Genomic DNA, 56,405 nt, shown 5'->3' with positions numbered 1-56,405 from the left:
GTGGCCCGTGAGGCCTCGCTGAAGCTCAAGGAGGTCTCCTACATCCACGCGGAGGCCTACCCGGCCTCCGAGCTCAAGCACGGTCCGCTGGCGCTGATCGAGCCCGCTCTGCCGACGGTCGCGATCGTCCCGGACGACGACCTGCTGGAGAAGAACCGCGCGGCCCTGGAGGAGATCAAGGCCCGCAGCGGCCGGATCCTCGCGGTCGCGCACCGGGAGCAGGAGAAGGCCGACCAGACGATCGTCGTGCCGAAGAACGAGGACGAGCTGGACCCGATCCTGATGGGCATCCCGCTCCAGCTGCTGGCGTACCACACGGCCAAGGCCCTGGGCCGGGACATCGACAAGCCGCGCAACCTCGCCAAGTCGGTGACGGTGGAGTAGGACTCCGCTCGCGCAGTGACGTGAACGACCCCCTGTGAGCCACCGGCACAGGGGGTCGTTCCTTCAGGGGCCGGGGCCGCCCGGTACCCCGGCCCGCGCCAATCTCAGCCGGTGGCCGTCACCCCCCGGCCGGCGGCGCGTCCGGGAAGTGCCGTGGGCCAGTGGGCCAGGGCCGCGGTCGCCGAGTACCAGGCCACCGCTCCGGCGGCCACGGCGAACCAGCCGCCGGCCTTGGTCAGGCTGCCGCTGTCCGAGAAGGCGGCGATGGCCAGCAGCAGGAGCGAGACGAAGAACAGCCCGTAGGTGCCCTGGCCGAGCTGGTCGCCGCCCGCCAGGGTGAGGCTGAGCGCCACCGAGGCGAACAGCAGCAGGAAGAGTCCCGCGGCGTTGGCGGAGGCCTGGGTGCCCGCCGAGACGGCCCAGGTGAACCACAGTGCGCCGAGGACGGTGTAGGCGGTGCCGTTCGCGGTGTCGCGGTCGCGCAGGGCGAGCAGCCCGGCGAGGAACAGGGCGACACCGCCGACGTAGTGGGCAAGGGTCACGGCGTCCGCCGCCGTCACGCCGTCGATCAGGTCCGTGTATCCGAGCCCGAACGCCAACAGGGTGATTCCCAGGGCGAGTCGGCCGAAGGTCGTGGTGGTGGTTCTTCCCGCAGAGACGTCGTTGTCCACGGCGGGCTCCCTTCATGCATGTGCGTTGCGCGGTGAGCGATATATGCCCTTCACAAGGGCACAAACACTTGCTACGCACGAGTAGATTCGCGCCGCGCATCAAGTGAGTTGAGCCGGCCCGCCGGGCATCTCGCCCGCGGACGCGGGGAGTTACGGAATGACGATGACGGGCCGCTTGGCCCGCTTGGCGAGCCGCCCGGCGACCGAGCCGAAGATCCGGCCCACGATGCCGTGCGTGGAGCCGACGACGATCGCGTCGGCCTCGTACTCCCGCCCCACCTCTTCGAGTTCGTGGCAGATGTCGCCGCCGCGCTCGACCAGGATCCAGGGCACCTCCGCGAGGTACTCCGCGCAGGCGAGTTCAAGACCGAGCACCTCGGTGCGGTGGTCCGGCACGTCCACGAAGACCGGCGGTTCGCAGCCGGCCCACACCGTGGTGGGCAGCCGGTTGGCGACATGGACGATGATCAGGCCCGACCGGGAGCGGTGGGCCATGCCGATGGCGTACGCGAGGGCCCGCTCGCTGGACGTGGAGCCGTCGAAGCCGACGACCACACCGTGCTTGAAAGCGGGGTCGCACGCGTGGCGTTGCTCTTCCGCCGCGAGGGGCTCGGCCGCCGTGGGGTCGGCGACGGGCCGCTTGCGGTCCGCGGGTTCGAAGAATTCGTGACCGGCCATGACTGTCTCGGCGTTCAGATCCTCGTGGGTGGGGACGACGGTGTGGGACAAGAGGTGTGTCCGGGAATCATCTTCCCAACCCCATACCCCAAGGGTACGGCGGCACTCCTCCTTCGCCCAGATCCCGTGCACGCTCCGTGCAGGTTCCCCGGAGCATGCACGAGGGGACGCCCGGGACGCAACGGTTGCTGCCCCGTACAGGCGGTTCGCACAGGATTCAACAGGATTCCCCTGACCGGCGCTGGTGACCGAGCGAGCGGGCGGGCGTTGAACCCGCGTGACCGACCGCCACAGGGAGCACGCCATGCCCTCACCCCGCACCGGCCCCGATGCGGGGCGCGCCGCCCCGCCGGCCCCGGACACGGCGACCGACGTGGTCCGCTGGGCCGCCTTCAGCTGTGTGCTGGTCCCGGTGGTGCTGCTCTGGTACGGCTCCTCGCTCGCCGGTGCCGCCGGCACGGCGTTCGGTCTCGCGGCCGTCACGGCCGCCTGCCGGGTCCTGCTGCGCAGGTCCGAACGGGGCGCGGCCCTGCTGCGGGCCGAGGCGGGCGCCCCGTCCGGCTCGGCCCGCGGACGGCGTCACGGGGTCGGAACGGGGGCGCACGGAGGCGGACGCCGTCCGGGCGGAAGTACACCGGTCGGCTGACCGGTTTTTATGCACGCGAGCGTTTGTTTTCAGCCAACTTCTCGCCCCCGTGCATTCCTTGCCCCGAGTACCCCCCACCCCCCGTTCGACCTGCACCGATAGGGCCTCGGGGACCCCGCGCACCCTACGGGGATTGGCCACTGCCACGAGGCGCACTTCCCTGCACGCCCCACGAGTGCAACGCTTCGTGATCGAATGCTTCACGCCAAGTTGCCATGTCGACAATGTGCCCAGTGGTGAACTGGTCACGACGGCAGCACGCGACACAGTAGATTCGATCTTGACTGTTACGGCGGGGGACTCGTGCAGGACCGAGGGGAAACGTGCAGGAGCGACACAACCGAGGAGCCGCGACCACCGAGGGGGGCTTAGCAGTATGAGCCACGACTCCGCTGCCGCGCCGGAAGCCGCGGCCCGGAAGCTTTCCGGGCGACGCCGCAAGGAGATCGTTGCGGTGCTGCTGTTCAGCGGCGGCCCCATCTTCGAGAGTTCCATACCGTTGTCGGTGTTCGGGATCGACCGCCAGGACGCCGGCGTGCCACGCTACCGATTGTTGGTGTGCGGAGGCGAGGACGGCCCACTGCGGACCACAGGGGGCCTGGAACTCACCGCACCACACGGCCTGGAGGCGATCTCCCGGGCGGGCACGGTCGTCGTGCCGGCCTGGCGTTCGATCACCTCGCCGCCGCCGGAGGAGGCGCTCGACGCACTGCGCCGGGCGCACGAGGAGGGCGCCCGCATCGTCGGGCTGTGCACCGGCGCCTTCGTCCTGGCGGCCGCGGGCCTGCTGGACGGACGACCGGCCACCACGCACTGGATGTACGCGCCGACGCTGGCCAAGCGCTATCCGTCGGTACACGTGGATCCGCGTGAACTCTTCGTCGACGACGGCGACGTGCTGACGTCGGCGGGCACCGCGGCCGGGATCGATCTCTGTCTGCACATCGTGCGGACGGACCACGGCAACGAGGCGGCCGGTGCGCTGGCCCGCCGGCTGGTGGTCCCGCCGCGCCGCAGTGGCGGTCAGGAGCGCTATCTCGATCGGTCTTTACCGGAGGAGATCGGCGCCGACCCGCTGGCCGAGGTCGTCGCCTGGGCGCTGGAGCACCTCCACGAGCAGTTCGACGTGGAGACCCTCGCGGCGCGCGCGTACATGAGCCGGCGCACCTTCGACCGCCGGTTCCGTTCACTCACCGGAAGCGCTCCGCTTCAGTGGCTGATCACCCAGCGCGTGCTCCAGGCACAGCGCCTGCTGGAGACGTCGGACTACTCGGTGGACGAGGTCGCGGGCCGCTGCGGCTTCCGCTCGCCGGTGGCGCTGCGCGGGCACTTCCGGCGTCAGCTGGGCTCGTCGCCTGCCGCCTACCGGGCCGCCTACCGGGCCCGGCGTCCGCAGGGCGAACGGCAGCTGGAGAGCGAGGGCCCGTCGGCCCCGGTCCCGGCGGGGCCGTCGCTCGCGCTGCACCCGGAGGGCGGGCCGGTCCCGCCGCAGACCCGCCGTACACCGGCGGCGGCGCTGGCCGCCTCGGCGTCCGGCGCCGGGGACGGTGGCCGGGAGGCGTACCTGTCCGGCCGGGCGAGCCTGCCCGGCCAGCGCAGCGCGACGTGACGGCGTACGGAAGCGACGTACGTGACGGCGCAGGGGACGACGTCCTTGCGGCGTACGTGACGATGTGACGTACGGCATGAAAGGGGCGGTCGGGGCCGGATCTTCCGGGCCCGGCCGCCCCTTCGCCGTCCCTGCGCCGCCCCTTCGGCGTCCCCGCCCACGCGGCCGCCGCCCGCGCCGCCCCTGCCACCGCGGGGTCCGTGCCACAAGCTCGCCGCACGACCGGTTCGGCCCACGGCGGCGCGCCGTAAGGTTAGACACATGAACGATCGCATGGTGTGGATCGACTGCGAGATGACCGGCCTCTCGCTGTCCGACGACGCTCTCATCGAGGTGGCCGCCCTCGTCACCGACTCCGAGCTCAACGTGCTCGGCGACGGTGTGGACATCGTCATCCGTCCGCCGGACTCCGCCCTGGAGACGATGCCGGAGGTGGTGCGCCAGATGCACACCGCGTCGGGTCTGCTCGACGAGCTGGCCGGCGGCACGACGCTGGCGGACGCCGAGGCACAGGTCCTGGCGTACGTACGCGAGCACGTCAAGGAACCCGGCAAGGCCCCGCTGTGCGGCAACTCGGTCGGCACCGACCGCGGCTTCCTGCTCCGCGACATGCCCGCCCTGGAGAGCCACCTCCACTACCGGATCGTCGACGTCAGCTCGGTGAAGGAGCTGGCCCGGCGCTGGTTCCCGCGGGCCTACTTCAACAGCCCCGAGAAGAACGGCAACCACCGCGCCCTCGCCGACATCCGCGAGTCCATCGCGGAACTCCGGTACTACCGCGAGGCCGTCTTCGTCCCCCAGCCCGGCCCCGACTCGGACACCGCGAAGGCCATCGCGGCCAAGCACGTCCTGCCAGCTCAGCAGGCGTAGAAGAGGCTCCGGAAGGGCCGCCGCAAAAGGTGTGCGCGAGCACCCCTCCAGACCCTGTACACTTTTTCTCGGCCGGTAGGGGAAACCGAAAAGTCAACCACCGGCCCATGGTGGGTGTAGCTCAGTTGGTAGAGCACCTGGTTGTGGTCCAGGTGGCCGCGGGTTCGAGTCCCGTCACTCACCCTGATGGTTCAGCGGGTGACCTCCTCAGGGAGGTCACCCGCTGACGCGTTTCCGGAAGGCTCACCTCACCGTGCACACCGACCCCCTGGGCGCCGGTCCCCTGCGCGCCGAACTCCTGCGCACACAAGCCCTGCGCAGCGTCCGGCTCGACCTCGTCCCGCTGCGCGTCGAACACGCCGAGGACATGGCCGGCGTGCTGTCCGATCCGGCCCTGCACACCTTCATCGGCGGCTCGCCCGCCACCGCCCAGGCCCTGCGCTCCCGCTACGCACGCCTGGTCGCCGGTTCCCCCGACCCGTCCGTCACCTGGTGCAACTGGGTGCTGCTGCGGCGCCGGGACCCGTGCCTGGTCGGCACCGTCCAGGCCACCGTGACCGGCGCGAGCCTCGCCGAGATCGCCTGGGTCGTCGGCACACCCTGGCAGGGGCGCGGCTACGCCTCCGAGGCCGCGCAGACCCTCGTGGCCGCCCTGCGCGCACGGTCCGTCCGTACGGTCGTCGCCCACATCCACCCGGACCACCTGGCCTCCGCCGCCGTCGCCGCGGCGGCCGGGCTCTCCCCCACCGACGAGGAGCAGGACGGCGAGATCCGCTGGCGGCTGTCCCTGACGCCGGACCCCGGCGCCGTCGGCCCGCCGCGCGGCTGACCGTGCGGGCGGGGCCCGCCCGTGTCACGAGGACGCCCGGGCCACCAGCTCCGTCGCCAGCACCACCTGACGTCGCTCCAGGCCCCGGGAGGCCGAGGGGCGGCGGTCGGCGATCTCGTTGAGCAGCAGGTCGATCATGGTGCGGCCCATCTCCTGGATGGGCTGGCGGACACTGGTCAGCGGCGGTTCCATGTGGCGGGCGATGGCCGAGTCGTCGTAGCCGACGAGGGCCACGTCCTCCGGGATGCGGCGGCCCGCCTCACGCAGCGCCTGGCGGGCACCGGCCGCCGTCACGTCGGAGGCGGCGAAGACCGCGTCCACGTCCGGGCGGCGGGCGAGGAGCTTCGCCATCGCCCTGCTGCCGCCCTCCTCGGTGAAGTCGCCCGCTTCGATCAGGCCCTCGTCCGGCGCGTGGCCCGCGTCGCGCAGGGCGTCGCGGTAGCCGTCGACACGCCGCTGGGCGCCGTACACGTCGAGCCGGCCGGTGATGTGCGCGACGCGGCCGCGCCCCCGGGACAGCAGATGCTCCACGGCCGAGCGGGCGCCGCCGTAGTTGTCGGAGTCGACCGAGGTGAGCGTCTCCGCCGCCGAGCGCGGGCCGCTGATCACCGCCGGGATCTCCAGCTGGGCGAGCAGGTCGGGCAGTGGGTCGTCGGCGTGCACGGACACCAGCAGGACACCGTCCACCCGGTGCGCCGCCAGGTACTCGGCGAGCCGGCGCCGCTCCCGGTCGCTGCCCGCGAAGATCAGCAGCAGCTGCATCTCGGTGTCCGCCAGCTCGGCCCCGACACCGCGCAGCATGTCCGAGAAGTACGGCTCGGCGAAGAACCGAGTCTCCGGCTCGGGAACGACCAGCGCGATGGCGTCCGTACGGTTGGCGGCGAGGGCGCGGGCCGCGGTGTTCGGGACGTATCCGAGCTCCGCGACGGCCGCCTCCACGGCGGCACGGGTCGCGTCACTGACCCGGGGCGAGCCGTTGATCACCCGGGAGACCGTGCCGCGGCCGACACCGGCGCGCGCGGCGACCTCTTCGAGGGTCGGCCGCCCGCCGCTCCGGCTCCGAGCTCCGTGGCCTGCCATGCGCTCCGCCCTCCCGTAGTACCCCGTACCCCACGTTGGCCTGGAATCTAACAGTCCCGCCCGGGACGACGGCCGTGCCCTGCGGGCGCGGGGCCTCGCACGGCACGGCCGCCGACCGGACGGGAACCCCGGACCGGCCCTCCACTTGGACCGGCCCACCACCGCACCGGACCGGACCCGACCGGCCTTCCGCCCGGACCCCGGCGGGTCCGAAGCGGCACCGGCCCGCTCCGGACCCGGCACCGCCCCGGCTCCGCTTCCGATTCCGGTCCGGTTCCGGTTTCTAACGGAACCTCTTACTCCAGTTAACAGCCCGATAACTGAACGCATCTCTGCGCGCCGACTCCCTTGACACCCCCGCGCGGACCGGCGACTCTTCAACTCATCACCTGTGGGAGCGCTCCCACAGTACCTGACACATACACATCCCGCACGTTCCCCGCCCGAGCCGCAGCGAGAACAACGGGCGCCACCAATGCAGTTGGCCGGGGGGTCGGCACGTCAGGCAACAGGAGGACGCTATGCGCACGAGTACCCGCCGGTCCCGCCGGATGATGGCCTTCACGGTCGTCGCCGCGCTGGCTACGGGGCTGCTGGCCGGTTGTTCCAGCGACTCGGACGACAGCTCGTCGAACTCGAACGGTGGCGGAGACGCCAAGGGCAAGACCACTCTGACGATAGGCACCTTCGGCGTCTTCGGCTACAAGCAGGCCGGCCTCTACGACGAGTACATGAAGCTCCACCCGAACATCTCCATCAAGGAGAACGTCACCACCCGTACCGACGTGTACTGGCCCAAGACCCTCACCCGGCTCCAGGCCGGCTCCGGCACCGACGACATCCAGGCCATCGAGGTCGGCAACGTCACCGAGGCCGTCCAGACCCAGGCCGACAAGTTCGTCGACCTCGGCAAGGAGGTCGACAAGTCGCAGTGGCTGGACTGGAAGCTCTCCCAGGCCACCACCAAGGACGGCAAGACCATCGCGCTCGGCACCGACATCGGCCCGATGGCTATCTGCTACCGCAAGGACCTCTTCGAGAAGGCCGGTCTGGAGACCGACCGCACCAAGCTCGCCGCGTCCTGGAAGGGCGACTGGGCCAAGTACGTCGACCTCGGCAAGCAGTACATGAAGAAGGCGCCGAGCGGCACCAAGTTCGTGGACTCCGCCTCCTCGGTCTACAACGCGGCCCTCGGCGGCGAGAGCCAGCGGTACTACGACAAGGACGGCAACGTCATCTGGGACAAGTCCACGGGCGTCAAGAAGTCCTGGAACGCCGCCATGACCGTGGCGACCAGCAACATGTCGGCGAAGCTGAAGCAGTTCGACCCGACGTGGGACCAGGGCTTCGCCAAGGGCTCGTTCGCGACCGTGGCCTGCCCCGCCTGGATGATGGGCTACATCCAGGAGAAGTCCGGTGACTCGGGCAAGGGCAAGTGGGACGTGGCGGCCGCGCCGACCGCGGCCAACTGGGGCGGTTCGTTCATCGGTGTCCCGACGGCCGGCAAGCACCAGAAGGAGGCCATCGAGCTGGCCAAGTGGCTGACCGCGCCCGAGCAGCAGGCGAAGGTCTTCGCCAAGCAGGCCAGCTTCCCGTCGACCCCGTCGGCGTACGGCAGCCTGACGCCGGCCGCCGCCACCACGGAGTACTTCTCCAACGCGCCGATCACGCAGATCTTCGGCGACTCGGCCAAGACCATCCCGGTCCAGTACTTCGGCACCAAGGACCAGCCGATCGGCACCGCGATCACCGACGTCGGCATCCTCCAGGTCGAGCAGAAGGGCAAGTCCCCGGCCCAGGGCTGGGACGCGGCAAAGGCTGAGATCAAGGACGTGCTCGGCCAGTGACCAGCTCCAAGCAGGCTCTCGCGCAGACCGCGACGAGCGCCGACGCCGCGCCCGGCTCACAGCCGGGCGCGGCCCGGGGCGCTCAGGGTCGGGGTACGCCGCCGCCGGGCCCGGATTCCTGGCGCAGCCGGCTGTACCGCTGGGACATGAAGGCGGCGCCGTACGCATTCATCTCCCCCTTCTTCATCATCTTCGGGGCCTTCGGCCTCTTCCCGCTGCTCTACACGGCCTGGTACTCGCTGCACAATGTGCAGCTTTCCGGTCTGGACCACCAGACCTGGGCGGGCCTGGACAACTACAAGAACCTGCTGTCCTCGGAGTTCTTCTGGAACGCCCTGGAGAACACCTTCACCATCGGTGTGATCTCCACGGTGCCGCAGCTGCTCATGGCGCTCGGCCTCGCCCATCTGCTCAACTACCGGCTGCGCGGCTCGACCGTGTGGCGGGTCGTGATGCTCACCCCGTACGCCACCTCGGTGGCGGCGGCGACGCTGGTCTTCACGCTGCTGTACTCGTGGGACGGCGGCATGATCAACTGGCTGCTGCACTTCGTCGGGGTCCACCCGATCAACTGGCGCGAGTCGGACTGGGGTTCGCAGTTCGCCGTCTCCTCGATCGTGATCTGGCGGTGGACCGGCTACAACGCGCTGATCTACCTCGCGGCGATGCAGGCGATCCCCACGGACCTGTACGAGTCGGCCGCGCTCGACGGCGCCGGCCGCTGGCAGCAGTTCCGCCATGTGACGATCCCCATGCTGCGGCCGACGATCCTGTTCACGGTGGTCGTGTCCACGATCGGCGCGACGCAGCTGTTCGGCGAACCGCTCCTGTTCGGCGGGGTCAGCGGCTCGAAGGGCGGCTCCGCGCACCAGTACCAGACGCTCGGCCTGTACATGTACGACCAGGGCTGGGGCATCGGCAACCTCGGCAAGGCGTCAGCGATCGCGTGGACGATGTTCCTGATCCTGCTGATCGTCGCCGCGATCAACATGCTGGTCACCCGACGGCTGAGGAAATCCCAATGACCACGACTGAACTGACTGTCTCCCAGGCGGAGCCGAAGGGAACCGCGGGCGTCCGGGAGCCCGGACGCCGCCGGGTGCTCGGCGCGGGCAAGCAGTTGCACGCGGGTCCGGTCACCTACATCGTCCTGACCGTCTTCGCGCTGGTCTCGCTCGCTCCGCTGGTGTGGACGGCCATCGCGGCCTCGCGCAACAACACGCGGCTGGCGCAGACCCCGCCGCCGCTGTGGTTCGGCTCGAACCTGTTCAAGAACCTCGAGGCCGCATGGGACCAGGCCGGGCTCGGCACCGCGATGATCAACTCCACGATCGTGGCCGGGACCATCACCGTCGGCACGGTCGTGTTCTCCACGCTCGCCGGATTCGCCTTCGCCAAGCTGCGCTTCAAGTTCTCCGGTCTTCTGCTGCTGCTGACCGTCGGCACGATGATGATCCCGCCGCAGCTGGCGGTCGTACCGCTGTATCTGTGGATGAGCGACCTGGGCTGGTCCAACCAGCTCCAGACGGTCATCCTGCCCACCCTGGTGAGCGCCTTCGGTACGTTCTTCATGCGGCAGTACCTGGTGCAGGCGCTGCCCTCCGAGCTGATCGAGGCGGCGCGGGTCGACGGCGCGAACAGTCTGCGCGTGGTGTGGCACGTCGTCTTCCCGGCGGCACGCCCGGCGATGGCCGTGCTCGGCCTGCTGACCTTCGTGATGGCCTGGAACGACTTCCTGTGGCCGATCATCGCCCTGAACCAGCAGGAGCCGACGGTCCAGGTCGCCCTCAACTCTCTGGGCACCGGTTACATCCCCGACCAGGCCGTCATCATGGCGGGCGCGCTGCTCGGCACGCTGCCGCTGCTGATCGCCTTCCTGCTGTTCGGCAAGCAGATCGTGGGCGGAATCATGCAGGGCGCGATCAAGGGCTGACGTCCCTGCCGTCCAGGGGGCCGGGCCACCGCCGCCCCGGCCCCTTCGGCCCGCCCCCTCCCCTTTTTCCTTCCGTCGGTCACCCCGACTTCCCTTGGGAGCGCTTCCATGCCTGAACCCATTACGCCCGTGGCCTTTCCCCCCACCTTCCTGTGGGGCGCCGCGACCTCCGCCTACCAGATCGAGGGGGCGGTGCGCGAGGGCGGCCGCACTCCCTCGATCTGGGACACCTTCAGTCATACGCCGGGCAGGACGGCCGGTGGCGACCACGGTGACATCGCTGTCGACCACTACCACCGCTTCCACGAGGACGTGGAGCTCATGGCCGGTCTGGGGCTGGGCGCGTACCGGTTCTCGATCTCCTGGTCACGGGTGCAGCCCACCGGCCGGGGTCCGGCGGTCCAGGTCGGCCTGGACTTCTACCGCCGCCTGGTCGACGACCTGCTCGCCCATGACATCAAGCCGGCCGTCACCCTCTACCACTGGGATCTCCCGCAGGAGCTGGAGGACGCCGGCGGCTGGCCGGAGCGCGACACGGCGCTGCGTTTCGCCGAGTACGCGCAGATCGTCGGCGAGGCGCTCGGCGACCGCGTGGAGCAGTGGATCACCCTCAACGAGCCCTGGTGCAGCGCCTTCCTGGGCTACGGCTCCGGTGTGCACGCCCCCGGCCGTACGGACCCGGAGGCGTCGCTGCGCGCCGCCCACCACCTGAACCTCGCGCACGGCCTCGGCTCGACGGCGCTGCGCTCGGTGATGCCCGCCCGCAACACGGTCGGGATCAGCCTCAACTCCTCGGTGGTCAGGCCCCTCACCCAGGACCCGGCGGACCTGGCCGCGGCCCGCAAGATCGACGACCTCGCCAACGGTGTCTTCCACGGCCCGATCCTGCACGGCGCGTACCCGCAGAGCCTGCTGGCGGCGACCTCTTCGGTCACGGACTGGTCGTACGTCCTCGACGGCGACCTGCGGAAGATCAACCAGCCGCTGGACACGCTGGGCCTGAACTACTACACGCCCACCCTGGTGTCGGCCGCCCGGCCGGACCGGCAGGGCGCGCGGGCGGACGGTCACGGGGCCAGCGAGCACTCGCCCTGGCCGGCCGCCGAGGACGTCGACTTCCACCAGACCCCGGGCGAGCGCACGGAGATGGGCTGGACGATCGACCCGACCGGCCTGCACGAGCTGATCATGCGGTACAACCGGGAGGCCCCGGGGCTGCCCCTGTACATCACGGAGAACGGCGCGGCCTACGACGACAAGCCGGACCCGGACGGCCGGGTCCACGACCCCGAGCGCGTCGCCTACCTGCACGGCCACCTCTCGGCGGTCCGCCGGGCCATCTCCGACGGCGCCGACGTGCGCGGCTACTACCTGTGGTCCCTGATGGACAACTTCGAGTGGGCGTACGGCTACGAGAAGCGCTTCGGCGCGGTGTACGTGGACTACGCGACGCTGGAGCGTACGCCGAAGTCGAGCGCGCTCTGGTACGGGCAGGCGGCCCGTACAGGCTCGCTGCCGGAGGTCGAGAGCGCCTGACCCCGGGCCCGCGGAGGCCCCCCGTCCCGGGGGAGGGGGCGTCCGCCGGTCCGGAACACAAGCGCGCCCCGGCCGGATGGGGGTGGGAACCGGCCGGGGCGCGCGACCCCGTTTCCTGGATGTGGCTCGGATCGGATGCGGCTCGGGTCAGATGCGACTCGGGTCAGTTGAAGGCGGCGAACGCCTTCGAGAACGCGGAGTCGCCCTGGGCGATCGAGCTGCACGTGGCGTCCGCGACGTTCTTCGCGCCGCCCGCGCACTGCTTGTCACGGGTGGCGGACCACATGGACAGCCCGCCCAGACCCTTGGACTTGGCGAAGGCGACCAGCTGGGCGGCGTCGTCGACCTTGAAGATCTCGCTGGCGACGTCGTTGACGCCGATCATCGGGGTGACGGCGACCGCCTTCCAGGCCGCGCTGTCGGAGAGGCTCAGCACGCTCTTGATCTGGGCCTGGGTGGCGGTGGCGGCCTGCTCGGCGTACGTGCCCATGTCGCCGCTGTACGCCGGTCCGTAGTCCATCGCCATGATGTTGACGGTGGAGATGGCCACGCCGTTCTGCTTGGCGTCGGCGAGCAGGTTCACGCCGTCCTGGGTGAGGCCCTCCGGCATGACGGGGAGCGTGAAGGAGACGTCCAGGCCCGGGTGCTGCTTCTGGAGCTTGGCTATCGCCTGCGCCCGGCGCGTGTTCGCCGTGGTGTTGGGCAGCGCACCGCCCTCGACGTCGAAGTCGACCTTGGTGAGCTTGAAGGTGTCCACGGCCTTGCCGTACGCCGCCGCCAGCGCGTCCGCCGAGGAGCAGGTGGTGGCCAGTTCGGAGCCGGACGCGCCGCCGAAGGAGACCCGGACGTCACCGCCCTTGGCGCGCAGCGCGCCGATCTGCGACGCGACGCCGTCGTTCGCCAGGTCCGACACACCGCCGAACTTCGGGTTGCAGCCGCCGCCGTCGGTGACGAAGGCGAGGTTGTAGTTCTTCACGCCGGTCGCCGTGACGTTCGCCAGCAGGTCGTAGGCCGGGTAGAGGGAGGTGTCGACGTACGGGGCGAAGCCGGCCGTCGTGCCGGTGCCCGTGCCGGTGCTCTGCGAGGGGGACGCCGTGGGGGTCTGGGTGGCGGTCTGCGTGGGCGTCCTGGTGGGGGCGGCGGTCGCGGTCGGGGTCGCGGTGGGGGTCGCCGTCTCGGTCGGGCGGCCGCTCGGCTGCGGCGTCGCGCCGGTGTCGACGGAGCAGCTCGCGCCGTCGATCAGACAGCCGGTCGGGTCGCCGCTTCCGCTGACCACGAAGCCGACGGTGGCCGACTCGCCGGCGGCCAGTCCGTCCGTGTCCCACTTCGGCGGCTTGACGGTGACGTGCTGGCCGCTGACGGTCGACTCCCCGTCCCACAGGGAGCTGAGCTTGGTGCCCGCGGGCAGGTCGAACTCCAGGGTCCAGGTCTTCTCCTGCTGCCCGCTGTTGTTCGTGACGACATACTGCGCGGTGTAACCCGTCGACCAGGTGCTGGTCTTGGTGTAGGCGGCGCCGATGCCGGCCGCGCTCGCGACGCCGCTGAGGACGATGGCGCCGCCACCGATCACGGCCGCGGCGACCGCTCCGCCGATCGCCTTGTTCCTGCCACTGATTCTGCGCCGGTGCGTGCTCATCGCGTGCCTGCCTTCACTCACTGCTCACGGGGGGGCGTCCCAGACCTGGGCCGTGGCAGCACGCTAGCGATCCGGAATCGGGCAAACCGCTTTATCCGGAGGGCTGTTGGAGATCTTAGGGTGCGCTTAAGGAAGGCATCGGAGACGGTTAAAGGAAGGGGCGGACGAGCCGGATTCAGCGGACCTTCAGGCCTCGTCTGCGCCGCCGGACCCTCCCGCGGTGCCCGCCGCGCTCGGGCACGCGCCCGTCCAGCTGGATCCAGATCCGCACCTCCGTGCCGCCGAGCACCGAGGAGCCGATCCGTACGTCGCCGCCCGTCGACTCCGCGAGCCGCCGCACGATGTCCAGGCCGAGCCCGGTCGAGCCGTCGTTGCCCGATCCCCGCCCGCGGGCCATAGCCGCCTCTGGGTCCGGGATGCCGGGCCCCGCGTCCGAGACCAGCACGATCACCGCGTCCTCGCCGTTGTGCACGTCGACCGCGAAGGCCGTGCCCTCGGGGGTGTGGCGGAAGATGTTGCCGAGCAGCGCGTCCAACGACGCCGCCAGGTCCGCGCGGGCCACGGGTATGCGCACCGGGTGGTCGGCCACGGCCACCCGCACCTTGCGGCCCTCGTCCTCCGCCAGCGCCGACCAGAACTTCATCCGCTCACGCACCACCTCGCCCGCGTCGCACCCCGCGCCGAGGCCCGCCGCCACGGTCTGCGGCTTGGCCTCGCGGGCCGTGCGGATGATGGTGTCGACCTCGCGCTCCAGCTGCGCGACGGCCGCCCGGGTCTGCTCGGCGGCCGGTCCCTCGCCGAGCGAGGCCGCGTTGAGCCGCAGCACGGTCAGCGGGGTGCGCAGCCGGTGGGACAGGTCGGCGGCCAGCTCCCGCTCGTTGGCGAGCAGTTGGACGACCTGGTCGGCCATGGAGTTGAACGCGACCGCCGCCAGCCGCAGTTCGGTCGGCCCCTCCTCCGGCACCCGGGCGCCGAGCCGCCCCTCGCCGAGTTCGTGCGCGCCGTCGGCGAGCCGCTCGGCGGGCTGCACCATCCGGACGCCCAGCCGGTCGGCGACCGCGACCGAGCCGACGACCAGGGCGGCGCCGACCCCGGCGAGCACCGCCCAGGCCGTGCCGACGCCGTTGCTGACCTCGGACTCGGGGACGTACACCTCGACCACGGCCATCGCGCCGGAGCTCAGCGCGACCGGCTGGAGCAGGATGGAGCCGCCGCGCACCTCGGTGGTGGAGACCCGGCCCAGCCTGCGCACCATCGCGATGTCCCCGTCGGCGGCGCGCTGCCGGCCGAGTTCGACGGCCGCCTGGCCGTCGACCGCGGGTATGTGCACGGCCATCCCGGCGTCGGAGCCCGCGGAGGCGATGACGCGCTCCAGCTCGTCGCGGTCGGTGGTGATGGACAGCGCCGGGACGATCGCCGCGGCCTCCCGCTCCGCGTTGGAGAACGCGCGGTCGCGGGCCATCTCCTTGATGACCAGCCCCAGCGGCACGGCGAAGGCGATCACGACCATCGTGGTGACCGCCAGGCACACCCTGACCAGCGCCCACCTCATCGGACCGGCTCCACGGGCGGCTCCAGCTTGACGCCGACGCCCCGCAGCGTGTGCAGATAGCGGGGCCGCGCCGCCGTCTCGCCCAGCTTCCGCCGCAGCCAGGAGAGATGGACGTCTATGGTCTGGTCGTCGCCGTACGACTGCTGCCAGACCTCGGCGAGCAGTTCCCTGCGGGGTACGACGACTCCTGGCCGGCCGGCCAGGAAGGCGAGCAGGTCGAACTCACGACGGGTCAGGTCGAGCCGGGCGCCGTCCAGTTCGGCCTGGCGGCGCAGCGGGTCGACGGTCAGTCCGCCGACCCGGATGACGGTGGACGGCGGAGTGTCCGCGGCGACGGCACGGGACCGGCGCAGCACCGCGGCCATCCGCGCCGAGAGGTGCTCGACCGAGAACGGCTTGGTGAGATAGTCGTCCGCCCCGGCGTTCAACAGCCGTACGATCTCCGCCTCGTCGTCCCGGGCGGTGGCGATGATCACGGGGACGTCGGTGATGCCGCGCAGCATCTTCAAGGCCTCCGACCCGTCGAGATCGGGCAGGCCGAGGTCCAGGATGACCACGTCGAAACGGAAATGAGCGACCTCGCGCAGCGCTTCCAGCGCGGTGCCGACACTGCGCACCACATGGGCCGCTTCGGTGAGATGCCGGATGAGCGCCGAGCGGACGAACTGATCGTCCTCGACCACGAGCACACTTGCCATGCGCCGCACCGTACGCCATCCGGGCGACACCGATCGGCGCCTGTGGATAACTTCGACCGCGTGCGGCCGGTGGGACGGGTGAGGCAGTATGGCCCGCGATGCGCAGAGGACTTGTACACGTACTGGCCTGGCTGCTCGCCACGGGCGCGGCGGTCACGCTGTCATGGTGGGGCGTCCACACGGTGATGACGGGCACGGCCTACGACCCGCCGCGCGCCCTGCCCATCGCCGCGGCCGACCCGACCATGCAGCGGTCGAGGCCGCTGGCCTCGTCGACCCACCGGGCGGCCGCTTCGCGGACCCCGTCGGCCGAGCCCACCGGATCGGCCGCACCGACCGCCCCGACTGCCACGCCGTCGCCCTCGAAGTCCGCGACGGCGGAGCCGAGCACCGGCCCGTCCGCCGTCTCGGCCACGGCCACGGCCGACAGCCGGATCAAGAGCTACGACACCAAGGGCGGCCGCTCGGTCTTCGACATCGCCGACACCTACGCGACGCTGGTGTCGGCGACCCCGGCCTCCGGCTGGTCGATGCAGGTGTTCAAGACGGAGACCTGGATCCGGGTGGAGTTCAGCGCGGGCACGGACCGGGTGTCGGTGTTCTGCACCTGGCACGACGGGCCGCCCCAGGTGCAGGTCGTCACGTACTGAGCCGGACGGGTTTGCACGGGTCCGCACACGGGTCCGGACGACGGTCCGCCCCGGGCTCCGGGCCGGTCCCCCGGGCGGGTCCCCGGCCTGGTCCCCGGGCCGGGCGCTACCGGAAGACCGAGGGCGGCGGGGCGGGGGACGCGACCGCCGCCGCGTCCGTCACCGCCACGGCGCCGCCGGCGAAGTCGGTGAGCGCGCGGCCGTGTTCGACCCGGCCCGGGTGCGGATCCGAGGCCGCCCGGCGGGTCAGTTCGGCGACGGGCAGCGGCAGGTCGGAGGCGACCAGCACCGCGTTGCCGAACCGCTTGCCGCGCAGCACCGTCGGATCGGCGACCAGGGCGAGTTCACCGAAGCGGGCGGCTGCCGTGGCGATCTGGCCGCGCAGATGCGCCAGCGGCGGCCCGTCGGCCAGGTTGGCGGCGTAGAGCCCGCCGGGCCTGAGCGCCCTGCGCACCTCGTCGAGGAACTCGGTCGAGGTCAGGTGGGCGGGGGTGCGGGCGCCGCTGAACACATCGGCGATGACGAGGTCGGCCCAGCCGTCCGGCACCTTGGCGAGCCCTTCCCGGGCGTCCGCGGAGCGCACCCGTATCCGCGCGTTGGCCGCCAACGGGAGCTCACGGCGCACCAGTTGCACGAGGGCCGCGTCGCGCTCGACGACCTGCTGGGTGGAGCGGGGGCGGGTCGCGGCGACATACCGGGCGAGCGTGAGGGCGCCGCCGCCGAGGTGCACGGCGTGCACGGGCCGGGCGGGCGGCGCGACCAGGTCGATGACATGGCCGAGGCGGCGCTGGTACTCGAAGGAGAGGTACCCGGGGTCGTCCAGGTCGACGTGCGACTGCGGGGCGCCGTCGATCAACAGGGTCCAGGCCCGCGCCCGGTCCCGGTCGCGTATCAGCTCGGCGAGCCCGCCGTCGACGGGCTCGACGACGGCGTCGTCGGCGTCCGGCCGCCGCCGGAGGTTCCTGGACTTTCCCATGGGGTCATTCTCGCAAGCGCCCGGCCCCCGTGCCGCTCAGCCGCGGCCGACGGCCCGCCCGACGCCGCTGCCGACCCGTCCGGCGGCGACCGTACCCGCGCAAGCGGCGGCCGTGCCCGTTCGACGGCTGCCGTGCTCGCTCAGCGGCGGCTGTCGGCCGCCTCGATGAGCCGGGCCGCCTCGTCCAGGGCCCGCCGCAGCACCGCCGGATCGGTGGCGAGCTCCGCCTCGCCCGGCGGCAGCAGCCAGTCCGAGCCCTCGACCGGCGGCTCGGGGTCGAGCCGCAGCCCCCGCCCGTCGGTCTGCGTACAGACGCTGCCGGGGACGTCCCACGCGGCCGCGGTGCCGGGCGGCACGAGGAAGCCGAGCGTGTCGCACCCGTCGTCGTGCAGCACGGGCCCCACCGCGTCCACGTCCGCCCGGCGCAGGATGTCGACCGCCTCCAGTCCCTGGCGGGCCGGCACCGTGACGAGGTCGCACCCGTCGGCCCTGTCGGGCGGCCCGCCGCACTCCGGGGGCGGGACCTGCTCCGCCGTCACCGCGGCCGTCACCACCGCGGCCGCCGTCACCACCGCGGCCGCCGACGCAACCGCGGTCACCGCCGTCACCGCGGCCGCCGACGCGATCGGCGTCACCGTCGTACAAGGACCGACGCTTTGGCTCGTCCCCATCCCGGCCTCCACCACAGAACCTTCTTGCAGTTCGGGCGGTTCAACGCGGCACGGCGTCAAGGGCTACGGCGGAATTCAGCCGCAAAGGATGGCAGTTCATGGCGGATCGTGGATGAGATATCCGATTTGTAGCCAAACACTGCGTGGCGGGTCGACCACAGCAGGTACCTTCTTGCCCGCCGGAAACAGGGTGGCACACGGACAACTCACCCCCAATCCGGCATGGTTCGACGGTTCGCACGAGAGGACCCGGCCATGACGTCGTCAATGGTGACCTCGTCCCAGCCCAACCGGCCCGCGCGGCCCAATCTCGCCTTCCGGCGGATACGCGGACACCGTTCACCGGGCGAGTTCGCCGCGCTGGTGCGGCGGGCCGCTCGCGAGATCGGCGAGCAGGTCAGCTGTGACGCCCGCTACATCGGCCGGGTGGAGGCGGGCGAGATCCGCTGCCCCAACTACGCGTACGAACGGGTGTTCCTGCACATGTTCCCCGGCCGCACGCTCACCGACCTCGGCTTCGTTCCCCGTTCGGCCGTCCGCGGACGGTCGGCGCGGGCTGACGGGGAGGCGCCCCCGGCTCACTTCATGAGCCCGGCGTACACCACCGGTGAGACGCACGAGGCGTACGAGCCGTATGAAACGCAGGACCCGCAGGACCCGTACGAAACGCACCACGACCACGAGGAGAGCGACGTGCTGCGTCGCGCATTCATGACCCGCGGGGGCGCCACCGTGGCGGCCGCCTCACTGGCCCCCCTGGGGCTCCCGCACGACGCAGTGGCGGCGGACCGTCCGTCCCGGCGTCCCGGCGTCCGCGAGGCGAGCGCCCTGGAAGAGGCGGTCCGCCGCATCCGGCTGCTCGACGACCGGCACGGCGCCGACGGTCTCTACCGGCGCGCGGCGGCCCCGCTGCGCACCGCGTACGCGCTGCTGGACGCCGGCGCGACCCGGCAGGCGACCGTCGACCGGCTCCACTCGGGCGCCGGTGAACTGGCCATCTCCGTGGGCTGGCTGGCCCACGACTCGGGCAGATACGACGACGCCCGCTCGCACTACGCGGAGGCGCTCGCCACCGCCCGGGTGACCGACGACCCGGCGCTGGAGGCGCACGCCTTCTGCAACACGGCCTTCCTCGCCCGCGACTCGGGCCGCCCCCGGGAGGCGGTACGGGCCGCACAGGCCGCCCAGCGGGTGGCCCGCCCGCTGGGCTCGGCCCGGCTGATGTCGCTGCTCGCGCTGCGTGAGGCGGGCGGCTGGGCGGGTCTCGCCGACCGCACCGGCTGCGAGCAGGCCCTGGTGCGGGCCCAGGCCCTCTACGAGCGGGGCCCCTGCGACGCCGACCCCGAATGGATGAGTTTCTACGGGGAGGCGGAGCTGGAGGGCCTGGAGGCCCAGTGCTGGTCCACGCTGGGCGACTGGGAGCGGGCGGCCCGGCACGCCCGGCAGGCGGCCCGGCTCCAGGACCCGCACTTCACCCGGAACATCGCCCTGTACACGGCCGAGCTCGCCGACGACCTCGCCCGCGGCGGCCGCCCCGACGAGGCGGCCACGGCCGGGATGCGCGTGCTGGACCTGCTGGACGAGGTCCAGTCCTCGCGCATCCAGACGATGCTGGCGGGCACCGCGCGGGTGCTGCTGCCGCACCGGCGGGCCTCTGGGGTCTCGGCCTTCCTGGAACGCCACGCCGGCCGCCCCCGCACACCGTGAGCGCCCTGCACGCCGTGAGCGCGCCGTGAGCGCCCCGCAGGCCGTGAGCGCCCCGCACCGCGCTCAGGCGGCCGCCAGGTGCCCCAGGTCGTTCCAGCTCTCGATCGCGGGTTCCCCGTACGCCCAGCCGAGCGCGGACAGCGACGTCGGGTTCAGCCGGATCCGCGCCGCGAACGCGATCGGCAGTCCCAGCCAGCGGGCGCCGATCGACCGCAGGATGTGTCCGTGGGCGAAGACCAGCACGTCCCGGTCCTCCTCCCGCGCCCAGGAGACCACCTCGTCCGCGCGCGCGGTCACCTGCGCCAGGCTCTCGCCCTGCGGCACACCGTCACGCCAGATCAGCCAGCCCGGCCGCACGGCCTGGATCTCGGCCGGGGTCATACCCTCGTACGCGCCGTAGTCCCACTCCATGAGCGTGTCCCAGGTGCGCGCGCGGTCGCCGAAGCCGGCGAGGTCGCAGGTCTCACGCGCGCGCGCGAGGGGACTGGTGCGCACCTCGGCACCGGGCAGCCCGTCGAACGGCGCCCCGCGCAGCCGCTCGCCCAGCAGTTCGGCACCGCGCCGGCCCTCGTCGAGGAGGGGGACGTCGGTCCTGCCTGTGTGCTTGCCGGACAGCGACCACTGCGTCTGTCCGTGCCGGGCCAGCAGGATGCGCGGTGCCATGAGCGACCTTCCGGGAAGTCTTCGTTCCGATCTCCTCCATCATCGCTCACCACCGGTGGGGGCAACCCGAGGGGCGACCGCTGCGTCTTTGAGAGCCGGGGGCCCGGAGCCAGGTGCGTGTGAACGCCGTAAAGTGTCACGGCCGCGCCACCGGGCGCATCAGGGACGACGGAGGGGAAGGGCGAATCGGATGCCGCAGACGGAGGCACCTCGCATCGAGGCGGCCCCTCGGACCCGGCTGCGCTGGTGGACCGAGCTGCCGCTGATCCTGCTGGTGTACGCCTGTTACTCCGCGGGCCGGCTCCTGGCCAGGGGTGACATATCCGGCGCGATCGACCACGGCACGGCGATCCTGCGCATCGAGAAGTTCCTGCGCATCAACGCCGAGCACCCGCTCAACCGGCTGTTCACGCGTGAGGCGTGGCTCGGCGTGCCGGCCGACTTCTGGTACGCGTCGCTGCACTACCTGATCACGCCCGTGCTCCTGGTCTGGCTGTTCCGCTCCCGCACCGCGCTCTACCGGTCGGCCCGCACCTGGCTGATGACCTCGACCTTCCTGGGCCTGATCGGCTTCACCCTGCTGCCCACCTGCCCACCCCGGCTGCTGTCGCCCGACTACGGCTTCGTGGACACGATGGCCCAGTACAGCTCGTACGGCTGGTGGGGCGGCGAGGCGAGCGCGCCGCGCGGTCTGGGCGGCATGACCAACCAGTACGCCGCGATGCCGAGCCTGCACGTGGGCTGGGCGCTGTGGTGCGGGGTCATGCTCTGGCGCCACGGCGGCACCCGTACGGCGAAGGCGGCCGGGATCATCTACCCGCTGTTCACCACGATCGTGGTGATGGGCACCGCCAACCACTACTTCCTCGACGCGGTCGCGGGCGCGGCCGTGATGGGCGTCGGACTGCTGCTGACCCCGCTGGTGATGCGGTTCGCGGACCGGATCCGCACGGCCCTGGCGACCCGGTGGGGGACGCGGCTCCCGGCCGCCTCGGCAGCCTCTGCCGGCACAGACACCCCGATTGTCAGTGCCGGATGCCAGACTTCCCCGGGTGAGCGATTTCCACGGCAGCGCGACGCGCGGCTCGGGTCCGCAGCCGAGCCCGGTGCCTCCCCCACGGACGCCGGCGAGGGCACTCCGGCAGCGGCTCGCTGAGCTGCGCGGACCGGACGTAGCGGCCAAGGCGCTGGACGCGCGCGCCCTCGCGGCGCTCGCCGCCAACCCCGGATGCAGACGGCGCGCGCTCCTCGACGGCGCCGGTGTGGACAAGACGGCGCTGGCGGGCGCGCTCGGCTCGCCGTCGGTCTTCGGCCAGTCGCAGTTCGCCTTCACCCGCGGCAACGCCTTCGAGGCCCGGGTCAAGGCGGACGGCGGCGCGGAGCTGCTGCGGCTGGTGCACGAGAGACTGGACCGGACCACCCCGCCGCCGGAGCCGGGCCGGGTCCACGCCCCCGACCTGGCCGCCGTCGGGCCCGAGGGCCGCACCGCGCGGACGGCGCTGGCGCTGCGCGAGGCCACCGGGGCGCCGGGCGTCTGGACGCTGCTCGACCATCCGATGCTCGCGCTCGACGTGGCGGGCTCCCCGGCCTTCCTCGAACCGGACGCGGTGGTGGTGCACCCGGACGGCAGCTGGACGGTCGTGGAGATCAAGTCCTTCCCGATGCTGGACGGCTCGGCGGACCCGGCGAAGGTCGGCGCGGCCGCTCGGCAGGCCGCGGTGTACGTGCTGGCGCTGGAGGCGGTGGCCGCCCGGCTGGAGACGGTCCCGCGGGTGCGCGACCGGATCCTGCTGGTGTGCCCCAAGGACTTCTCCAACCTGCCCACCGCATCGGCCGTCGACGTGCGCAAACAGCGCGCGGTCACCGGTCGGCAGCTGGCCCGGCTCACCCGCCTCCAGGACATCGCCGACGCCGTCCCCGAGGGCGCCTGCTTCTCCCCCGAGCTGCCCGCCGAGGAACTCACGGCCGCCGTCGAGTCGGTTCCCGCGGCGTACGCCCCCGAGTGCCTGGCCGCCTGCGAGCTGGCCTTCCACTGCCGTGACCGCTCCCGCGCGGACGGCGCGGTGACCTCGCTGGGCCGCTCGGTGCGGGCCGACCTGGGCGGTCTGGCGACGGTCGAGGACGTCCTCGCGGCGGCCCGCGGCGAGGCCGGCGACCCGGCCGACCCGGCGGTGGCGGCACTGCGCCGGGCCCACCGGCTGCGTGCCGAGGCGCTCGGTACGGCCTTCGGACCGGCACTCGGCGAGGTGTCCGGTCGGACACTCGGCCAGGCATCCGGTCAGGCACTCGGCCAGACGTCCGATCACGTACTCGGTCAGGTGGTCGGCCAGGCATCCGGTCAGGAGGCGGCTCCTTGTCGCTGATCGCCACTCTCGCCCGGCTGGAGGCCGTCGCCACCGGACGCGCCCAGCCCACCGCGACCGTGCGGCACCGGCATCTGTCCGAGCGGCCGCTGGTCCTCGTACCGCTGGTCACCGCGGGCGAGGCCGGTGCCCCGCTCGGCGCGCTGGTCGGCACCGACCGGGACGCGCCGACCCTGCTCGTCGTGCCGCAGCCGCGCGACCGCGACCTGCGGTTCGTGTTCCTGGCCGAGCTGGCCGACGTGGTCCTTCCCTACGTCGACGGGTACGCGGACGCGGTCGAGGCCGCCGAGCGCAACGAGACCGACCCGGAGACCGGCAAGCGGGTCAAGGTCGAGGTCGAGCTGTGCGCGGACGCGCCCCAGCTGATCGTGCCGAGCCGGGCCGGCCTGGACTTCGTACGGCTGCTGGGGCGCTCCATGCGCTTTCGCCGCACCGCCGAACAGGATCCGGAGGCCCCGCATCCGGCGCCGCCGCGGGTGCCGCTGCTGGGGCGCTGGCTGACCCACTTCGGGGAGCGCTCCCGGGTGCCCGGCTCCGCGCTGCTGCTGGCCCTGACCGAGGTGCTGGGCCGGCACTGGGCGACCGGCCAGTCCAGCCTGGAGGACCAGCACCTGGGCGCGCTGCTGGCCTGGATCGACCCGCCGGAGGGCGTCCCGGGCTCCGAGGCCGCGCTGCGCGCCGAACTCGCCCGTGACGCGGACGGGCAGCTGCTGTGCCCGCCCGCGGGCCCGGCGACCGACCCGGCGTTCGACAACAGGCTGCTCGCGCCCGCGATCGAGCGCTACGACCGCGCGCGCACCGCCCTCGCCACCGCCGAGGACGGGCTGGAGGCGGACGACCGGCTCGGTGAGCTGACCGCCGCCGAGCGGGCGGTCCGCGCCCTGGTCGCCGACGCCACCCGGCCCACCTGGGACAAGGTGTGGGACGGCCTGGAGCTGCTGCGCGCGCTGCCGGAGGGGGCGCACGTCGAGGAGCGGTGGACGCGCGACCGCTGGTCGTTCACCGCCCATCGCGACCGGGTGCTGGCCGGGGAGCCCCCGCAGCCGCGCCGCGACGACGCGGTCACCGCGGCCGGCAAGCTCGCCGCCCGTGAGCGCGAACAGGCTCGTCTCGAGGCCCAGGAGGCCCTGGACGACCCGCTGGTGATGGCGGGCCGGCGGCTGGCCGGGGAGGCGTTCGCGGGTGAGGTCACGGATGTCGTCATGGCGTACAGCGAGGGCAAGCGGCCCAGCCCGCGGCCGCTGGTCACGGTGTGCACCGACGACCGCCCGTACCTGGGCGACCGGGTCAAGGTGCACCGCTCGCTGGGCGGGAAGCCGCAGACGGCCGAGTTCGTCGGGTACGAGGACGAGGGGCTGCTCGTGCTGCGGATCCTCGACCGGATGGGCCGCGGCAAGGAGCCCGAGGCCGGATCCGTGCCGGAGAAGGGCGACCTGATCTGCTTCACCCTGTTCGAGCACGACCAGCGCGGCGGCGCGAAGCTGCCCGACCCGGAGCACACGCCGTGGACGCACGGCGGGCCCCCCGGTGAGACCGCCGCCCTGCCGGAAGCCCCCGACCCCGTCACCGAGGAGGACGTCCTGTGATCACCGAGGCCGCCTTCGACCCCGGTGCCGCCGCCGCGCGGGCCACCGAGGCGATCCTGCGCGACACGGTGCAGGGCACCCATCGCGGGGTCGTCGTCGACTCCCCGCCGGGTGCCGGCAAGTCCACGCTCGTGGTCCGCGCCGCGCTGGAACTCGCCGACGCCGGCCATCCCCTGATGGTCGTCGCGCAGACCAACGCCCAGGTCGACGACCTGGTCTCCCGGCTCGCCGAGAAGAGCCCCGACCTGCCGGTCGGCCGGCTGCACAGCAGCGACGGCGACCCGTACGACAAGGCGCTGGACGCGTGGCCGCAGGTCCGCAAGTCGGCGAAGGCGGCCGACCTCGCCGGGCTGCCGGTGGTCGTCTCCACCGCCGCCAAGTGGGCCCACGTCAAGGTCGACGAACCGTGGCGGCACGCGATCGTCGACGAGGCCTACCAGATGCGCTCGGACGCGCTGCTCGCCGTGGCCGGACTGTTCGAGCGGGCGCTGTTCGTGGGCGACCCCGGGCAGCTGGACCCGTTCGCGCTCGTGGGCAGCGAGCAGTGGGCGGGCCTGTCGTACGACCCCTCGGCCTCCGCGGTGACCACCCTGCTGGCCCACAACCCCGAGCTGCCGCAGCACCGGCTGCCGGTGTCCTGGCGGCTGCCGGCCTCGGCGGCGCCCCTGGTCTCGGACGCCTTCTACCCGTTCACCCCGTTCCGCAGCGGCACGGACCACGGCGACCGGCGGCTGTCCTTCGCCGTCCCGTCGGACGGCTCGGGCCCGGACCGGGTGATCGACGAGGCCGCGCTGTCGGGCTGGGGCCTGCTCGAACTGCCCGCGCGGCACACCCCGCGCACCGATCCGGAGGCGGTGCGCGCGGTGGCCACGGTGGTCCGCCGGCTGCTGGACCGGGGCGGCGAGGCGGCCTCGGAGCGCTCCTCCGCGGCCGCTCCCCTCACCGCCGACCGGATCGCCGTCGGTACGGCGCACCGGGACCAGGCGGCGGCGGTGCGGGCCGCGCTGGCCGAGCTGGGGGTCGCGGACGTCACCGTGGACACGGCGAACCGGCTCCAGGGCCGGGAGTTCGACGTGACGGTGGTGCTCCACCCGCTCTCCGGCCGCCCCGACGCCACCGCCTTCCATCTGGAGACGGGTCGGCTGTGCGTCCTGGCCTCCCGCCACCGCCACGCCTGCATCGTGGTGTGCCGCGCCGGGGTGAGCGACCTCCTGGACGACTATCCGTCGACGGAACCGGTCCAGCTGGGAACCCTCGTGAAGTTCCCGGACGGCTGGGAGGCGAACCACGCCGTACTGGCCCGCCTGGCCGAACACCGGGTCACCTGGCGCCCCTGACCACCCCACCGGGCGCCCGGCAGACAACCAACACCGGACACCACCCCACCCCGCCGGACGGCGTCCGGCACGCCGCCGGAGGCGGCCGACGAGCACAGCCCCGGACGGCTGGGAGGCGAACCACGCCGTACTGGCCCGCCTGGCCGAACACCGGATCACCTGGCGCCCCTGACCACCCCACCGGGCGCCCGACAGACAACCAACACCGACACCGCCACCCGCCGGAGGCGGCCGACGAGCACAGCCCCGGACGGCTGGGAGGCGAACCACGCGGTCCTGGCCCGCCTGGCCGAACACCGGGTCACCTGGCGCCCCTGACCACCCCACCGGGCGCCCGGCAGACAACCAGCACCGGACACCTCGCCCGCCGGGACGCCCGTGGGACGGCGCTCCGGGGCGCGGCGGAGGCGCGGGAACAACGCGGGTGCAGAGAGGCTTGAGAGTGCGGGGTGCGGCGCCTTCGAGCGGTGTCGCCCGTCCCGGCATGCCCTTGCGCCCCCGGGAGAGAATGGAGGGTGGACCACCCGATGGGCGGTGCACCGGCAACCGTACGAGGAGGAGAAGACATGGCGGAGCCCACGCCGCGTCGCAACGAACCGCGGCTACGCCCCGCGCCCCTGCTCTTCGAGCCCGCGGAGGTGGCGGCCGACCCGGAGCACTTCTTCGACCTGGAGTCGATCGACGATCCGGCGGCGCTGCTGGCCCGCGCGACGGAGCTGGCGCTCGCGTTCAGCGCGGCCGCCGACCGGGCCGTGGAGTTCCAGGCCCTCGCCGCCGCCCAGCTGGCCGATCCTCGCCGCTTCGACCGGCTCACGGCGGCTGACATCGCCGAGCGGGCCGAGTGGACCGAGGACTACGCGAAGAAGATGGTCGAGTTCGGCCGGGACCTGATGCGCGGCGGCGTCGAGGGCCGGGAGCACGTCGACCCGGTCTGACCGGCGGCCGTACCCGCGGGCACCCCCACGGCATATGCCAGGCAGGCAAGATACTCGTCCCCACCCCCTCTTGTCCCGGTTTCCGACAACCCTCGGAAGCCGTCCGCTCACAGCCGGTAGATGTGGGCGACATGAGCAGCACACGGGAAGAGCCGGCCTCGGGCCGCGACCGCTGCGACGTCTCGGGGGTCACCGCGGACGGCGCCGACTGGCTGGCCTCCGCCGGGACGTATCCGCGCAGCACGCTCGCCTTCTGGCGCGAGCGGCCCCACGCGCCGGTCGTGCTGCCCTGCGGGGCGGTCTTCGACATCGTCAGCGCTCCCGCGATCTTCGGGCGCAGGATGCTCGACCGGCTCTGGGACGAGGGGCCGGGCTCCGGACCGGTGGCCGTCTTCCGCGGGCGGATGCTGCTGTTCGCGGCGCCCGGCACGGCCCAGCGGCTGCCCTCCCTGCTGGAGTGGGAGGAGTGGGGGGCCCACGGCCGCCGGGACGGCCGTACGCACTCCGTTCCGCCGCTGCTGTGCCACGGCGGCGGCGACGCGGTGACCGTACCGCCCCTCACCCCCACGACGCCCGCTCCGGCCGTCTCCGCCCCGGCCGCTCCGGCCGTCTCCGCTCCGGCCGCCCCGGGGGCGAGCCGGGCCGTCACCCGCTGGCTGGTCGCCCCGGACACCCGCCACCCCTGGCTGCCGGGCCCCGAGATCCTGTTCTGGGCGGCGGTACGGGCGGCTCGCGCGGCCGTACGGATTTCGATTTTTCCTCCCGCCGACCAGGATGCTAATGTCTACGACGTCAGCAGGCGCCGCTAGCTCAGTTGGTTAGAGCAGCTGACTCTTAATCAGCGGGTCCGGGGTTCGAGTCCCTGGCGGCGCACGTGATGAAGGTGATGGGGTCCGTGGTTTCCACGGGCCCCATCGTCGTATCCGGCCGCAGAACACGGCCTCAAGACACCGGTGCAGAACACCCCGCCTCGCGCCCCGCCGCCCCGCGTCACCGTCGCAGGGCGGCCCCCATGGCGATCTCCACCGTCCAGGCCCCGGAAGCCGTGCGTCCCTCCACCGTCACCCGTACGTGGTCGCCCGGCACCGTGAAACTCTCGCCCAGGCCCACCGGCGCGTCGGCGAGCGGCGGATAGACGGAGCTTCCCCAGCAGTCGTCGCCGCGCGGATGGGCGTCGATCACCTCGATGGGGCCCCGGCCCGACTCCGCGCCGCTGTGCACGCGGTAGACGAGGACCCCCGAGTTGCAGGCGGCCTTGTCGTTGCCGAGCGGGCCGCGCGCCTCGAAGGCGAGCGCGTTGTCGGCCCCGGTGCGCACCACCGCGAGCTTGGTGCCGCCCCCCAGGCCGAACGCGGGGGCCCCGGTGGCGCCGGGGACGGTGACGCCGGGGCCCGCGGCCAGGGGTTCGATGGTCAGCCGGGTCGGTCCGGCCCCGCGTACGCACACCACCTGGCGGGGATCCAGCCAGCCCAGTTTCCACTTGTGCCAGGCGAACAGATCCGGGGCGAGTCCGAACTGGCTGCCCATCAGGTCCCAGTCGCCGACGTAGGTGTCCCAGTCCCCCTTGCCGTCCACCGGCCGGTGGTAGAGGTCCGGCAGGTCGAACACATGGCCTGTCTCGTGCGCGAGCACCAGCCGGTCCGGAGGGTGCTTCTCGAAGACGGTCACCACCCGGCGCAGGTCCGTGCCGTCCGCCCGCAGCGGGGTGTCGAGGTTGACGACCTTCGTGGCGTCCGAGTCCACGCCCGGCGCGTCGGGGTCGGCGACGAAGTAGACGATGTCGTAGCGCGAGAAGTCGACCTGCGGGTCGGCGACGGCGAGCGCGTCCCGCAGATAGGAGGACCGGCTCGTGGTGTCCCAGTCGCGTCTTATCGCATACGTGGTGGACGGCTTCGGCATCCGGATCCAGTGCCGCAGCGGATGCGGGCGGAGCGTGAACCTGCCGTAGGAGGCGCGGGCGAAGAACTGGCTGGTGGCCGGAAAGTGGTCGGCGGTGAGCTGGGCGGGGGTGGTCCGCGGGACCGAGTCCGGGAAGGACAGGAAGATCATCACCGCGTCCAGCGGGCGGGTCGGCCGCGGATAGGAGCCGTTCCAGGTGTCCAGGCCCTCCGAGTGGTGGGCGCCGGTGCGCCGCAGCGCGCAGGGTTCGGCCGAGAACGGTTCGGCCACCGAGGTGCTGCCGAACAGCGAGGTCGCCGCGAGCGCCGACATCGTGGTGAACACGGCCGCGGCACTGCGCAGTCGGGTGCGCGGCGCCACACGGCCGAGGCTCCTGAGAGCCCCGCGCCCAAGTCCCTCGCGGAGCGGCTGACGCGGCAACGGGACCTCCGGATACGGTTCACGGTTCGACACCGCATCCAGCCTGCGTAACTTTGTTGTCCTATGTCCTGTTTATCTGACCCGGATGAGTGAGCAGCCCCGGATCTGGGTACAGACGACACCCCCGAAGTACTCACGGAACGTCACAAGCGATCCGCCGCTTGAAGAACCCGCCCAGGCGCGGGCAGAAACGATCTGTCAGAAAGGTCGCACCGTCAGGGACACTGGACAGTGGCTGGAAGGCCTTGGGACCACCCTCTATGATCGGCACACTTTGCTGCGCGGACAGAGATCGAGTGCACTGCGGGAGCGAGCGGTGAGCGGAACGTCCGAAGGGCCGACGCCCGCGGCAGACCTCGACCGGTCGGCCGTCACAGACAGTGATCTTGACGCGTCTCCTCGGAGCGTGTCCACGTACCGCTCCGTCTTCGCGACGGCGCCCCTGGCCATGGCCGTGGTCGACCCCGAGGGCATGGTCGTCGGCGCCAACGCCATGTTGGGCACCCTGCTCGGCAGCGACCCGACGACACTCGTCGGACGCTCCGCCGCCGACCTGGTGGACCTGCCCTCCGACACCCGCGCCTGGCACGCCTACCGCGAGGTGCTGCGCGGCCGGCAGGCGAAGCTGCGCTGCACCCGCCGGCTGAAGCATCCCGACGGCCGTGCGGTGTGGGTGCAGGTCACCGTCGCGCCGCTGGCGGGCGGCGAACCCGGAGTCCTGCTCTCCGTCGCCGACATCAGCGACCGCCGTGAACTCCAGGCCAGACTGCGGCACTTGCAGATGCACGACCCGGTGACCCGGCTGCCCAACCGCACCCTGTTCTTCGAGCGGCTGACGGCCGCCCTGGAGGCGGAGTCGTACGAGCGCAGCGGCACCGGGCGGATCGGCCTGTGCTACCTCGACGTGGACGGCTTCAAGGCGGTCAACGACACCCTCGGCCACCGCGTCGGCGACCGGCTGCTGGCCGCCGTGGCCGAACGGCTGACCCAGGTCGCCGAGCAGGCCGGGCTGGCCAGGGCGGGCACCCCGCTGGTGGCCCGGCTCGGCGGCGACGAGTTCGCGCTGCTCGTCGAGGACTCCACCGGCACCGACCAGCTCGCCGAACTCGCCGAGTCCGTACTGACGGCCCTGCAGGCCCCCTTCGAACTGGCGGGCCGGCGCCTGTCGTTGTCCGCCTCGATCGGCGTCGTGGAACGGCACGCGGCCGGGACCACCGCCACCGGCCTGATGCAGGCCGCCGACACCACGCTGTACTGGGCGAAGGCCGACGGCAAGTCCCGCTGGACGCTGTTCGACCCGGAGCGCAACGCCCACCGCATGACCCGGCAGGCCCTGGCCTCCGCACTGCGCCCCGCCATCGAGCGCGGCGAGTTCGTGCTGGAGTACCAGCCGCTGGTCGGCATGGAGGACGGCCGGCTGCACGGGGTCGAGGCCCTCGCGCGCTGGAACCACCCCCAGTTCGGCCTGCTGACGCCGAACCGGTTCATCGCGCTGGCCGAGGAGGACGGCTCGATCGTCCAGCTCGGCCGCTGGGCGCTGGCCACCTCCTGCCGACAGGCCCGCCGCTGGCAGCTCGACCACCCGGACGAGCCGCCGATCTTCGTCAGCGTCAACGTGGCCGTCCGCCAGGTCTGGGACTCCGATCTGGTCGCGGATGTGGCGTCGGTGCTGGCGGAGGCCGAACTCGCCCCGAGCCTGCTCCAGTTGGAGCTGACCGAATCGGCGGTGATGGGCTCCGCGGGCCGCCCGCTCCAAGCCCTCCAGGCCCTGAGCGACATGGGCGTACGGATCGCCATCGACGACTTCGGAACCGGCTACTCCAACCTCGCCTACCTCAGCCGGCTGCCCGTGTCGGTACTGAAACTGGACGGTTCCTTCGTCCGGGGCTTCCAGTACGACGAGACGGGCGAGCGCCCGAACCCGGCGGACGAGGTGGTCGTGGAGGCGATGATCCAGCTCGCCCACCGTCTGGGCCTGACGGTCACCGCCGAGTGCGTGGAGACCCTCACCCAGGCCGCCCGGCTGCGGCACATCGGCTGCGACACCGGACAGGGCTGGCTGTACTCCCGCCCGGTGCCGCCGGATCGTATCTCCGAACTGCTGGGGACGACGTCCTACGCGGTCGGCAACCCGTAGGCGTCCGCGATGAGTTCGTAGGAGCGCAGCCGCAGTTCGCCGCGGTGGGCGTGCGAGGTGAGCATCAACTCGTCGGCGCCGGTGCGCTTCTGGAGGCCGTCCAGGCCGGCGCGCACCTCGTCCGCCGTGCCGTGCACGATGTTGCCCGCCCAGGAGTCGACGAACTCCTGCTCCAGCGGGCTGAATTCATGGGCCTCCGCGTCCGCGGGGTCGGGGAAGAGACCGGGCCGGCCGGAGCGCAGCCGGATCATGTTCAGGGCGGTGGCCCGCACCTGCCTGCGGGCCTCCTGCTCGTCGTCGGCGGCGAGCGCGGAGACCCCGATGAGGGCGTAGGGCTCGTCGAGGACGGCGGACGGCCGGAACTGCTGCCGGTACACGTCGAGCGCCGGAACGGTGTTCTGCGCCGAGAAGTGGTGGGCGAAGGCGAACGGCAGGCCGAGCATGGCGGCCAGTCGGGCGCTGAAGCCGGACGAGCCCAGCAGCCAGACGGGCGGCCGGTGCGGGGACTGCACACCGCCGGGCGTGCTGCCCTGGACCGGGCCCGGGATGGCGTGGATACGGGCGTAGGGATGCCCGTCGGGGAAGTCGTCGTCCAGGAAGCGCAGCAGCTCCGCGAGCTGCTGCGGGAAGTCGTCGGCGCCCTCGTTCAGGGAGTCGGTGCGGCGCAGGGCGGCCGCGGTGGCCCCGTCCGTGCCGGGGGCTCGGCCGAGGCCGAGGTCGATCCGGCCGGGGGCCATCGCCTCCAGCGTGCCGAACTGCTCGGCGATCACCAGCGGGGCGTGGTTGGGCAGCATGACGCCGCCCGAACCGAGCCGGATGCGCTCGGTGTGGGCGGCGAGGTGGGCGAGGATCACCGCGGGCGACGAGGAGGCGACGCCCGGCATCGAGTGGTGCTCGGCGACCCAGTAGCGGTGGAAGCCGCGGGACTCCGCGAGCCGGGACAGCGCGACACTGGTGCGCAGGGCGTCGGTGGCGGTGCTGCCCGCGCCGACGGTGACCAGGTCCAGTACGGACAGGGGAACGGGCGCGCTGCCCCGGGCCTCGGCCCGGATGCCGTGCGCCTCGTCGCGGGTGCCGCGGGTGTCCTGTGCCTCGCCCGGGATCTCGTCTGCCGTCACGGTGGGTGCCTCCTGCTCTCGGCCTGCTTACGGCCCTGCGCTGTCCTCGGGCGAGCAACAGGAGACTGTCCCCGCTTATTCCCGGCCGCCCCCGGCCGTTCCGGGAGCCCGCCCGGGAAGCCCGCCCGGGAAGCCCGCTCGGGAAGCCCGCCCGGGGACCCGCTCGGGGATCCGCTCGGGGATCCGCCCGGGGACCCGCCCGGGGACCCGCCTGGGGACCCACTCGGGGATCCGCCCGGGTACCCGCCCGGGGATCCGCCCGAGGGGGCTCACCCCGGGAGCCCGCTCGGCCGGCCCGGCTCACACCTGTACGAGCGGCTCCCGCGCGAACAGCGATCCCAGCGCCGGAGCGTTCACGCGCCGGTCCGCCAGGCGCAGCGCCTCCCACACGGTGACCTGGGCGGCGGTGAGGACCGGCTTGCCGAGCTCCTCCTCCAGGGCGGGCAGGTGCGCGGCCGTGTGCAGGACGGTGTCCGGGAGCAGCAGCGCCTCGGCGGACGGGTCGTCGGCCGACCGGGCCAGCGCGAACAGCTCCGCCTCGCCCCAGGCGCTCACCTCGGCGGCGGTGACGACGTCCGCGCCCGCGCCGCGGACCGCGGCCACCTCCGCGCCCCCGGCCCGCAGGAAGTCCGCGAACAGTCCCGCCACGTCGTCCGGGTAGGTCGCCCCGACCGCGACCCGTCGCACCCCCACCTCGCGCAGCGCGTGCGCGAAGCCGAAGGAGGTCGAGGAGGCCGGTGTCCCGGCCGCCCGGGCGAGGGCGCGCACCTGGTCGCGGGCGCCCTCCCAGCCGAGGACGAAGCTGCCGGCCGTACAGGCCCACACCACCGCCTCGGCCCCGGACAGCCGCAGCTCCTCGACGGCCGGTGCGAGCAGCTGCGGTGTGCCCATCGCCCGCAGCGCCTCCACCCGGTGCACGTCCTCGCCGGTCTCCGTGTGGACCACGTCCAGCCGGATGTCGCTGCCCAGGAGCTGTTCGATGCGCGGGTAGTCGTCCTCGGCGGAGTGGCCCGGGTGGAGGAATCCGAGTGCGGTCATGTCCAGCCTTCCTGCTGTTCTTCCGGCAGTACGGGCCGCTCGCGCGCCGCGATGTCCGCCGGCGCCCGATACGGCCCCACGGCTCGGGTACCCCGCCTGCGCGGCGCCGCCCACATCGTTACCTGGTTGGCCGACAGGACCGGCACACGTCCGCACCGCCGTCCGGGGGACGGGGGACGGGGGACGGGGGACGGGGGACGCGCCGGCGGGGCCGAGCGCGCGCCGACGGCCCGACGCGGGCGGGACCGCCGGGAAGGGCTCCTGCCGCGGCACTGGCACGCCGGACAGGCCCCAGGGTCGGGGACCCCTTTCGGGCGCCTTGCTCACCGTACGGAAGGGCGCGGCAACGGACCGGGTACGCGCCCGTGTTGACGCAGGTGGGTTCGAGTGCGAGCGTGGTCAATCCGCTCCTGCCGGACGCCGGGCCGTGTTCGCAGGGCCCGTCCGCCCTGCGCCGCCTGGCACGCACGCCCTAGGCCACCGCGAAGAACGGCTGCCCATGACCGTCCCCACGCTCCTCGTCCTCGACGCCGACCCCCCGCCCCGCCTGGGCCGTCTCACCGGCCGGGTCCGGATCGTGCACGCCGACGCGGACACGGTCGCCGAGCGGCTGCCGGAAGCCGACGTGCTGCTCGTGTGGGACTTCGCCTCCACGGCGGTACGGGCCGCGTGGCCGGGCGAGGGGCCCCGGCCGCGCTGGGTGCACACGGCGAGCGCGGGGGTGGACCATCTGCTGTGCCCGGAGCTCGTGGCCTCGGACACCGTGGTGACGAACGCGCGCGGCATCTTCGAGCAGCCCATCGCCGAGTACGTCGCCGCCCTCGTCCTGGCGATGGCCAAGGACCTGCCGCGCACCCTGGAGCTGCAGGGCCGTCGCGAGTGGCGTCACCGGGAGGGGCAGCGGCTGGCCGGCACCCGTGCGTGCGTCGTCGGCTCGGGCCCCATCGGGCGGGCGATCGTACGCACGCTGAAGGCGCTCGGGGTGACGACCGCGCTGGTCGGCCGGGTGCCGCGCACCGGCATCCACGGCCCCCAGGACCTGGACCGGCTGCTCGCCCGCGCCGACTGGGTGATCGCGGCGGCACCGCTGACGGAGCAGACGCGCGGCATGTTCGACACCCGCCGCTTCGGGGTCATGCAGCCGTCGGCCCGGTTCGTGAACGTCGGGCGCGGGGAGCTGGTCGTGCAGGACGCGCTCGCCCAGGCGCTCGCCAAGCGCTGGATCGCGGGCGCCGCGCTGGACGTCTTCGAGGACGAACCCCTCACCCCGGACAGCCCGTTGTGGCAGGTGCCCGGACTGATCGTGTCCCCGCACATGAGCGGTGACACGGTCGGCTGGCGGGACGAGCTCGGCGCGCAGTTCGTCGAGCTGTACGAGCGCTGGGCGGTGGGCCGGAGCCTGCCGAACGTGGTCGACAAGCAGCGCGGGTACGTACCCGGGCGCTGAACCCGGCCCGGCGGGTGCGGGCCGCGCACCGGTCAGGGGCGCCTCGTTCGCGATCGGGACGGGTCCGTGTCGGCATAGGTCGCCGGGGCCCGGGTAGCAGCGCGGCCATGGCACCACCTATAGGAATCGGCGAGAACAGACCTGGCCCCACCCGCAGATCGCTGCTCGCGGGGGTGGCGGCACTCGGCGCGCCGGCCGCGGCCGGTTGCAGTCGCGTGGCCGCGGCGTCCACCACGAAGGGCGGTGATCTGCTCGACCGGCTCAGGGCGCAGGGCGTCGTACGGCTCGGCATCGCGGGCGAGATCCCCTTCGGCTACATCGACAGGAACGGTGATCTGACCGGCGAGGCACCCGAGTTGGCGAAGGCCGTCTTCAAGCGGCTGGGCGTGGACCGGGTCCAGCCCGTGCCGACGGAGTTCGGCTCGCTCATCCCCGGCCTGAACTCGCAGCAGTTCGACGTCGTGGCCGCCGGGATGTACGTGAACCCGGACCGCTGCGAGCAGGTGATCTTCGCCGATCCGGACTACCGGATGCTCGACTCGTTCATCGTGCGCAAGGGCAACCCGATGGGCCTGCGCACCTATCAGGACGTGGTCGCGAAGAAGGCGAGATTCGCGACCGGAACCGGTTACGCCGAGATCCAGTACGCGGTGGAGGCCGGCTACCGGGAGAGCGACATCCTCGTGGTGCCGGACCAGGTCGCCGGACTGAACGCGGTCGAGGCCGGGCGCGCCGACGTGTTCGCCGGTACCGCGCTGACCACCCGCGAGGTGGTCAGGAAGTCGCGCAAGGCCGAGGCGACGAAGGCCTTCGCGCCGCTCGTCGGCGGCAAGCCGCACGTCGACGGGGGCGCCTTCGCGTTCCGGCCTGCCGAGACGAGGCTGCGGGACGCCTTCAACGTGGAGCTGCACGGGCTCAAGAGGAGCGGGGAACTGTTCCGCATCCTGCGGCCGTTCGGGTTCACCGAGGCCGAGATGACCGATCTGACCGCGAAGGAGCTGTGCGGCGGATGACCCCGGGACTCTGGGAACTCGTACTCAAGGGCGTGTGGACCACGGTCCAACTGCTTGTCTGCAGCACCCTGCTGGCCGCCGCTGTCTCCTTCGTCGTCGGGATCGCCCGCACCCACCGCCGGTGGATCGTCCGCTTCCTCGCGGGCCTGTACACCGAGGTGTTCCGCGGGACCTCGGCCCTGGTCATGATCTTCTGGGTGTTCTTCGTGCTGCCGATCGCCTTCGGCTGGCAGCTCGTGCCGATGTGGGCGGGCACGCTGGCGCTCGGGCTGACCTACGGGGCGTACGGCTCGGAGATCGTGCGCGGCGCGCTGAACGCCGTCGACCCGGCGCAGCCGGAGGGCGGCATCGCGCTCGGCTTCACGCCCTGGCAGCGGATGCGGCTGATCCTGCTGCCGCAGGCGGTGCCGGAGATGGTCCCGCCGTTCTGCAACCTGCTGATCGAGCTGCTCAAGGGCACGGCGCTGGTGTCCGTGATGGGCATGGGCGATCTGACGTTCAGCGCCAACCTGGTGCGGCTGGCGCTCCAGCAGAGCGCCGAGATCTACGCCTACGTGCTGCTGATCTACTTCGTGATCGCCTTCCTGCTCACCCGGCTCATGCGCGCTCTGGAACGGCGGCTGAAGGCCGGGGTCGGAGGTGGTGTCGCATGACCTGGGACTGGAACGCCGTGACGGACTTCCTGCCGCTGCTGCGGGAGGGTCTGGTGGTCACCCTGGAGGCGCTGGCCCTCGGCTCGCTGATCTCGTTCGCCCTGGGGCTGGTGTGGGCGCTGCTGATGCGCACGCCGACGCGCTGGGTACGCTGGCCGGTCGGAGCGGTCACCGAGTTCGTCCGCGACACCCCGCTGCTGGTGCAGCTGTTCTTCCTCTTCTACGTGCTGCCCGAGTGGGGCCTGGCCCTGTCCGCGCTGACCACCGGTGTGCTGGGCATCGGCCTGCACTACTCGACGTACACGATGCAGGTCTACCGGGCCGGTATCGAGGCGGTGCCGGCCGGCCAGTGGGAGGCGGCGACGGCGCTGAGCCTGCCGCCCGGCCGGACCTGGCGGGCGGTGATCCTCCCGCAGGCGATCCGGCGGGTCGTGCCGGCCCTCGGCAACTACGTCATCGCCATGCTCAAGGACACACCGATGCTGATGGTGATCACCGTGCTGGAGATGCTCGGTGAGGCCCGGCTCTTCTCCCAGCAGAACTTCCGCTTCACCGAGCCCCTCACGGTGATCGGTGCGGCCTTCATCCTCATCTCCTATCTGGCCTCCCTTCTCCTGCGAGCCCTGGAGCGACGCCTTGTCCGCTGACACCTCCCTGACGAGCGATCCCGACATCCACGCCAATCCGCCGGTGGACGGCAGCGAGCTGATCCGCTTCGAGCAGGTCACCAAACGCTTCGGCGACAACACCGTGCTCGACCGGCTGGATTTCTCCGTCGACTCCGGCAGGCACGTGACGCTGATCGGACCGTCCGGATCCGGCAAGACGACGATCCTGCGGCTGCTGATGACGCTGACCCGGCCCGACGAGGGCACGATCACGGTGGCCGGGGAGCGGCTGCACCCGGCCGGGGAGAAGCAGACCCGCGAGATCCGCAAGAAGATCGGGATGGTGTTCCAGCAGTTCAACCTCTTCCCGAACATGAGCGTGCTCAGGAACCTCACCGAGGCGCCCGTGACCGTCCTCGGGCTGTCCCGGGACGAGGCGGAGGCCCGCGCCCGCGAGCTGCTCGACCTGGTGGGCCTGGCCGACAAGTGCGACGTGCGCCCGACCCGGCTGTCCGGCGGGCAGCAGCAGCGGGTGGCGATCGCCCGCGCCCTGGCGATGCGGCCGCAGGTGCTGCTGCTCGACGAGGTGACCTCGGCGCTCGACCCGGAGCTGGTGGCGGGCGTCCTCGACCTGCTCCGGGACATCGCCCGCAGCACGGACATCACGATGCTGTGCGTGACCCACGAGATGAACTTCGCCCGGGACATCTCCGACCAGGTGCTGATGTTCGACGCGGGCCGTGTCGTCGAGTCCGGGCCGCCGGAGAAGCTCTTCGGCGACCCCGACCACGCGCGCACCCGGGAGTTCCTCGGCGCGGTGCTGTGACCTCGGTTACCGACCAGGAAAGTTTTGGCGTGCAATTACAGGACGCGCACAAGTCATCACCCCAGGTCTCGCCGGGGTGACATGACTTCGGCATATGCCAGAGAGCCAGCGCCCCAGTTGAGAGGGCCACATTCTCGCCAACAACCCCTTCCGGGAGGCTTCTTGCCGGTTATCGTGGAGAGGATCCGCTGTCCGGATCACGGCCCAGGAAGCGACCGGGGGGATTCACCGTGGCGCTCAAGCAAGAGCCGACCGCGCCGTACCACTCGGCTCAGGACGCCCTGCGCGTCCTGGAGACGGTGGCGCGGCACTCCAGCGGTGTGACCGACATTCTGCTCGCCCGCGAGACCGGCCTGGGCCCGGAGCGACTGCCCGCGCTGCTGCGCATGCTGCGCCGCGAGGGCTATGTCGAGCAGGTCGGCGACGGCGCGTACGTCACCGGACACGCCCTCGCCCGCCTGGGGTCCAGCCACGACCGCGAACAGGCCCTGCGCGAGAAGCTCCAGCACACCCTCGACCGACTGCGCGACTCCGTCGGCGCCGCCGTCTACATCAGCCGGTACGTCGACGGAGAGGTCAAGGTGACCCAGTACGCCGACAGCCCCGCGACCCCGGCGGTCAACGAGTGGGTCGACTTCCGCTTCTCCGCGCACGCCACCGCGGTCGGCAAGAGCCTTCTCGGCCAACTCGACCACAACGGCCGACGCGACCATCTCGCCCGGCACAAGATGGCCCGCCTCACCTCGCGCACCATCACCAGCGACAAGCTGCTGCTCTCCCGGCTGGAGGCGCAGCCGCCCACGGTGCCGGTGCTCGACCTCCAGGAGTACGCGGTCGGCACGGTCTGCGCGGCCGTACCGATCACCGCCGGGTCCGCGGTGGGCTGCCTCGCCGTGTCCCTCCCGCTGGAGCACGCCCACCGGCTCCGCCAGGCGGCGGACGCGCTGAACCGGAACGCGGCACCGGTCCTGCTGTCGCTGGCGATCTAGAGCTCGGGGCAGCCTGTCCCCGTACCTGCCGCCCCGGTCGGGCCGGGGCTACAGGTCCGTGGTCACGAGCACCCCGCGGACCAGGTAGTATTTTCTTCGTCGCCGGCCGCACAGAGCGGAAGGCGGGAGTCATGCGCCGCTAGCTCAGTTGGTTAGAGCAGCTGACTCTTAATCAGCGGGTCCGGGGTTCGAGTCCCTGGCGGCGCACAGAAGAGGGGCCCTTCGCGACAGCGGAGGGCCCCTCCGCTATGTGCTCCTCGGCCATGAGCTCCTCGGCCAAGAGTCCCTCCCGCCCCCGTGCCCGGAACTCCGCCTCCAGCCCGGCCAGGTCCGCGGCGCCGAACCTGCGGTAGGCGCTCGCGCCGGGCGGCCGCCACCACACCGGATCGGCACACCGGAGACCCTCCCGCCTGAGCCCCGCCCGGTGGACCTTGTTCGTGGCGGTCACCGGCATCCGCTCCACCACCCGCACGAACCGCGGCGCCATCTTCGTCCCCAGATCCGGCTGGGCCGCCAGGAACTCCACGAAACCGGCCGGGTCGAAGTCCCCCGCGAGGGTCGCCATCACCTGGTCCCCGGCCACCGGATCGGGCACCGCGTACACCGCGACGGCCGCCGCGCCCTCGTACCGGGCGAGGATGTTCTCGATCAGTGCGGCGGCGAGGTTCTCGCTGTCGACGCGCAGCCGGTCGTCGGCCCGCCCAGCGAAGTAGAGGAAGCCGTCCCGGTCCCGGTAGAAGAGGTCGCCGGTCCAGTACCAGCCGTCCCGGCGCCGCTCGCGTTCCGCCTCGGGGTTGCGCCAGTAGCCCTCGAACGGGTTCGGTCCGCGGTTGACCAGCTCGCCGATCGCCGCGTTCCCGTTGAGCAGCCGCCCGGCCGCGTCGAAGGCGGCGGGCGGGCACTCCGCGCGGGTGTGCGGGTCGAGGACGACGAGCTCGGCCCCGCGCCCCGGCCTGCCGACCGCCCCGGACGGCGTCCCCGGCGTCCACTGGACCGCGGCTCCGCCCTCCGAGGAGCCGTACCCCTCCACCAGCCGGACCCCGAACCGCCGCTCGAAGGCGGCCGCGTCCACCGCCCCCGCCTCCGTCCCGAAGCCCAGCCGCAGCGGGTTGTCCCGGTCGTCCGGGCGGGCCTCGGTGGCCAGCAGGTACTGCACCGCCCGCCCCACGTACGTGAAGTAGGTCGCCCGGTAACGCCGTACGTCCGGCAGGAACCGCGAGGCCGAGAAACGGCGGCGCAGCGCCACCCCCGCACCGGCGGCCAGCGCGGGCGCCCAGTCGGCGATCACCGCGTTGCCGTGGAACATCGGCATGCAGACGTAGTGCACGTCGTCCCGCCGCACCCCGAACTGCTCCACCAGCGAGCGGGCGGCGGCGGCCAGCCGGCCCTGGGAGCAGATCGCGGCCTTGGGCGCACCGGTCGAGCCGGAGGTGAAGCAGAGCAGGACGCGGTCGGCCGGGGTGGCCCGGGAGGCGTCCGGCCGGGCGTCCGCGTAGGGGGCGAGCAGGTCGGCGTAGGCCTCGGTGTCGGTCACCAGCAGGCGCACGCCGGGGAGTTCGAGTCCGTCGAGGAGGGGCAGGTGGGCCCGCTCGGTGACGACGATCCGGCATTCGGTGTGCCGGATGTCGCGAGCCAGCTCGGGCCCCCGGCGGGTGGGGTTGATGCCCACGACGGCCGCCCCGGCCAGCGCGGCCGCGCCGAGCCACAGCGGGAACTCCGGGGTGTTGTCGAGCAGGACGCCCACATGCGGCTCGGCGCCCCGGGGCAGCAGCTCGGTCAACAGCTGCGCCCGGGCCGCCGCCCCGGCCGCCGTCTCGTGGTGGGTCAGCTCCTGCTCCCCGCACCACAGCCCCGGCCGGTGGTCCCCCCACCGTTCCGCGACGAGTTCGGCGACCGTGACCCTCGCGTTCCGCGTGGACTTCATGGCCGTGCACCGTAGTTGACGACCCGTCAGATAGCCACGGCTACGGCATGAGGTCATCGACCGCGGAGAACATCAGGTGCGCGGTGACGATGAAGGTGACGCAGAAGGCGAGCGCCACGCCGAGGAACAGCATCAGGCATCCCGACTCGGCGAAGAGCCGGCCGTGCGCCGGCGGCTTGGCCGTGCCCTGCTCGGGGCGGTCGGCGGCGTAGTGGACGGTGACGACGTCACCCTCCAGGGTCGTGCCCGGTCCGCCCGCCTCCTCGAAGCGGACGGTGCGGCCGTCCCGGGTGGTGAACTCGTAGACGTGATGCAGGGTCGTCGACACACTGCTGTCGCCGCCGCCTCCGCTGGTGGTCGTGTACGTGCGCAGGCAGCGTGCCTCGGCGACGAGGCCACTGCCCCAGGCCCGGCTGACCCGCCGGGAACGCTTGACCACCGCGTACATGGCACAGAGCAGCCCGACGATCATGATCGACGGGATGAAGACGAAGAAGATCTCCACGGGTCCCCCGGCCTCGAGTGCGCCTACCCCCCGGTAGGCGTGTCAGGAACCTACCCCCGGGCGGCGACCGACCGGCTCAAGGGACGCTCAGAACTCACCGGGCGGGCGTCCGGCGACGGATCCGCCCGCGGCGGACCCGTGTGCGCCGGGCACCGGTGACACCGGCGCGCACGGACCCTGCCCGTGGGGGGATCAGAAGGTGACGTCGGAGCAGGCGTAGAACGCGTTGGCCGTGTCCGCGATCGTCCACACGGCGACGATGACGTGGTGACCGCTCAGCCCGGAAGGCAGCGTGCCGCTGTGGGAGAGCGTGGACGGCGGGCGCTGGCCGTTGTAGGGCACCGTCAGGAACGGTGTGGTGGTGAGGTCGGCGCGGGTCAGGTTGTGGTTCTGGTTCCAGCCCGCCTTGGTGACGTAGTACCGGAAGTCGGTGGTGGCGTGCATGGCGGTGAACTGCCAGCGGAAGGTGTAGCTCTGCCCGCCGGTCACCTTGGTGGTCGGCCAGGCTCCGCCCGAGGGGGTCTTCGGGCTGTCGAGCTGGGCGAACCGCGTGTTGTTGCCGGAGCAGATCTGGCCGTCGGCCGGACCCGCGGCCGGGAAGCCCTTGGGGCCCTCGACGCTCTGCGGCTCCCACTGGATGTCGCCGCAGTTCGTGACCGTGCCGTTCTGGCAGAGCTTCTGCCTGCTGACGGGCAGGTCGGTGTAGCCGTGGCTGCTGGCGCCGCCGGCCGAGAGCACGAAGGCTCCGGTGGTGGCGAGGCCCAGCACGGCGGCGTACCACTTGGTCCGTGTGCGCATACTGCCGCTCCTGGAGAACGTGGGGAGGTTCACTGAGGCGTGCAGGTCTAGACCAAGTCTCAGATTATTGCCGTCAATTGAACATGTCCATACCAATCACGGGCTTGCTTCCCCCCGGCCCGCGCAGAACGCCACCGTCAGGTCCTTCACCAGTGCCTTGCGCTCGTAGTCGTCCAGTTCGACCAGTCCGCGCATGGTCAGCCGGGTCACCGTGTCCTCCACCGAGTCGAGGACCGAGGTGAGCACGCTCGCCCGCTGCCGCGCGTCCAGCGCGGCGATCCGGCGGCGCTGCATCACGGCGGCGACCTCCGGGGCGTACTCCACCCGCACCGGCCGCACCGAGAACACCTCCAGGCCGACCGCCCCCGCGTCCCGCGCCACCCGTCTGCCCAGCGCGTCGGCGGCCGCGTCCAGCGAACCCCGCGCCGCGCCCGGCATCTCCACCGGCACCCGGGCCAGCGCCGCCTCCACGCACTCGCGCAGATACGTCTCGTGGTCCTCGACCCCGAGCACGGCCCGCGCGGTGTCCCGCACCCGCCACACCACCAGCACCAGGACCCGCAGCGCGACCCCGTTGCCGTCGGCCGCCTGCATCGGCTCGCTGCGCCAGTGCCGCAGCCGCACGTCGACCCGGCGGCGCAGCAGCAGCGGGTTGACCCACGTCAGGCCGGTACGGCGGACGGTCCCCCGGTAGCGGCCGAACTGGTCGAGCACCCAGGCCTGTCCGGTCCGGCCCCGGGCGAGACCGCCGAACCCGAACAGCCCGAGCGCCACGGTCCCGGCGTACGCCGCCCACTGCGCCGGGCCCAGTCCGGCACCCGTCGACGCGGGCAGCCACAGCGCCTGCGCGACCGGCACCGGCAGCGCACCCGCCCACCAGGAGACCGCCGCGCAGCCGGCCGTTCCACAGGCCCCGGCGAGCACGCCCAGCGCGCCGGGCAGCGCCCGCCCGCGGTGCTCCACCAGGTCGGGGTCGACCTGCGGCAGACCGGGCGCGGTCGCGAGCGCGGGCCGCCGCAGGCGCGGCTGCTCGTCGGCGCCCGGCCGGCGCCCCACGGCCGCGGGCCCGACCGGTACGGACACCGGGTCCGGCTCGTCACGGAAGAGCAGATGGACGGGGATCTCGGTGGTCGTCTCGTTCTGGATCAGCCGGACGGGCCTGGACTGCCCCTCGGCCGGGCCCGGCCCGTCCTGCCCCTCCGCCGGTCCCGGTCCGTCGGATTCGGGCGTCTGTGACATGGTCGTACTGCTCATACGTGCCTCCAGCCTCCGCGCCAGATGCGTCGCATCGGTGGGCGGGTAGGGGGTCCGCGAGTGGTCGCCGGTGGGGCTGCGGGGGTCGCCGGTGGGGCTGCGGACGACCGTCGGGCCGTCGGGCCGGGGGTCCGGTCCGCGGCCCGGCGGTCACGAGAAGATCCGGCGCCAGGTCTCGGGCCCGGGGTAGCCGTCCGCCGCGCCGCCCCGCCAGCCCTGGGCGCGCTGGAACGCCTCGACCGCCCGCCGGTCCGGCTCGCCCCAGCGCGGCCCCGGCCCGGTGGTGAAGTACTTGCCGAACCCCTTCGTCACCAACTGGCGGCCGAGCTGGGCGACGTACACGTTGTCCGCGCCCGGCCGGAACATGCCCCGGCCCGGGTAGGCCGGGATCTTCGCCGGATGCGTCCCGGCCGCGATGTCCCGGCCCGCGCCGGTGGCCAGCAGCGCCCAGGTGCGTGGGCCGGGCCGCCCGTCCACGGCCGCGCCCGTCCAGCCCTGGGCGCGCTGGAACGCCTCGGTGGCCCTGCGGTCGGCGTCCGACCAGCGGGGGCCAGGACCGGTGGCGTAGTAGGCGGCGGCGCCCCGGCTCACCAGTATCCGGCCGAGCTGGGCGACGTACTTGTTGTTCGCGCCGGGACCGAAGTACGCCGCTCCGGGGTACGGCGTCGCACCGGTGCCCGCCTGTCCGCCCGCCGTGATCAGTTTTCCGCCACTGCCGGCCGGCTTCGTGGCCGCCGCCTCCGTCGCGAGCCCCTTGTAGCGGTAGGCGACGTATTTGGCGGAATGACTCCAGTAGGCGTAGGGGGTGCCCTGGCGGCGGGTGTGCGGAGGCGTCTGCTCATAGGCGGTGTAGTAGGTGTGCGTGTAGTCCGTCCAGCCGCCGAAGAGGACGACGTGCGAGCCTTTCTGCGGGTCCTTCGTATTGTGGAAGAGCAGCATGTCGCCGGGCCGGACCGTGTCCTTCGTGACGCGTTCCCCGTACTGGCCCAGGCTGCCCGTCCATTCGTTTCCGGGCAGGCTCCAGGCCATGGAGACAAAACCCGAGCAGTCCTGCCGGTAACCGTCGGACCAATAGGCGCCCATGCTGTACGGCACTTTCGCGTCGATCCATTTCTTAGCCCGGTTGACGATCTCCGTACGGGTGGTCCTGGGCGTCTTGAGCCCGCCCGGCGTACCGGTCTGCCCGCGGCCGTGGCCGTGCAGCGGGGCCTTGCCGCCCTGGGGGGTGCCGGGCTCGTCACCTGCGGGGACGCCGGGCCGGGCGGGTCCGTGCGGGGCGGCGTGCGCGGGCGCCGCGGCCACCGCGCCGAGCGCCGCCGACGCGGCCGAGGCGGCGGCCACGGCCAGGACGCGGTGGACGGCCGGGTGGCCGACGGTGCGGGTGCGGGAGAAGGGCAGGAAACGGTGCCACAGGGCGCAGCCCGGGCAGTCGCAGTCGCTCGCGGGATCGAATTCCTCGAATACCGGAGTCCTCATGCGATTCCCCTCACACTCCAGGTGGACCTGTCCGCGTGTGTACACGTAGATCAGTTTCCCAACTGTCTTCCGGGTGCGCATGTTGACGGTCCGAACGATGTACAGCGGCCGGCCGGAGGGGGCCGAAGGGGCCGGGGAGCCGCGCGGGGGCGGCCGGGAGGCGGCCTGGAGTGGTCGGAAGCACCTCCGGACGTCATGTAGAGTTAACGACGTCAGCAAGCGCCGCTAGCTCAGTTGGTTAGAGCAGCTGACTCTTAATCAGCGGGTCCGGGGTTCGAGTCCCTGGCGGCGCACAGACGGGAGAAGCCCCTCGCAACAGCGAGGGGCTTTTTCGTTGTTTGGCCGGATACCCTCTCGCCATGGCAGCCCGAGACCTCCAGGAGCGGATCAAGAAGCTCATCATCGACCGCCGGCTGCCCTCCGGGGCCCCGCTGCCGACCGAGCCCGAGCTGATGGAGTTCCTCGGCGCGAGCCGGAACTCGGTGCGCGAGGCGCTCAAGGCGCTCCAGGCGATGGGCATCGTCGAGATCCGGCACGGGTTCGGCACCTATGTGGGTCCCATGTCCCTCGCCCCCATGATCGAGGGCCTCGCCTTCCGCACGGTCGCCGGGCACTACCGGGGCGAGGACAGCCTGCTGGAGCTGCTGGAGCTGCGCGAGGCGGTGGAGACCGGTCTGGTCTCCCGGCTCGCGGGCCGCATCCCCGAGTCCGGCCTGGCCGAGCTGGACGCACTCGTGGACCGGATGGAGCAGGAGGCCGAGCGGGGGGCCGGGCTCGCCGAGACCGACCGGGCCTTCCACGCCGCCCTCTACCGGGGGCTGGGAAACCCGCTGTTGCGCGAGGTGCTTGAGGCGTTCTGGGACGCCTTCCACCGGGTCCGCACCGATCTGGCGGATGTCCCACAGGACCCGCTGGTCACCTGCCGCCAGCACCGGGACATCGTGCGCGCGGTGCGCTCGGGTGACGCGATTCGAGCAGAAGCGGCCATAAGAGATCACTTCGGAAACATTCGCACCCGACTGTCCACAACTGATCCACAACTCCCCCACAGCTGCCACAATGAGCGCGTATGACCGGTAAACAGCGCGTATCGCGTCTTGCGATCAGGCCGGACGCCGTAGAACCCTGTTTCCCAAGATGCTGTCGTTCGACGGCACTTGGGGGGCAAGAAGCCGGTTGCCGTTGATACGGGTGGAGGGAACCCGTTCACGGGAGTGTGTCCAGGGGGGCGCCCCGCAACCGGGAGTGCGCAGTTTCGTGTCCATGGGTTGTACGACGACTGCGCCTCGCCACTGAAACGCCTGTGCGGCCGAGGGGGGCCATGGCAGGTGTCAGAAACCGACAGACACGCGCTGACCAGCGTGTTGTGGGGGGGGAAGACTCATGACGTCCATACCGACGGGCGCCCGGCACGATCCCGACCCGTCCGAGACGGTGCAGCTGAGAGTGCCCACGCATTCGACCGGCCAGTTACGCCGAGCCAGAAGGGCACTGCCGAGATACGACTACGAGCACTACAGCCGGCTGGCGGGTCCGCTGACCCAGCCCGACCCGGCCAAGCCGTACCGGGTGGAGTACCGCTCGCTGCTCTCGCAGGAGCCGCACCGGATCCGGGCCGCCCTGATGCTGGGCGCCGCACCCGTGCTGTCCCTGGTCCTGCTGGGCTGGCTGCTGCGGCCGGAGCACTGGACCTCGCGTGACTACCCCGCCTTCTCCTGGCTGCCGGCGCTCGACGTCGTCATGCTCGTCTCGATCGGCCTGATCGAGTTCTTCCGCTGCATGAACGTACTGTCGAACGCGCACGCCACCCTGGTCGCCCGCGACCCGGTCCCGGTCGTGCCCGAGACCGGCACCAGAGTCGCCTTCCTGACCTCCTTCGTGCCCGGCAAGGAACCGCTGGAGATGGTGACCCGGACCCTGGAGGCCGCCGTCCGGCTGCGCCACCGGGGGCTGCTGCACGTATGGCTGCTCGACGAGGGCGACGACCCCGAGGTCAAGGCGGTCTGCGCCCGGCTCGGCGTGCACCACTTCTCCCGCAAGGGCGTCGAGAAGTGGAACCGGCCCAAGGGCCCGCACCGCGCGAAGACCAAGCACGGCAACTACAACGCCTGGCTGGAGGCGCACGGCGACGCGTACGACTACTTCGCCTCCGTCGACACCGACCACGTACCGCTGCCCAACTACCTGGAGCGGATGCTCGGCTTCTTCCGCGACCCGGACGTCGGCTTCGTCATCGGCCCGCAGGTCTACGGCAACTACGACACGTTCGTCACCAAGGCCGCCGAGTCCCAGCAGTTCCTCTTCCACGCGCTGATCCAGCGCGCCGGCAACTTCTACGGCGCCCCGATGTTCGTCGGCACCTCCAACGCCGTACGCATCAGGACGCTGAAGCAGATCGGCGGCCTGTACGACTCGATCACCGAGGACATGGCGACCGGGTTCGAGATCCACCGGCACCGCAACCCGGACACGGGCCGCAAGTGGCGCTCCGTCTACACACCCGACGTACTCGCGGTCGGCGAGGGGCCGAACGCCTGGACGGACTTCTTCACCCAGCAGCTGCGCTGGTCCCGGGGCACCTACGAGACCATCCTCAAGCAGTACTGGAAGGGCTTCTTCTCGCTGCCGCCGGGCAAGCTCTTCAACTACACGATGATGATCATCTTCTATCCGATGTCGGCCCTGAACTGGATCCTCGCGGCGCTGAGCTGCGCGCTGTTCCTGGGCCTGGGCGCCTCGGGCGTGGACATCGACCCGACCGTGTGGCTGATGCTCTACGGCAACGCCTCCGCGCTCCAGATCGGCCTGTACATCTGGAACCGGCGGCACAACGTCTCCCCGCACGAGCCGGAGGGCTCGGGCGGTGTGGCCGGCATGGTGATGTCGGCGCTGTCCGCGCCGATCTACGCCCGCTCGCTGATGGACACGGTGCTGCGCCGCAGGAGCAGGTTCGTGGTGACGCCCAAGGGCGACTCGGCCAGCCCGGACACGCTGTTCGGGACCTTCCGGGTGCACCTGTTCTTCATCGTGGTGTTCGCCGGGTCGATCACCGCCGGCTTCGCACAGGGACACTCCCACCCCGCGATGACGGTCTGGGCCTCGCTCGCCCTGCTGATCACCGCGTCGCCGATCCTCGCCTGGCGGTACACGCTGCGGCAGACCCGGAAGCAGGCCGCCCAGGCCGCCCCGGAGCCGCGGGACGCGGTCCCGCCGCAGTTCACCACGGCCGGCCCGCACGGCCCGGTGCCCCGGCCCGGCCGGGCCGCGTCGAGCGGGAGCGGCGACCAGACCATGCGGATAGCCCTGGGCGGACCGGGAGGTCGTGAGGAATGAGCGAGCGAGCCGGACGCCGGCGCGCACGGCGACTCGCGGTGGGTACGGCGGTGGTCCTCGCGCTGGCCGGGATGAACGGCCCGTGGATGTACCGCTTCGGGACCGAGAAATACCACGAGTACGAGATCGACAGACCGCAGTACAAGGCCGAGAACGGCCACTGGCAGATCGTGCAGTTCCCCGAGAAGTACCGCCAGGACACCATCCACGCCGTCCTGCTGCACACCGGCAAGGTCCTGCTCGTGGCGGGATCGGGCAACAACCAGGACAACTTCGACGCCAAGAAGTTCGACAGCCGCGTCTGGGACCCGGTCAAGGGCACGATCAAGAAGGTGCCCACGCCGAACGACCTGTTCTGCACCGGCCACACCCAGCTCGCCGACGGCAGGATCCTGATCGCGGGCGGCACCAAGCGGTACGAGAAGCTGAAGGGCGACGTCACCAAGGCCGGTGGCCTGATGATCGTCCACAACGAGAACCCCGACCGGCCGATCACCCTGCCCGCGGGCACCCGGTTCACCGGCAAGGAGAACGGCAGGACCTTCGTCTCCAAGGACCCGGTGCTCGCACCGCGCGCCAAGAAGGTGTTCGACCCGGCGACCGGCCGGTTCCTGCACAACGACCCGGGCCTGGGCCGCATCTACGTCGAGGCGCAGAAGTCCGGCTCGGCGTACCAGACCGGCACCCAGGACAACTATGCGATCCAGGGCCTGACCGGGGTCGACGCCCGCAACACGTACGGCATCGCGCAGAAGCTCGCGCTCGACAAGAAGGACTTCCAGGGGATCCGGGACGCCTACGAGTTCGACCCGGTCGCCGAGAAGTACATCAAGGTCGACCCGATGAACGAGGCCCGCTGGTACCCGACGCTCACCACCCTGAGCGACGGGAAGGTCCTCAGCGTCTCCGGCCTCGACGACATCGGCCAGCTGGTCCCGGGCAAGAACGAGATCTTCGACCCCGCGACCGGGAAGTGGACCTACACCTCCACGATCCGCCAGTTCCCCACGTATCCGGCGCTGTTCCTGATGCAGAACGGCAAGATCTTCTACTCGGGTTCCAACGCGGGCTACGGACCCGACAACGTCGGCCGGGACCCGGGCGTCTGGGACGTGGCCGGCAACCGGTTCACCAAGCTGCCCGGACTGAGCGACCCCGACCGGATGGAGACGTCGGGCACGGTGCTGCTGCCGCCCGCGCAGGACGAGCGGTACATGGTGATCGGCGGTGGCGGGGTCGGCGAGTCCGAACTGTCCAGCAACCGGACGCGGATCATCGGCCTGAAGGACGCCCACCCGGCGTTCACGGACGGGCCGACCCTGGAGAAGGGCACCCGCTACCCGCAGTCCTCGGTGCTGCCCGACGACACCGTGCTGGTGTCGGGCGGCTCGCGGGACTATCGGGGGCGCGGCGACTCCGACATCCTCCAGGCCCGGATCTACCACCCGGACACCAACACCTTCGACCGGGTGGCCGACCCGCTGGTGGGCCGCAACTACCACTCGGGCTCGCTCCTGCTGCCCGACGGACGGGTGATGTTCTTCGGCTCGGACCCGCTGTACGGCGACGAGGCCGACACCAAGCCGGGCACGTTCGAGCAGCGCATCGAGATCTACACACCGCCCTACCTCTACCGGGACGCACGGCCGTCGCTCTCCGGGGGTCCGCGGACGATCGCGCGCGGCGGCACGGGCATGTTCACCTCGCGGCACGCCGCCGCGATCAGGAAGGTGCGGCTGATCCGGCCGAGCGCCTCGACCCACGTCACGGACGTCGACCAGCGGTCGGTCGCGCTGGACTTCACGACCTCCGGCGACCGGATCACGGTGACCGTGCCGAAGAGCCGCAACCTCGTGCCGTCGGGCTGGTACATGCTGTTCGTGGACGATGACCAGGGCACGCCCAGCAAGGCACAGTGGGTGAAGGTGCCCTAGCCTGCGGGCCGGTGGTTCCGTGCCGCCGGTGTCAGTGGGTGGCCCGCGCCAGGTCCAGTGCGTACTTCGGCCACCACTGGCCCGCCTTGGGGCCGCCCTTGCACTCGCCGTCCGACTCGCCCGGTCGTTTGACCCACAGGTAGGCGTCGGCCAGCGCGTCCGCCGTCCTGGTCGTCGGCGGCGTGCCCAGCGCGCGGCCGGGCGGGTTGCACCAGCGCTCGTCCGGATCGCCTTGTGTGTAGGGCCCGTTGCCGTTGCGGCTGGTGTCGATGACGAAGTGCTTGCCGCCGACCTTCGCCGAGAGGCCCCTGCCGTAGGCGAGGGAGTCCTTCGTGGAGTAGAAGTTGGAGACGTTCACCGCGAAGCCGTCGGCCTTGTCGACGCCCGCCCGCCGCAGCGCGTCCGCCACCTGGTCGGGGTGGCTCCAGCCCGCGTTGCCCGCGTCGAGGTAGACCTTCGTGTTCTTCAGGGACTTGAGCCTGTCGACGGCGCCCCGCAGGAGGTCGTAGCGCTCCGCGTGGAAGTCCTCCGGGGTGCAGCCGTCCACCAGGTGCAGAAGGGCGTCCGGTTCCAGGACCACCGTGCTGGGACGGTCCCCGATGCCCCGGGCCACGCCGTCGATCCAGGCCCGGTAGGTGTCGCCGTCGCCGGCGCCGCCCTGCGAGTACTGGCCGCAGTCGCGGTGCGGGATGTCGTAGAGGACCAATAACGCGGTGCGGCCCACCCGGTCGGCGGCCTCGGTGAAGCCCCGGGCCTCCGGCTCCGGGTTCTCCGGGCCGATCCACTCACCGGTCGGCTGCTCGGCGATCTTGCGGATCTGCCCGGCCTCGTCCGCGCGGCCGGCCTTGGCGTAGGACGCGAGCTGCCGTGCCGCGTTCCCGTCCGGGTTCACCCAGAACGGGTCGGTGCGCTCGGGCTGTTGAGTGACCCCGGCGCTCGCCGCGCCGCCCGGCTCGCCGTCGTCCCCGCCGCCCGACGAGCATCCCGCGACAGCCAGCGCCGCCCCCAGCGCCACCACGGAGATCCCACCCCGGACCGAAGACCGCGCCCCCCACGTGCGATACATCCAACTCCCCCTAGGGTGCACTGTTCTGCACAGTTTTTCCCGGTGCCAATCCTGACATACGCGCCCGTACACCCACGGGATCGCCCGAATTTGTCGAGGAGTTGTCGAGAGCGCCGAGGGTTCGACGCGGTACGCTCCCGGGTCACCTGCGGGGATGACGGAGAGCCACGGCCGGGGAACCCGGTGTCATACGCCCTCTAGGCCCGCGGGCACATCCGTTCTACAGTCTTCTCGCACGGCCCGGCCCCGGCCGGCCATGCACTCACCGTGGCCTGCGCAACCTCCCGCGTCGCCCGCCGGGTTACTCCCGCAACCCGTGCGCACGCGGTCGAGGACCGGCCCGGTCGGCGTCCCCAAGGGGGAGCGGGCCGCCGGCCGGGCCCGGTGACCCCCGGTCCGTCCACGGTGCCGGGGACGGCCACGGGGGCATGCGCGACCGGCCGCGCTGCTCCGTACCGGTGGATCGCCCGGTGCCGGGCGTCTCAGATCCGTTCGACGAGATCCGCGATGGAGTCCACGATCTCCGAGGGCCGGTACGGGAAGTCCTCGACCTGCTCGGGCCGGGTCAGCCCGGTGAGCACCAGGAACGTCCGCATCCCGGCCTCCATGCCGGCCAGCACGTCGGTGTCCATCCGGTCACCGATCATCGCGCTGGTCTCGGAGTGGGCGCCGATCGCGTTGAGGCCGGTGCGCATCATCAGCGGATTGGGCTTGCCGGCGAAGTACGGCTTGCGGCCGGTCGCCTGGGTGATCAGCGCGGCCACGGCACCGGTGGCGGGCAGCGGGCCCTCGGCGGACGGGCCGGTCTCGTCCGGGTTGGTGCAGATGAAGCGGGCACCACCGAGGATCAGCCGCACGGCCTTCGTCATCGCCTCGAACGAATACGTCCGGGTCTCGCCGAGCACGACGTAGTCCGGCTCGTGGTCGGTGAGGATGTAGCCGATGTCGTGCAGCGCGGTCGTGAGGCCGGCCTCGCCGATGACGTACGCCGTGCCGCCCGGCCGCTGGTCGTCCAGGAACCGGGCGGTGGCCAGCGCCGAGGTCCAGATGGACTCGACCGGCACCTCCAGGCCCATGCGCCGCAGCCGGGCGTGCAGATCGCGCGGGGTGTAGATCGAGTTGTTGGTCAGCACGAGGAACGGCTTGCCGGACTCGCGGAGTTTCTTGACGAAGGCGTCGGCACCGGGAATCGGGACGCCCTCGTGGATCAGCACACCGTCCATGTCGGTGAGCCACGACTCGATGGGCCTGCGGTCTGACATCTGCAAGGTCTCCTGCCGTACGCGGTACGTGAGCCCCAGCCTAGACACAGGCCCGATCTTGCGGAACGGCCTTCCGATACGCGGTCAGCGCCGCCTGCGCACCAGTACCAGTACCAGCACACCGCCGGCGAGCAGCAGGGCGAGGGTCGCGGCGAGCACGGCGGCCGGGGCGCCGAGGCCGGTACCGGCGAGCTCCTCGACGAAGGGGAGGTCGTCGGCGGAGGCGGAGGCGGCCGGGTCGGCGGAGCCGGTCGATTCGGTGGAGCCGGTGGAGTCGGGCACGGACGCGGACGAGGTGCCCGAGGCGCGGGGCCGCGGGGCGGCGGAGGCGGCGGGGGAACCGGCGGGAGTGCGTGGCGCGGCCTCCGGATCGCTGCCGATGCCGGTCCCGGGACCGGCGCTCGGGCGGGGGGACGACGCGGCAGGCGGGCGCACGGTGCCGGAGGCGGCGGGGGTGTCGGCGCGCGCGTGTCCGCCCGCCTCGGTGTCCGGGTCCGGGTCCGGGTTCGGGTTCGGGTTCGGGTTCGGGTTCGGGTGCGCGTTCGGGTGCGTGTCGGAGTGCGTGCCCGTACCCGTACCCGCGTCGGCATCGGTGTCGGGGCGGGCGTTGGAATCCGCGTCGGCCGCGACACGGAAGCGGTAGGCGTTCGACTCGCCGACCCAGTCACCGTCGTCCTTGTGGCGCTGGACCACGGCCGCGTTGACGGTGATGTCCTTGGCCGCCGTGTCGGAGGTGAGGGCGAGCCGGACCTTCACCGTGAGGGACTTGCGCGGGGCCACCGTGAAGCCGGCGAAGTCGTCCGTGCCGTCGTCCTCCGCGTCGAACGCCCCGACCAGTTCGTCCTCGTCGGTCGTCTCGAAGTGGACGCGACGTGGGCGCGTGCCGTCGTAGAACTCCAGGAGCAGTTGGTCGGGCTTCAGGGCGTGCTGCCCGTCGACCAGCACGACGACCGGGTGGATGCCCGCGCAGGGGCGGGTGGTGGTGTTGGTCAGGTCCAGGTACCAGGTGCCGTAACCGCCGCCGGGCTCGTAGGCGCCGGGGCCGCCGCGGATCCGGGTGGTGAGAGGGAAGGCGTTGCCGTCGGAGGTGGCACAGGCCGGGTCGGAAGCGGCGCGAACCGCCGAGGCGTTCGCCGCGGAAGCGTTCGCCGTCGAGACGGTCGCCGTCGAGGCGTTCGCCGCGGGAACGGTCACGGCGACAGCCGTCACGGCGGCAGCCGTCACGGCGGCAGCGGTCGCGGCGGAGACGGTCGCCGCAGCAGCGGTCGCCGCCGGTACGGGAAGCAGGGCGGCGGCTGCCGCCAGGCACAGGGAGACGGGGGTGCACGGTCGCATGGTCAAGTGACCCTGCCCGACCAGGGCGGCCGGGCCCCGGCGCCATGCCGGGCCGAAGGACGACAGAACTCGAACGAGTGTGCAATTCCGGCCGATCGGCGCACCCCCGGTTGCCGCCCCGGAAACTGCGGCCCCACGCACCCGGAGCCCCAAGACCCGAAGTCCCGAAGTCCCGGACTCCGGAGCCGCACGCTCCCCCGCGGCTCCCCCGGCTCAGGTGTCGTCCCGCCCGAACAGCGGCCCGAGCAGCAACTGCGCCGCCCCCTCCGCGACCGCGCGCGCCCCGCCCGGCGCCACCCGCACCGGCACCGCACCCTCGGCCGCGCCCCCGCGCCGGGCCCGCGCGTCGAGCACCTCCGCCACGCCGCGCACGAACCGCTCCGGCGCCGCGGCGACCGTACGCCCGCCGAGCAGCACCTGGTCGATGTCGAGCAGCCCCACCAGGTTCGCCGCGCCCGCGCCCAGCACCCGGGCCGCCTCCTCGATGTCGCCGCGCGCCACGGCGCCCAGGCACAGGGCCTCGATGCAGCCGCGGTCGCCGCAGCCGCACGGCGGCCCGTCGAGCTGGATGACCTGGTGCCCGAACTCCCCCGCCCCGGTGCGCGCGCCCCGGTGCACGCCGCCTCCCACGACCAGTCCGGCGCCGAGTCCGGTGCCGAGGTGCAGATAGGCGAAGGAGTCGCCCTCGCCGCCGACGGCCAGTCCGAGCGCCGCCGCGTTGGTGTCCTTGTCGACGACCACCGGCACACCGCCGAGCCGTCGGGCGAGCGCGTCCCGCAGCGGGAATCCGTCCCACTCGGGGAAGCCGGTGACCCGGTGCAGTACGCCGTGGGTGTGGTCGAGGGGGCCGGGCAGGGCCACGCCGACCCCGAGGAGGGAACCGGAGCGCCGGGCGGAGGCCAGGAGTTCCGCCTCCCGGGCCACCGCCGCGACCACGGCCTCGCCCCCCGCCCCCAGGTCCAGCGGACCGCCCCGCTCCGCCACCACGCTCCCGGCGAGGTCGACCAGGACGGCCCGTGCCTCGTCCCGGTCCAGGTGCACGCCGACGGCGTACCCCGCCTCGGGCACCAGCCGCAGCACCGTGCGCGGTTTGCCGCCGGTCGACGCGCGCCGCCCCGCCTCCGTCGCCAGCCCCTCGGCCCGCAGCCGGGCGGTGATCTTGCTGACGGCCTGCGGGGTCAGGCCGGTCCGCTCGGCGAGTTCGAGCCTGCTTATGCCGTCCGCACCCCCGGCGCCCGCCGTGCGCAGCAGGTCGAGGACCAGCGCGGTGTTGTGGCTGCGCAGCGCGAGCAGATTGACGCCGGCCGTCGCGCCCGTACGGCCGCCGCTGTTCCCGCCACCGCCGCTCCCACTTCCGGTCCCGGTCCCGCCGACCGCGCCACCGCTGTCGGCGCTCCCGCCGCCACTGCCACCCCTGGTCCTGTTCACCCCGCCATTCTCCCCCGCGCTTGCACTTTGGCAACAGCGTTGCGAAAGTGGAGGGCATGACTGCTACCCCCCTCCGCGTGGGCCTGATCGGTTACGGCCTTGCCGGTTCCGTCTTCCACGCCCCGCTGATCGCCGCCACCGAGGGCCTGGTCCTCGACACGGTGGTCACCTCGAACCCCGAGCGCCAGGAACAGGCCCGCAAGGAGTTCCCGGACGTCCACGTCGCCGTGAACGCCGAGGAACTGTTCGACCGCTCCGCCGACCTCGACCTGGTCGTCATCGCCTCGCCGAACAAGACGCACGTCCCGTTCGCCACGGCCGCGCTGAAGGCCGGTCTGCCCGTCGTGATCGACAAGCCGATCGCGGGCACCGCCGCCGAGGCCCGCGAGCTGGCGGCCCTCGCCGAGGAGCGCGGCCTGCTCCTGTCCGTGTTCCAGAACCGCCGCTGGGACAACGACTTCCTCACCCTGCGCAAGCTGATCGCCGACGGCGAGCTGGGCGACGTCTGGCGCTTCGAGTCGCGCTTCGAGCGCTGGCGCCCGCAGCTCAAGGGCGGCTGGCGCGAGTCCGGCGACCCGGCGGAGATCGGCGGTCTGCTCTACGACCTCGGCAGCCACGTCGTCGACCAGGCGCTCGTCCTGTTCGGCCCCGTCACGCAGGTGTACGCCGAGTCGGACGTCCGGCGCGCGGGCGCGGCAGCGGACGACGACACCTGCATCGCCCTCACGCACGCGAGCGGCGTCCGCTCCCACCTCTACGTCTCCGCGACGACCGCCCAGCTCGGCCCGCGCTTCCGGGTGCTGGGCTCGCAGGCGGGCTACGTCAAGCACGGTCTGGACCCCCAGGAGGCGGCGCTGCGGGACGGCGATCGTCCCGGTGCCGGCTGGGGCGCGGAGCCCGAGCAGCTGTGGGGCCGTCTCGGCTCCGGCGAGTCCCCGCTGTCCGGCGGCGGCGCCCCCGTACCGACGCTGCCCGGCGACTACCCCGCCTACTACGCGGCGGTGGCGAAGGCCCTCACCGACGGCGGCCCGAACCCGGTGACCGCGCTGGAGGCGGCCGCGGCCCTCGACGTCCTGGAGGCGGCC

49 protein-coding genes, 4 tRNA genes and 1 pseudogene (2 of these 54 running past the window's edge) are annotated in these 56,405 nt (G+C 72.4%); 32 read left to right on the top strand and 22 right to left on the bottom strand.

What is annotated here, in order from left to right:
• Positions 1–384 carry the 3' end of a glutamine--fructose-6-phosphate transaminase (isomerizing) gene (gene glmS / locus ACZ7OY_RS01195; RefSeq protein WP_471909451.1) on the top strand. It extends 1,434 nt beyond the left edge of the window, so only the last 384 of its 1,818 coding nucleotides appear in the window; its start codon lies off the left edge, out of view; its stop codon occupies positions 382–384.
• A 104-nt stretch (positions 385–488) separates the two neighbouring features.
• Here the strand turns inward: glmS and ACZ7OY_RS01190 are convergent, their stop codons facing one another.
• Positions 489–1,055, bottom strand: a complete 567-nt coding sequence (locus tag ACZ7OY_RS01190) for a GPR1/FUN34/YaaH family transporter (RefSeq protein ID WP_471909450.1) — start codon at positions 1,053–1,055, stop codon at positions 489–491.
• Positions 1,056–1,205: 150 nt separating this feature from the next.
• A complete protein-coding gene (locus ACZ7OY_RS01185) occupies positions 1,206–1,733 on the bottom strand; it encodes a universal stress protein (protein ID WP_152894508.1) in 528 nt (175 codons plus the stop codon).
• Positions 1,734–2,037: 304 nt separating this feature from the next.
• Between ACZ7OY_RS01185 and ACZ7OY_RS01180 the strand changes: the two genes are divergently transcribed.
• From ACZ7OY_RS01180 to ACZ7OY_RS01160, 5 genes are all read left to right on the top strand, one after another.
• Positions 2,038–2,379 (top strand): hypothetical protein, encoded by a 342-nt coding sequence (locus tag ACZ7OY_RS01180; RefSeq protein ID WP_471909449.1) that lies wholly within the window; start codon positions 2,038–2,040, stop codon positions 2,377–2,379.
• A 376-nt stretch (positions 2,380–2,755) separates the two neighbouring features.
• A complete protein-coding gene (locus tag ACZ7OY_RS01175) occupies positions 2,756–3,988 on the top strand; it encodes a helix-turn-helix domain-containing protein (protein WP_471909448.1) in 1,233 nt (410 codons plus the stop codon).
• 261 nt (positions 3,989–4,249) lie between these two features.
• Positions 4,250–4,858, top strand: a complete 609-nt coding sequence (gene orn, locus ACZ7OY_RS01170; RefSeq protein WP_471909447.1) for an oligoribonuclease — start codon at positions 4,250–4,252, stop codon at positions 4,856–4,858.
• Between the two features lie 110 nt (positions 4,859–4,968).
• Positions 4,969–5,041, top strand: a tRNA-His gene (locus tag ACZ7OY_RS01165).
• A 100-nt stretch (positions 5,042–5,141) separates the two neighbouring features.
• Complete coding sequence (locus tag ACZ7OY_RS01160) at positions 5,142–5,687, top strand: GNAT family N-acetyltransferase (protein ID WP_471910343.1); 546 nt, start codon at positions 5,142–5,144, stop codon at positions 5,685–5,687.
• Positions 5,688–5,711: 24 nt separating this feature from the next.
• Here the strand turns inward: ACZ7OY_RS01160 and ACZ7OY_RS01155 are convergent, their stop codons facing one another.
• The gene (locus ACZ7OY_RS01155) at positions 5,712–6,767 is read right to left on the bottom strand and encodes a LacI family DNA-binding transcriptional regulator (protein WP_471909446.1); all 1,056 of its coding nucleotides are present in this window, start codon (positions 6,765–6,767) and stop codon (positions 5,712–5,714) included.
• Between the two features lie 521 nt (positions 6,768–7,288).
• Here ACZ7OY_RS01155 and ACZ7OY_RS01150 point away from each other — a divergent pair.
• The 4 genes from ACZ7OY_RS01150 (at position 7,289) to ACZ7OY_RS01135 (ending at position 12,083) form a co-directional block, all read left to right on the top strand.
• Entirely contained in the window at positions 7,289–8,614 is a 1,326-nt protein-coding gene (locus tag ACZ7OY_RS01150) for an ABC transporter substrate-binding protein (protein WP_471909445.1), read from the top strand.
• Positions 8,611–9,639, top strand: coding sequence for a carbohydrate ABC transporter permease (locus ACZ7OY_RS01145; RefSeq protein WP_392611011.1), 1,029 nt, complete (start codon positions 8,611–8,613; stop codon positions 9,637–9,639). The genes ACZ7OY_RS01150 and ACZ7OY_RS01145 overlap by 4 nt, the downstream gene beginning before the upstream one ends.
• A complete protein-coding gene (locus ACZ7OY_RS01140; protein WP_351621803.1) occupies positions 9,636–10,547 on the top strand; it encodes a carbohydrate ABC transporter permease in 912 nt (303 codons plus the stop codon). The genes ACZ7OY_RS01145 and ACZ7OY_RS01140 overlap by 4 nt, the downstream gene beginning before the upstream one ends.
• Before the next feature lie 108 nt (positions 10,548–10,655).
• Positions 10,656–12,083 (top strand): GH1 family beta-glucosidase, encoded by a 1,428-nt coding sequence (locus ACZ7OY_RS01135; protein WP_471909444.1) that lies wholly within the window; start codon positions 10,656–10,658, stop codon positions 12,081–12,083.
• A 163-nt stretch (positions 12,084–12,246) separates the two neighbouring features.
• Here ACZ7OY_RS01135 and ACZ7OY_RS01130 read toward each other — a convergent pair whose 3' ends face one another.
• The 3 genes from ACZ7OY_RS01130 to ACZ7OY_RS01120 all read right to left on the bottom strand — a co-directional run bounded on the left by ACZ7OY_RS01130 (position 12,247) and on the right by ACZ7OY_RS01120 (position 15,969).
• Positions 12,247–13,719 carry a glycoside hydrolase family 18 protein gene (locus ACZ7OY_RS01130; RefSeq protein WP_471909443.1) on the bottom strand — a complete coding sequence of 491 codons (1,473 nt, stop codon included), beginning with the start codon at positions 13,717–13,719 and terminating at the stop codon, positions 12,247–12,249.
• Between the two features lie 175 nt (positions 13,720–13,894).
• Positions 13,895–15,271, bottom strand: a complete 1,377-nt coding sequence (locus tag ACZ7OY_RS01125; protein ID WP_471909442.1) for a sensor histidine kinase — start codon at positions 15,269–15,271, stop codon at positions 13,895–13,897.
• Positions 15,268–15,969: a response regulator transcription factor gene (locus ACZ7OY_RS01120; protein WP_351615785.1), complete on the bottom strand. Its 702-nt coding sequence runs from the start codon at positions 15,967–15,969 to the stop codon at positions 15,268–15,270. The genes ACZ7OY_RS01125 and ACZ7OY_RS01120 overlap by 4 nt, the downstream gene beginning before the upstream one ends.
• 98 nt (positions 15,970–16,067) lie before the next feature.
• Here ACZ7OY_RS01120 and ACZ7OY_RS01115 point away from each other — a divergent pair, with 98 nt between their 5' ends.
• Positions 16,068–16,619: a hypothetical protein gene (locus ACZ7OY_RS01115; RefSeq protein WP_471909441.1), complete on the top strand. Its 552-nt coding sequence runs from the start codon at positions 16,068–16,070 to the stop codon at positions 16,617–16,619.
• Positions 16,620–16,725: 106 nt separating this feature from the next.
• Here ACZ7OY_RS01115 and ACZ7OY_RS01110 read toward each other — a convergent pair whose 3' ends face one another.
• Positions 16,726–17,595, bottom strand: coding sequence for a spermidine synthase (locus ACZ7OY_RS01110; protein ID WP_471909440.1), 870 nt, complete (start codon positions 17,593–17,595; stop codon positions 16,726–16,728).
• 140 nt (positions 17,596–17,735) lie between these two features.
• The gene (locus tag ACZ7OY_RS01105) at positions 17,736–18,134 is read right to left on the bottom strand and encodes a hypothetical protein (RefSeq protein WP_471910342.1); all 399 of its coding nucleotides are present in this window, start codon (positions 18,132–18,134) and stop codon (positions 17,736–17,738) included.
• 387 nt (positions 18,135–18,521) lie between these two features.
• Here ACZ7OY_RS01105 and ACZ7OY_RS01100 point away from each other — a divergent pair, with 387 nt between their 5' ends.
• Positions 18,522–19,973 (top strand): hypothetical protein, encoded by a 1,452-nt coding sequence (locus ACZ7OY_RS01100; RefSeq protein ID WP_471909439.1) that lies wholly within the window; start codon positions 18,522–18,524, stop codon positions 19,971–19,973.
• 63 nt (positions 19,974–20,036) lie between these two features.
• Here ACZ7OY_RS01100 and ACZ7OY_RS01095 read toward each other — a convergent pair whose 3' ends face one another.
• Positions 20,037–20,636 (bottom strand): histidine phosphatase family protein, encoded by a 600-nt coding sequence (locus ACZ7OY_RS01095; protein WP_471909438.1) that lies wholly within the window; start codon positions 20,634–20,636, stop codon positions 20,037–20,039.
• Positions 20,637–20,826: 190 nt separating this feature from the next.
• Here ACZ7OY_RS01095 and ACZ7OY_RS01090 point away from each other — a divergent pair, with 190 nt between their 5' ends.
• From ACZ7OY_RS01090 to ACZ7OY_RS01060, 7 genes are all read left to right on the top strand, one after another.
• Positions 20,827–21,792, top strand: a complete 966-nt coding sequence (locus ACZ7OY_RS01090; protein WP_471909437.1) for a phosphatase PAP2 family protein — start codon at positions 20,827–20,829, stop codon at positions 21,790–21,792.
• Entirely contained in the window at positions 21,743–22,999 is a 1,257-nt protein-coding gene (locus ACZ7OY_RS01085) for a hypothetical protein (RefSeq protein ID WP_471909436.1), read from the top strand. Before ACZ7OY_RS01090 ends, ACZ7OY_RS01085 begins: the two co-directional genes overlap by 50 nt.
• Positions 22,990–24,585: a hypothetical protein gene (locus ACZ7OY_RS01080; protein WP_471909435.1), complete on the top strand. Its 1,596-nt coding sequence runs from the start codon at positions 22,990–22,992 to the stop codon at positions 24,583–24,585. Before ACZ7OY_RS01085 ends, ACZ7OY_RS01080 begins: the two co-directional genes overlap by 10 nt.
• Positions 24,585–25,922: a DEAD/DEAH box helicase family protein gene (locus ACZ7OY_RS01075; RefSeq protein WP_471910341.1), complete on the top strand. Its 1,338-nt coding sequence runs from the start codon at positions 24,585–24,587 to the stop codon at positions 25,920–25,922. The genes ACZ7OY_RS01080 and ACZ7OY_RS01075 overlap by 1 nt, the downstream gene beginning before the upstream one ends.
• 566 nt (positions 25,923–26,488) lie before the next feature.
• The gene (locus ACZ7OY_RS01070; protein WP_385528033.1) at positions 26,489–26,857 is read left to right on the top strand and encodes a hypothetical protein; all 369 of its coding nucleotides are present in this window, start codon (positions 26,489–26,491) and stop codon (positions 26,855–26,857) included.
• Positions 26,858–26,988: 131 nt separating this feature from the next.
• The gene (locus tag ACZ7OY_RS01065; protein WP_471909434.1) at positions 26,989–27,666 is read left to right on the top strand and encodes a bifunctional DNA primase/polymerase; all 678 of its coding nucleotides are present in this window, start codon (positions 26,989–26,991) and stop codon (positions 27,664–27,666) included.
• Positions 27,657–27,730: transfer RNA gene (locus ACZ7OY_RS01060), tRNA-Lys, on the top strand. Before ACZ7OY_RS01065 ends, ACZ7OY_RS01060 begins: the two co-directional genes overlap by 10 nt.
• A 117-nt stretch (positions 27,731–27,847) precedes the next feature.
• On the opposite strand, the gene ACZ7OY_RS01055 is transcribed toward ACZ7OY_RS01060, so the two are convergent.
• A complete protein-coding gene (locus tag ACZ7OY_RS01055; RefSeq protein WP_471910340.1) occupies positions 27,848–29,068 on the bottom strand; it encodes a M6 family metalloprotease domain-containing protein in 1,221 nt (406 codons plus the stop codon).
• A 424-nt stretch (positions 29,069–29,492) separates the two neighbouring features.
• On the opposite strand from ACZ7OY_RS01055, the gene ACZ7OY_RS01050 reads away from it, so the two are divergent.
• Complete coding sequence (locus tag ACZ7OY_RS01050) at positions 29,493–31,313, top strand: putative bifunctional diguanylate cyclase/phosphodiesterase (RefSeq protein WP_471909433.1); 1,821 nt, start codon at positions 29,493–29,495, stop codon at positions 31,311–31,313.
• Here ACZ7OY_RS01050 and ACZ7OY_RS01045 read toward each other — a convergent pair.
• The 3 genes and pseudogenes from ACZ7OY_RS01045 to ACZ7OY_RS01035 form a co-directional block, all read right to left on the bottom strand.
• Complete coding sequence (locus ACZ7OY_RS01045) at positions 31,292–32,431, bottom strand: LLM class flavin-dependent oxidoreductase (protein ID WP_471909432.1); 1,140 nt, start codon at positions 32,429–32,431, stop codon at positions 31,292–31,294. The genes ACZ7OY_RS01050 and ACZ7OY_RS01045 overlap by 22 nt on opposite strands.
• A 300-nt stretch (positions 32,432–32,731) precedes the next feature.
• Positions 32,732–33,469 carry a maleate cis-trans isomerase family protein gene (locus ACZ7OY_RS01040; RefSeq protein ID WP_471909431.1) on the bottom strand — a complete coding sequence of 246 codons (738 nt, stop codon included), beginning with the start codon at positions 33,467–33,469 and terminating at the stop codon, positions 32,732–32,734.
• Positions 33,466–33,618, bottom strand: a pseudogene (locus ACZ7OY_RS01035) (maleate cis-trans isomerase family protein); the annotation flags it as partial. The pseudogene ACZ7OY_RS01035 and the gene ACZ7OY_RS01040, both read right to left, overlap by 4 nt.
• Before the next feature lie 350 nt (positions 33,619–33,968).
• Between ACZ7OY_RS01035 and ACZ7OY_RS01030 the strand changes: the two are divergent.
• The 7 genes from ACZ7OY_RS01030 (at position 33,969) to ACZ7OY_RS01000 (ending at position 39,212) form a co-directional block, all read left to right on the top strand.
• On the top strand, positions 33,969–34,916 hold the full coding sequence (locus ACZ7OY_RS01030; RefSeq protein WP_471909430.1) for a D-2-hydroxyacid dehydrogenase: 948 nt from the start codon (positions 33,969–33,971) through the stop codon (positions 34,914–34,916).
• Between the two features lie 107 nt (positions 34,917–35,023).
• Positions 35,024–35,929, top strand: coding sequence for an ectoine/hydroxyectoine ABC transporter substrate-binding protein EhuB (gene ehuB, locus ACZ7OY_RS01025; protein WP_471909429.1), 906 nt, complete (start codon positions 35,024–35,026; stop codon positions 35,927–35,929).
• Complete coding sequence (gene ehuC / locus ACZ7OY_RS01020) at positions 35,926–36,582, top strand: ectoine/hydroxyectoine ABC transporter permease subunit EhuC (RefSeq protein ID WP_471909428.1); 657 nt, start codon at positions 35,926–35,928, stop codon at positions 36,580–36,582. Before ehuB ends, ehuC begins: the two co-directional genes overlap by 4 nt.
• Positions 36,579–37,229: an ectoine/hydroxyectoine ABC transporter permease subunit EhuD gene (gene ehuD, locus ACZ7OY_RS01015; protein ID WP_471909427.1), complete on the top strand. Its 651-nt coding sequence runs from the start codon at positions 36,579–36,581 to the stop codon at positions 37,227–37,229. Before ehuC ends, ehuD begins: the two co-directional genes overlap by 4 nt.
• On the top strand, positions 37,219–38,016 hold the full coding sequence (locus ACZ7OY_RS01010; RefSeq protein WP_471909426.1) for an amino acid ABC transporter ATP-binding protein: 798 nt from the start codon (positions 37,219–37,221) through the stop codon (positions 38,014–38,016). Before ehuD ends, ACZ7OY_RS01010 begins: the two co-directional genes overlap by 11 nt.
• A 230-nt stretch (positions 38,017–38,246) precedes the next feature.
• Positions 38,247–39,005: an IclR family transcriptional regulator gene (locus ACZ7OY_RS01005; RefSeq protein WP_471909425.1), complete on the top strand. Its 759-nt coding sequence runs from the start codon at positions 38,247–38,249 to the stop codon at positions 39,003–39,005.
• Positions 39,006–39,138: 133 nt separating this feature from the next.
• A tRNA-Lys gene (locus ACZ7OY_RS01000) sits at positions 39,139–39,212 on the top strand.
• Here ACZ7OY_RS01000 and ACZ7OY_RS00995 read toward each other — a convergent pair.
• From ACZ7OY_RS00995 to ACZ7OY_RS00975, 5 genes are all read right to left on the bottom strand, one after another.
• Entirely contained in the window at positions 39,178–40,929 is a 1,752-nt protein-coding gene (locus tag ACZ7OY_RS00995) for an AMP-binding protein (RefSeq protein WP_471909424.1), read from the bottom strand. The genes ACZ7OY_RS01000 and ACZ7OY_RS00995 overlap by 35 nt on opposite strands.
• A 40-nt stretch (positions 40,930–40,969) precedes the next feature.
• Positions 40,970–41,434, bottom strand: a complete 465-nt coding sequence (locus tag ACZ7OY_RS00990) for a DUF3592 domain-containing protein (protein WP_471909423.1) — start codon at positions 41,432–41,434, stop codon at positions 40,970–40,972.
• 192 nt (positions 41,435–41,626) lie between these two features.
• Positions 41,627–42,232, bottom strand: coding sequence for a lytic polysaccharide monooxygenase auxiliary activity family 9 protein (locus ACZ7OY_RS00985; RefSeq protein WP_471909422.1), 606 nt, complete (start codon positions 42,230–42,232; stop codon positions 41,627–41,629).
• Positions 42,233–42,328: 96 nt separating this feature from the next.
• On the bottom strand, positions 42,329–43,486 hold the full coding sequence (locus ACZ7OY_RS00980; protein ID WP_471909421.1) for an SPFH domain-containing protein: 1,158 nt from the start codon (positions 43,484–43,486) through the stop codon (positions 42,329–42,331).
• A gap of 150 nt (positions 43,487–43,636) precedes the next feature.
• The gene (locus ACZ7OY_RS00975) at positions 43,637–44,962 is read right to left on the bottom strand and encodes a peptidoglycan-binding protein (RefSeq protein WP_471909420.1); all 1,326 of its coding nucleotides are present in this window, start codon (positions 44,960–44,962) and stop codon (positions 43,637–43,639) included.
• Positions 44,963–45,181: 219 nt separating this feature from the next.
• On the opposite strand from ACZ7OY_RS00975, the gene ACZ7OY_RS00970 reads away from it, so the two are divergent.
• From ACZ7OY_RS00970 to glxA, 4 genes are all read left to right on the top strand, one after another.
• A tRNA-Lys gene (locus tag ACZ7OY_RS00970) sits at positions 45,182–45,255 on the top strand.
• A 66-nt stretch (positions 45,256–45,321) separates the two neighbouring features.
• The gene (locus ACZ7OY_RS00965; protein WP_351600282.1) at positions 45,322–46,035 is read left to right on the top strand and encodes a FadR/GntR family transcriptional regulator; all 714 of its coding nucleotides are present in this window, start codon (positions 45,322–45,324) and stop codon (positions 46,033–46,035) included.
• Positions 46,036–46,345: 310 nt separating this feature from the next.
• A complete protein-coding gene (locus tag ACZ7OY_RS00960; protein ID WP_471909419.1) occupies positions 46,346–48,295 on the top strand; it encodes a glycosyltransferase family 2 protein in 1,950 nt (649 codons plus the stop codon).
• Positions 48,292–50,229, top strand: coding sequence for a radical copper oxidase GlxA (gene glxA / locus ACZ7OY_RS00955; RefSeq protein ID WP_471909418.1), 1,938 nt, complete (start codon positions 48,292–48,294; stop codon positions 50,227–50,229). The genes ACZ7OY_RS00960 and glxA overlap by 4 nt, the downstream gene beginning before the upstream one ends.
• A 31-nt stretch (positions 50,230–50,260) precedes the next feature.
• On the opposite strand, the gene ACZ7OY_RS00950 is transcribed toward glxA, so the two are convergent.
• The 4 genes from ACZ7OY_RS00950 to ACZ7OY_RS00935 all read right to left on the bottom strand — a co-directional run bounded on the left by ACZ7OY_RS00950 (position 50,261) and on the right by ACZ7OY_RS00935 (position 55,320).
• Entirely contained in the window at positions 50,261–51,295 is a 1,035-nt protein-coding gene (locus ACZ7OY_RS00950) for a glycoside hydrolase family 6 protein (RefSeq protein ID WP_471909417.1), read from the bottom strand.
• A gap of 482 nt (positions 51,296–51,777) precedes the next feature.
• On the bottom strand, positions 51,778–52,557 hold the full coding sequence (locus ACZ7OY_RS00945) for an HAD-IIA family hydrolase (protein WP_471909416.1): 780 nt from the start codon (positions 52,555–52,557) through the stop codon (positions 51,778–51,780).
• A gap of 84 nt (positions 52,558–52,641) precedes the next feature.
• Positions 52,642–53,892 (bottom strand): hypothetical protein, encoded by a 1,251-nt coding sequence (locus ACZ7OY_RS00940; RefSeq protein ID WP_471909415.1) that lies wholly within the window; start codon positions 53,890–53,892, stop codon positions 52,642–52,644.
• A 213-nt stretch (positions 53,893–54,105) separates the two neighbouring features.
• Positions 54,106–55,320 carry an ROK family transcriptional regulator gene (locus ACZ7OY_RS00935; protein WP_471909414.1) on the bottom strand — a complete coding sequence of 405 codons (1,215 nt, stop codon included), beginning with the start codon at positions 55,318–55,320 and terminating at the stop codon, positions 54,106–54,108.
• Positions 55,321–55,376: 56 nt separating this feature from the next.
• Between ACZ7OY_RS00935 and ACZ7OY_RS00930 the strand changes: the two genes are divergently transcribed.
• Positions 55,377–56,405, top strand: partial view of a Gfo/Idh/MocA family protein gene (locus tag ACZ7OY_RS00930; RefSeq protein WP_471909413.1) — the 5' portion only. It continues 39 nt past the right edge of the window; the window shows 1,029 of its 1,068 coding nt (coding positions 1–1,029); its start codon is at positions 55,377–55,379; its stop codon lies beyond the right edge, outside the window.

This window comes from Streptomyces sp. NPDC107559 (assembly GCF_055657365.1).
This window is presented reverse-complemented; position numbering and strand designations above follow the sequence as displayed.

Excerpts from the sequence above, each read along its gene's own strand:
- ACZ7OY_RS01070 (WP_385528033.1), top strand. The coding sequence starts at position 26,489 with ATGGCGGAGCCCACGCCGCGTCGCAACGAACCGCGGCTACGCCCCGCG.
- ehuC (WP_471909428.1), top strand. The coding sequence starts at position 35,926 with ATGACCCCGGGACTCTGGGAACTCGTACTCAAGGGCGTGTGGACCACG.
- ACZ7OY_RS00980 (WP_471909421.1), bottom strand. The coding sequence starts at position 43,486 with ATGAGCAGTACGACCATGTCACAGACGCCCGAATCCGACGGACCGGGA.
- ACZ7OY_RS01120 (WP_351615785.1), bottom strand. The coding sequence starts at position 15,969 with ATGGCAAGTGTGCTCGTGGTCGAGGACGATCAGTTCGTCCGCTCGGCG.
- ACZ7OY_RS01100 (WP_471909439.1), top strand. The coding sequence starts at position 18,522 with ATGACGTCGTCAATGGTGACCTCGTCCCAGCCCAACCGGCCCGCGCGG.
- ACZ7OY_RS01115 (WP_471909441.1), top strand. The coding sequence starts at position 16,068 with ATGCGCAGAGGACTTGTACACGTACTGGCCTGGCTGCTCGCCACGGGC.
- ACZ7OY_RS01110 (WP_471909440.1), bottom strand. The coding sequence starts at position 17,595 with ATGGGAAAGTCCAGGAACCTCCGGCGGCGGCCGGACGCCGACGACGCC.
- ACZ7OY_RS01065 (WP_471909434.1), top strand. The coding sequence starts at position 26,989 with ATGAGCAGCACACGGGAAGAGCCGGCCTCGGGCCGCGACCGCTGCGAC.
- ACZ7OY_RS01090 (WP_471909437.1), top strand. The coding sequence starts at position 20,827 with ATGCCGCAGACGGAGGCACCTCGCATCGAGGCGGCCCCTCGGACCCGG.
- ACZ7OY_RS01185 (WP_152894508.1), bottom strand. The coding sequence starts at position 1,733 with ATGGCCGGTCACGAATTCTTCGAACCCGCGGACCGCAAGCGGCCCGTC.
- ACZ7OY_RS00995 (WP_471909424.1), bottom strand. The coding sequence starts at position 40,929 with ATGAAGTCCACGCGGAACGCGAGGGTCACGGTCGCCGAACTCGTCGCG.
- ACZ7OY_RS00950 (WP_471909417.1), bottom strand. The coding sequence starts at position 51,295 with ATGTATCGCACGTGGGGGGCGCGGTCTTCGGTCCGGGGTGGGATCTCC.
- ACZ7OY_RS00960 (WP_471909419.1), top strand. The coding sequence starts at position 46,346 with ATGACGTCCATACCGACGGGCGCCCGGCACGATCCCGACCCGTCCGAG.
- orn (WP_471909447.1), top strand. The coding sequence starts at position 4,250 with ATGAACGATCGCATGGTGTGGATCGACTGCGAGATGACCGGCCTCTCG.
- ACZ7OY_RS01150 (WP_471909445.1), top strand. The coding sequence starts at position 7,289 with ATGCGCACGAGTACCCGCCGGTCCCGCCGGATGATGGCCTTCACGGTC.
- ACZ7OY_RS00940 (WP_471909415.1), bottom strand. The coding sequence starts at position 53,892 with ATGCGACCGTGCACCCCCGTCTCCCTGTGCCTGGCGGCAGCCGCCGCC.
- ACZ7OY_RS01040 (WP_471909431.1), bottom strand. The coding sequence starts at position 33,469 with ATGACCGCACTCGGATTCCTCCACCCGGGCCACTCCGCCGAGGACGAC.
- ACZ7OY_RS01155 (WP_471909446.1), bottom strand. The coding sequence starts at position 6,767 with ATGGCAGGCCACGGAGCTCGGAGCCGGAGCGGCGGGCGGCCGACCCTC.
- glxA (WP_471909418.1), top strand. The coding sequence starts at position 48,292 with ATGAGCGAGCGAGCCGGACGCCGGCGCGCACGGCGACTCGCGGTGGGT.
- ACZ7OY_RS01095 (WP_471909438.1), bottom strand. The coding sequence starts at position 20,636 with ATGGCACCGCGCATCCTGCTGGCCCGGCACGGACAGACGCAGTGGTCG.
- ACZ7OY_RS01140 (WP_351621803.1), top strand. The coding sequence starts at position 9,636 with ATGACCACGACTGAACTGACTGTCTCCCAGGCGGAGCCGAAGGGAACC.
- ACZ7OY_RS00945 (WP_471909416.1), bottom strand. The coding sequence starts at position 52,557 with ATGTCAGACCGCAGGCCCATCGAGTCGTGGCTCACCGACATGGACGGT.
- ACZ7OY_RS00985 (WP_471909422.1), bottom strand. The coding sequence starts at position 42,232 with ATGCGCACACGGACCAAGTGGTACGCCGCCGTGCTGGGCCTCGCCACC.
- ACZ7OY_RS01180 (WP_471909449.1), top strand. The coding sequence starts at position 2,038 with ATGCCCTCACCCCGCACCGGCCCCGATGCGGGGCGCGCCGCCCCGCCG.
- ACZ7OY_RS01135 (WP_471909444.1), top strand. The coding sequence starts at position 10,656 with ATGCCTGAACCCATTACGCCCGTGGCCTTTCCCCCCACCTTCCTGTGG.
- ACZ7OY_RS01055 (WP_471910340.1), bottom strand. The coding sequence starts at position 29,068 with ATGTCGGCGCTCGCGGCGACCTCGCTGTTCGGCAGCACCTCGGTGGCC.
- ACZ7OY_RS01125 (WP_471909442.1), bottom strand. The coding sequence starts at position 15,271 with ATGAGGTGGGCGCTGGTCAGGGTGTGCCTGGCGGTCACCACGATGGTC.
- ACZ7OY_RS00965 (WP_351600282.1), top strand. The coding sequence starts at position 45,322 with ATGGCAGCCCGAGACCTCCAGGAGCGGATCAAGAAGCTCATCATCGAC.
- ACZ7OY_RS00975 (WP_471909420.1), bottom strand. The coding sequence starts at position 44,962 with ATGAGGACTCCGGTATTCGAGGAATTCGATCCCGCGAGCGACTGCGAC.
- ACZ7OY_RS01175 (WP_471909448.1), top strand. The coding sequence starts at position 2,756 with ATGAGCCACGACTCCGCTGCCGCGCCGGAAGCCGCGGCCCGGAAGCTT.
- ehuD (WP_471909427.1), top strand. The coding sequence starts at position 36,579 with ATGACCTGGGACTGGAACGCCGTGACGGACTTCCTGCCGCTGCTGCGG.
- ACZ7OY_RS01030 (WP_471909430.1), top strand. The coding sequence starts at position 33,969 with ATGACCGTCCCCACGCTCCTCGTCCTCGACGCCGACCCCCCGCCCCGC.
- ACZ7OY_RS01130 (WP_471909443.1), bottom strand. The coding sequence starts at position 13,719 with ATGAGCACGCACCGGCGCAGAATCAGTGGCAGGAACAAGGCGATCGGC.
- ehuB (WP_471909429.1), top strand. The coding sequence starts at position 35,024 with ATGGCACCACCTATAGGAATCGGCGAGAACAGACCTGGCCCCACCCGC.